Below are 57205 nucleotides of genomic sequence, written 5' to 3' on the forward strand. Positions count from 1 at the left end.
CGGCTCTTTTCGCCCAACTCCCGCTGGAGGGCAAAGGAATCCACCTTGACCACCACGCCGTCGATCTCGTAGGGGAGGGAGTCGCGGCGTTCGGTCATCTCCCGGTAGTAGGCGAGGATCTCCGCCACTCCCTTGACCGGCCGGATCAGGGGATTGACCGGCAGGCCCCATTGGCCGATCCGGTCGAGGAATTCGGTCTGTGCCGCGAAGGAGGCGCCCCGGACTTCGCCCGGCGCGTAGCAGAAGATGGCCAGGGGCCGCCGGGCCGTGATCCGGGAGTCCAACTGGCGGATGGAGCCGGCCGCGGCGTTGCGGGGGTTGGCAAAGGGGGGCTCGCCCTCCTCCTCCCGCTGGGCGTTCAGCCGCTGGAACGGGGCCAGGGGGAGGTAGACCTCGCCCCGCACCTCCAGCAATTCCGGCGGCTGCTCGCACCGGAGCCTGAGGGGGATGTCCCGGACGGTCTTCAGGTTGTGGGTGACGTTCTCCCCCACCACGCCGTCGCCCCTGGTAGCGCCGACGGTGAGGACGCCGCGTTCGTAGACCAGTTCCACGGCAAGCCCGTCCATCTTGGGTTCGCAGACGTAATCGATCTCCACGTCGCCGTGGAGCCCCAGGAAGCGTTTGACCCGGTCGTCGAAGTCGGCGATCTCGGCGTCCGTAAAGGCGTTTTCCAGGGAGAGCATGGGGATGCGGTGGGTGACCTGCTCGAACTTGTCCAAGGGCGCGCCGCCCACCCGTTGCGTCGGGGAGTCGGGGGCGGCCAGGTCGGGGAACCGCGTTTCCAGGTCCACCAGCTCGCGGAAGAGGAGATCGTATTCGGCGTCGGTGATCTCGGGGCGGTCTTCCACGTAGTAGAGGCGGTTGTGGCGCTCCAGTTCGGTGCGGAGGGCGGCGATGCGGCCCGCTGCGGTCTGCTTGTCCATGGCTGCTCCGTGGCGTGGGGATAGAGGAGCTTATAGCACAGCGGCCGCCGGATGGCAATTTGCGCTCCCGGCCGGGGCGGGGCATTGGGACCTCGCGGTTTCAGGCCGGTATCTGCTATAGTGGAGGCTCAGGATGCAGGGCAGGGACCGCGGGTAGCATTCCTCCTGCCGCGGGAAGGGGATGCCGTGAAACACGGAGTATGGGGATGCGTGCGCGTGGCGTGCCGGTTTCTGCCGGTCCTGCTGGCAATGGCGACGGCGCCGGCATGGGCCGCGCCGGCTGCGGGGTCGAAGGTGCCCGCCGAGGTGGGGGCCGCCCTGGCGCGGGGCGAGTCCCGGGATCTGATCGTTCTGCTGGATGACGGCCCGGTGGAGGCCGAGCTGGCGGGCATCCGGGCGCACGCCGCATCCCCGGCCGACGGGCGGGAGGCGGTTCGCCGGCGGCTCGCGCTGAAGGCGGCGCGGTACGGCGAGATGAAGGGGCGCCTTGCCGCTTCCCTGGCGGGAGAGCAGGTGGAGGTGGTCAGGGAGTACAGCCACCTGCCGCTCCTCTCCGCGCGGGTGGGATCGGCCCGGGCCCTGGAACGGCTGGCGGCCCGCGCCGAGGTGATAGGGGTCTTTCCCAACGAAGCCCGGCAGCTCCAGCTCACCGAGAGCCTTCCCCTCATTGGGCAGCCCCCGGCTGCGGCTGCCGGTTTCAGGGGCATCGGCACGTCGGTGGCGGTCTTCGACACGGGGGTCGACTACACCCGCCCGGCCTTCGGCTCCTGCACCGCGCCGGGCACGCCGGCCGGGTGCAAGGTTATAGTCTCCTTAGATACGGCGCCCGAGGATTTTCAACTGGACGACCCCACCTCCTACTATCATGGCACCAACGTGGCCGCCATTGTCCTGGGGGTGGCCCCTGATACCCGCATCATCGCCATCGACGTCTTTACCCAGAATCTCGCCTATGATGCGGACATCATCGAGGCCGCCAACTGGGCAATCGCGAACCGCGACGCCTATAACATCGCGGCCATCAACATGAGCCTGGGGGGTGGATTATTCACCTCGCCCTGCACCAATACCCCCTACAATGCCCTGGTGACCCAGGTACGGTCGGCGGGAATCATTCCCGTGGCTGCTTCGGGGAACGACGGGAATACAAGCGCCATTGTGGCGCCGGCATGCATCCCGGGCGTCATCTCGGTGGGCGCGGTCCACGACTCCTTTTATGGGACGTTCCATGGGACGACCTGTACGGAAGCCGCCGCTCCCGACAAGGTGGCCTGTTTTTCCAACAGCGCATATTTTCTTACCCTGCTGGCCCCGGGAGCCATCATCACCGCGGCCGGGGAAACCATGGCCGGCACCTCCCAGGCGACTCCCCACGTGGCGGGGGCCGTGGCAGTGCTCCGGTCGGCCTTCCCGGCGGAATCCCTCGATGCGATCCGGACACGCCTCACCTCCACGGGCAAGCCGGTGACCGATTCCCGGAACGGGGTGACGACGCCGCGCATCAATGTGGCAGCGGCCATCGGCCCGCCCGCCAACGACCTCTTTTCCGCCGCCCAGGCCCTGCCCGCCACTGCTGGCCAGACCACCGGCGTCAACCTGAACGCTACCCGGGAGCCCGGCGAGCCCGTCCACGCGGGGGTAGCCGGGGGCGCCTCGGTCTGGTGGACCTGGCAGGGCCAGGCCAACGGGACCCTGTCCCTGGATACCCACGGCAGTTCCTTCGATACCCTGCTGGCGGTCTACACCGGCGAGAGCGTGGGCAGCCTGGCGCCGGTGGCTGCCAACGACAACGACGGCAGTGCCGGCGGCGCCAGCGGGCTCACCTTCGCGGCCCGGGCAGGGCAGGTATACCGGATTGCCGTGGACGGCCGGAACGGGGTCACGGGGCGCATTGTCCTGAACCGGAACTTTACCCCGTCGGCCACGGCAGATATTGCCGTCGCCGCCTCGGGGGCACCGTCGACGACCTTCGTGGGGGAACCGGTAATCTATACGGTGAGTGTCATCAACTACGGCCCGGAGACGGCAACCGAGGTAACGGTGACCGACCCGATCCCTGCGGGGGCCTCCTTTGTGTCCGCTTCCCCGGGGTGCGCCCTGTCAGGCAGCACCGTTACGTGCAACGTCGGAACCCTGGCGGTGGGGGGGAGCGTCTCCTACGCCATCGTGCTCACCCCCACGCTGGCGGGCACCCTGATCAACACCTTCCAGGCGGCCGGTTTCACCAACGATCCCGCCCCGGGCAACAACGCCTCGGCTGTCTATACGCCGGTGGCTGAATTTGTGTATCCGGTACTGGTGGACAATGTGCAGTATCCAATGCTTCAGAACGGCTTCGACATTGTCCGGGAGGAGGGCGTGGTCATGGCCACGGCGAGCCTGTTCACGGAACAACTGCTGCTGAGCCGCGCCGTCCGGTTCACCCTGCAGGGAGGCTATGACGCCTTCTTCACCTCCGCCACCGGCTACACCACCCTGCAGGGGAGCCTGACCCTTGCCAGAGGGGCGGTGACCGTTGACCGGTTGATCGTCCGCTGATCTGGTGCCGCAGCGTGCGGGGCTCCCGCTCCGCACACCGTCACGCGTCACCATGCCGGCTCCGCGGGAGCACTGCGCGCGCCACTGTGGGGCGATCGAGCAGGGTAACGTGCCCTGGCACGAATATCGCTGTCTTGATTTCCCCACCCCTGTTCTGCTATCACTGATGCGGCCGGGCACGAGCGCCCGGCTCTTTTCGTTTCGCATCCCGAGGCACGCACATGCTTGATCTTTCCACCCTCAACCCTCCCCAGCGGGAGGCGGTCGACTGTACCGAAGGCCCGCTCCTGGTCCTGGCCGGGGCCGGCTCGGGCAAGACCCGGGTCATCACCTGCCGGATCGGTCACCTGGTCCTCCACAGGAAGGTTGCGCCCGAGAGCATCCTGGCCGTCACCTTTACCAACAAGGCGGCGGGAGAGATGAAGGAGCGGGTGCGTGAGCTGGTGGGCCGCGGCCGCACCAAGGGGATGATCGTCTCCACCTTCCACTCCCTGGGGGTGCGCATCCTGCGGCGCGATATCGAACGGCTGGGCTACAAGAGGAACTTCGGCATCTACACCACGTCTGACCAGCTGGGGCTGGTGCGCCAGGCCCTGCGCGAGGTGAGCGACGACGGCCGCAAGGTGGACACCGAAGGGATCCTCTGGCGCATCTCCGGCTGGAAGAACCGGCTGATTCCCCCCGACCGGGTGCAGCCCCGCCTGAACGACCCGGACGAGCTGCTGGCCGCCACGATCTACCCCCGCTACCAGCGGCTGCTCATGGCCTGCAACGCCATCGACTTCGACGACATCATCATGCTGACCGTCCGGCTCCTGCAGGAGCAGCCGGAGGTCCTGGACCACTGGCAGGAGCGGTTCCGCTACATCATGGTGGACGAGTACCAGGACACCAACGCCTCCCAGTACCTGTTCGTGTCGCTGCTGGCGAAAAAATACCGTAACCTCTGCGTGGTGGGGGACGACGACCAGTCCATCTACGGCTGGCGCGGCGCCGACGTGGGGAACATCCTCGCCTTCGAGAAGGACTACCCCGGCTGCCGGGTGGTGAAACTGGAGCAGAACTACCGCTCCACCGGCACCATCCTGGAGGCGGCCAACCACGTGATCAGGAACAACAGCGTGCGCACGGAGAAGCGCCTCTGGACCGACGCGGGCGAGGGCCGTCCCATCGACCTGGTCATCGCCCAGGACGACGAGGATGAGGCCACCCAGGTGGTGGAACGGCTCCAGATGGAGCGCTACCGGCACAATCTCTCCTTCGGCGACTTCGCCATCCTCTACCGGACCAACTCCCAGAGCCGGGCCTTCGAGGAGCAGCTCCGCTTCGAGGACATCCCCTACGTGCTGGTGGGGGGTATGCAGTTCTACGAGCGCAAGGAGGTGAAGGACGCCCTCTCGTACCTGAAGGTGATCGACAATCCCCGGGACGAGCAGTCGCTCCTGCGGATCGTCAACTTTCCGCGCCGGGGGATTGGCGACGGCACGGTCCTGAAGATCAACCAGTGGTCCCTGGAGCATGACTGCCCGCTGCTGGAGGCCTTCGGCCGGGTGGAGGAGATCGAGGGGGTCACGGGGGCGGTGCGGGAAAAGGTGTTGGCCTTCCACCGGCTGGTGGAGGAGTCGGTGCGCGATTTCCGCCATGCCGGCAACCTGCCGGGACGGGTGAAGGGGTTGTTCGACCGGCTCGGGCTGGAGGAGGAACTCTACCGGACCATCGAGGACCCGGCCACGGCCCGGCGCAAGGTGGAGAACGTGGCCGAGGTCATCAACTCCCTGGCCTCGTTCGAGGAGCGGATTCCCGGCGCCACCCTGTCGGGTTTCCTGGAAAAGGTCTCCCTCATGGACGAGGACCGCTTCGCCGGCAAGGACAAGAAGGAGCACGGCAGGGACGCAGTCACCCTCATGTCGCTCCACTCAAGCAAGGGGTTGGAGTTTTCCTGCGTGTTCCTGGTGGGATTCGAGGAGGAGATCCTGCCCCACAAGAGGACGGTGGAGGAGGGGATGCCCATTGACGAGGAGCGGCGTCTCTGCTACGTGGGGATCACCAGGGCTCGCCGGCACCTGACCATCACCCGGTGCCTGAACCGGAAGAAGTACGGCAAGCTCCAGGAGCGGCAGCCGAGCCGGTTTCTGGAGGAGATACCCGGGCGGCTTCTGCAGGTCCACGAAGGGAGCGTGAAAAAAGCCTCCACCCAAGAAGAGGCGGAGGCCCTGGCCCAGGATTTCTTTGCCCGGATGCGGTCGATGCTTCAGCAGGAGTGAACCGGTGTTCGCTGCCGGTTTCAGAATGGACTACTTCTTGATGGTTTTCTCGCCCGGCTTCCAGCCCAGGGGGCAGAGTTCGCCGGTCTGGAGCGCCTCCAGGACCCGGATGGTCTCTTCCACGCTCCGTCCCACCGAGGGGCTCTGGACCACCTGATACTGGAGGATGCCGTTGGGATCGATGATGAAGAGCCCCCGCAGCGCCACCCCTTCCTTTTCGTCCAGGATGCCGTAGCGGATGGTGGCTTCCTTTTTGTTGTCGGCCAGCAGCGGGAACGAGAGGTCGCCCAGGTCGCCCCGGTTGATCCAGGCCAGGTGCGAGAACTTGCTGTCCACTGAGGCGCCGAGCACGACGGCGTTCAGCTCCGTGAACCGGTCCACGGCGGCGTTGAAGCCCCTGATCTCGGTGGGGCAGACAAAGGTGAAGTCGCCGGGGTAGAAGAAGAGGACTACCCACTTGCCCCGGTAGTCGGCCAGGTTGACCCGCTTGAACTCCTTGTTGACCACCGCCTCCAGGGAAAATGCCGGGGCCGGCTCGCCCACCATGGCCCGTTCCGGCTCGCTTCGTACCATTCCCTTGTGGTGCTGGACCATGAGCTCCGTGGCGCGGGTCATCTCGTCGACCTTGTCGGGGGTGGCCATGGCGGTGCTTGCGGCAAGCAGCAGGGTAAGCGTCAGCATGATGGGTCCGGTTGATTTCATTACTGCCTCCTGGCGTAAAAAGGTGCGGCTTCGAATCGAAACACATCTACCCTTATACTTGATTTGACGGACGATGCAAGCCGAGAAAAGGGTGTTCGCCGTCCGCCTTTTGTGGTACACCTTGAGCCTCACGTTGTCATCAGTGCATATGAAAGGAGCATGCCATGAGCGAAGAACAGAACCCCCGGGTCATGCTTGAGACCTCCCAGGGGAACATCATCGTCGAACTGTTCAGGGACAAGGCGCCGATTTCCGCCCGCAACTTCATCTCCTACGTGAAGGACGGCTACTATGACGGCCTCATCTTCCACCGGGTCATCAAGGGATTCATGATCCAGGGGGGCGGGATGGACGAAAACATGCAACCCCGGAAGACCAAGTTCGCCATCAAGAACGAGGCGACCAACGGCCTCTCCAATAAGCGGGGAACCCTGGCCATGGCCCGGACCGCGGTGGTCGACAGCGCCACGTCCCAGTTCTTCGTCAACCTGGTGGACAACGCGTTTCTCGATAACCGGGGCAAGACGCCCGATCTCTTCGGCTATGCCGTGTTCGGTCAGGTCGTGGAGGGGATGGATGTGGTGGACGCCATTGCCGGGGTGAAGACCGGCAACAGGGCGGGCCACTCGGATGTGCCGGTGGAGGCCGTGTTCATTACCAAAGCCTCGGTGATCGAATAAGAGCTTGTTCGGAAATAATCATTCCAAGCTCGCATTCCGTCTTCACGCCATCTTTGACCGGCCCTCAATCGCACAATCCTCGACGTAGCCCTGCTACGCCTGCGGTTTTGCTCAATCAGTCCGGCCAAATCGGTCATACATCCGGGCGCGATCCTCTGGAACGTTATTTACGGACAAACCCTAAGACTCCCCTGCCTGAATGATGTCGCATGAAAAAGGCCGCCCGATTCGGGCGGCCTTTTTCATGACAGGTTGAGCACGGATTTGAAATGGACGTTGTGTTCCTGGTGGCCGGCTGAGTTTCCCGCGATGATCACCCGGTTCCGCCCTTCGGACTTGGCCCGGTAGAGGGCCACGTCGGCCGCCTTGACGAGCGAGGCCTCGGTGCTGCCGTCCTCGGGGAAGGAGGCGATGCCGAGGCTGGCGGTGAGCCGCCCCTGGGGGAGATTCTCCTCGTGGGGAAACCCTTCGCCTTCGATCTCGCGCCGGATCCGTTCGGCCACGAAGATGGACTCCTTCTTGGAGGTTCCCGGCAGGATGATGCAGAACTCCTCACCGCCGAAGCGGGTGACCACGTCCATCTGCCGGGCGGTTTCGCTGATGATCTTGGCCGTTCTCTTGAGCGCCCGGTCGCCGGCCAGGTGTCCGCAGAGATCGTTGTAGATCTTGAAGTGGTCCAGGTCGATGAGTATCACGGTCAGGTTCAGGTTGTGGCGGATGCTGCGGGCCAGTTCTTCCTCCATGCGCCGCTTGAGGAAGCGGCGGTTGTAGAGGCCGGTCAGGTGGTCGGTGATGGAGAGCTGCTCCAGGATGTCGGCCCGCTCGATGGAGAGGGCGCGCTCGATCATGATGGATGCATGATCCGTGAAGGTGATCAGTATCTTCAGATCGGCGTCGGTGAAGATCCCCTGGTTCTTCTTGTCCGAGAGGTTGAGCACGCCGATGGTGTCCTCCCGCAGCTTGATGGGGATGCTCACGAACGACTTGGTCTTGAAGCGGGGGCGGTTGGGGGTGCCGACCCGGCGGTCCTTCTCGATGTCGTTCACCAGCAGCGGGTTGCCGCTGGCGGCCACCTTGCCGGCAATGCCGGTTCCCACCTGGACCACCATGCTCTGGGCCAAGTGGAGGTTCATGCCGAGGGCCGACTCGATCCTGAGCTGGGCGCCGCTTTCGTCGATGAACATGAGCGAGCCGCAGGAGGCGTCCACCAGGTCGGCGGCCATGCCGAGAATCTGTTCGTTGAGCCGGTCCTTGCCCTCGGTCCGCGACAGGGCGCTGAACATGGTGAGGAGCTCCCGGGCCTGGACGATCTCGGATGAGTATTTTTCCTTCTCCCGCATCCGCGCCAGTTGGGTCGCCGCCTTGCCGGTCACCAGGGAGACCAGCAGTTCTTCCCGGGGCGGAATGCTGGCGTCGAAGAGGACCAGGATGCCGTGGATGGTCTGGCCCGAGGTCAGGCGGAGGCAGGTGGCTTGGCTCACGTCCAGGCCCGGGAAGAGCGAACGGCATTCGTCTTCCTGCAGGACGATGCTGCCCGCCCGGTCCCTGGGGAATATGCCCAGCGCCTTGGGTCCGGAAATCGCGCCCAGATCCCGGGGGAGCCCCCAGATCCCCTTGACGGTGTAGGGCGAAGTGGGGCCGTTTTGGGGGATGAGCACGGCGATCTTGGAGATGTCGAAGAGGACGCCGAGGGTTTCGCTGATGAGGCCCATGAGGTCGCAGACTGAATCCGCCGAGTCGATGCCGGTGGAGATTCCGGATATGGCGGTGAGCCGCTGCATGGTCTTCTCGAAGATCTGGCTGTGGAGGTTGCGGGCCAGCAGGGAGGGGACCAGTTCCTGTACCTTGCGCGCCACCTCCTCGACTTCATCGACGGTGGCAACGGGCAATTCCTCGATCTCGGCCAGCAGGGCGAAGGCGTCCATGCCATCGTCGGCGGCAAGCGACTCCATGCGGGCGAGGTCGATGGTCCTGTCGCGGACTCCGCCGCCGATCAGGCAGGTAAAGGGGATGTCGCCGGCCCGGAGTGGGACGGCGAAGTTGAGGAGACCGACGCTGCACTGGAACACTACCGGCCGGTTGCCGGCAATCGCGCGGCCGACCGCGTCTTCCAGGGCCAGCAGGCAGGAGTTCGTGCAGAAGTGGTGCTGGCGCGGCGACCCGCAGGCCGTGAACCTGGACTTGTAGCGCAGCCCCCCACCGTCCTGGTCACAGCAGAAGGTCAGGTGGTAGGGGGCCAGGAACTGGTGTGCCTTGAGGGCCTCAAGCAGTTCCACCGGCTGAATTGTCGTCAGGTTCACATGGGGCACGGTTGTTTCCTCGGGAAAATCAAAGGCGCTACGCAGGGGATCTGCTACTTCAATTCCGGGCGTAGTGCGCTTTCCTCCTCATGGAAACGGTCCTCGCGACGCGAGCCATCCGTGGCCCTTCCCCTCCGGTGACGGAGCGGGAGGTAAATCCTTTCCTCCTGAAACATCGTCTGGCGCCGTCCATCGCTGCCAAGTGCATCATGCCGCGCCACCCACCGTTATTTCGTCGATGAGAAGCGTGGGTTGGGCATCGGAGACCGGCACTCCCTGACCGTCCTTGCCGCAGGTCCCGATGCCGAAGCCGAGATCGTTGCCGACCTTGACGATCTTCTTGAGAATGTCCGGGCCATTCCCGGTGAGGGTGGCTCCCCTGACCGGTTCCCCGATGGCTCCATTTTCAATAAGATATCCTTCGGTGACTTCGAACACGAAGTCGCCGTTTACCGTATTCACCTGTCCGCCGCCCATCTTGCGGACGAAAAGTCCCCGGCCGACCCCCCGCACGATCTCCTCCGGGTCCGACTCGCCCGGGGCGATGAGGGTGTTGGTCATCCGGACAATGGGCTTGGTGTGGTATCCCTCGCGCCTGCCGTTGCCCGTGGAGGTGCAGCCGTCCTTCATGGCGGACAGCCGGTCGTAGAGATACCCCTTCAGGATGCCGTTTTCCACCAGCACCGTGCGCCGGGCCGGGGTCCCCTCGTCGTCGAAGGAGAACGAGCCCCGCGCGTTGGGGATGGTGGCGTCGTCGATCACCGTTACCAGGGGCGATGCCACCTGTTGCCCCACCTTGCCCGTGTAGACCGACAGGCCGTTGCCGGCCAGGTCTGCCTCTAGGCCGTGGCCGATGGCCTCGTGCACCATGGTGCCGCCGGCCTCGGACGAGAGCACCACCGGCATCAGCCCCCCCGGCGCCTTGCGGGCGCCGAGCATCATGACCGCCCGGCGGGCGGCGGCACGGGCGATCTCCTCGGGGGGGCGCTCCCGGAAGATCTCGTGACCCATGAATTTCCCCGTTGCTTCATAGCCGGTCTGGATCACGTCCGCGCCGGCGGCAACCACCTGGGCCAGGTACAGAGTCCCCGTTCGGTTGGTCTCGATGAAGTCGCCCAGTGAATTGACGATCTGGCATTTCACGTGGCTGTCACGATAGGCAATCGTAACTTGCCGAATTGTTTCACTGATGTCGCGGGCAGCCTTGTTGCCTCTCTCCACCAGTGCAATTTTTTCATGGAGGGTTACGCCATCCGGCGTAATTTCTATGGGGAATCCTGCCCCCACTTCCCTCGGTTTCAGTGCGATGGCCTGCTCAAAGACCTTGCCCCGGACTGCCCTGCTCACCGTTGTGGCCAGTTCCATGAGGGCCGTGCCGGTCACCTCGTTGGTGTACGCGTAGGCGGTCCGGAGATCGGAAATGACCCGGATCCCCACCCCGCGGTCCGTTCCGGCGAGGACTTTCTCGATGTTTCCGTCCTCGCAGAGGACTGCGGTGGTGGAGCCTTCTTCGAAGTAAATCTCCGCGAATTCACCACCGCCCACAAGGGCTTGACGGAGGATGGCGGAGAGGTTCATCTGGTCGAGCATGTCTCTTGTTTCCCGTCACCCTGCACCTTTTTCAAAGCAATTTCAGTGCCGAGTGCTGTTAAAAGTTCATTGACGGTTTCCGCTAAATCGCTGGGGTATCGTACCGTGACGGTTCCGCTCGACCGGTCGGCAGAACTGAGTACTGCGAGGCCTTCGTAGGACTCCAGGACAAAGTGAAGGTAGGCGATATCCTTGCGTGCGACCTGAAAGGAGCGGAATGCTTCGCGGGGGCCGGTCACGGTATCTCCTCCAGTCGTTTGTGGTGCTCTGTATGTAACACGCAAGTGCTTAAAAAACAATACAAAAATTCTGATACTCAAACACTTTGAAATAGCTGGAACTCCGACTGAGCACCGGCATTGGAAGCGGGTTGACAGGCATGCCGATTGCACGATACAAATTAATCCAGGCTAACTGCCGCGGCAGCGAAAAGCCGGCAGGCAGCACAAGGCGGCCTGCCGGCCTGGGTTGTCTTTTGCGGGGACTGTGCGTACAATGTGCAGTTCGTGGCTTCAGGGTCTTCGGAGGGTGATGCATGAGGATGGTCCGTGTCGCATATTTTACGGCAGTGGTGGTACTCGGTTTTAGTTACATAACGGAATCTACCGGCGCTGCTTCCGGGGCTCATTCACCAGCGGCAGTCGGGAGTTCGGTCGCAGGGACAAGCTTTCGCGACCGGCTGACCGACGGCTCGCCCGGTCCGGCCATGGTGGTGATTCCACCGGGTCGCTTCCGCATGGGGGCAATCTTCGGCGGTGGTGACCCGGACGAGAAGCCGGTCCATGAGGTGACCATTTCCCGCGCCTTTGCCATCGGGGTGTATGAGGTGACCTTTGCCGAGTATGATCGGTTCTGCGAAGCCACGGGCCGCGAAAAGCCAAAGGACGGCCGCCGCTGGTTCGGCCCCCTGTCCCGCAACTGGGGGCGGGGCAGCAAGCCGGCCATGAATGTGTCCTGGGACGATGCGGTGGCATACGCCAAGTGGCTGTCCGACCAGACCGGGCACCGCTACCGCCTGCCGAGCGAGGCCGAGTGGGAGTATGCGGCCCGTGGGGGCACGGACACCCCCTACTGGTGGGGCGGCACGGCCGGGAAGAACAAGGCCAACTGCAAGGGGTGCGGCAGCCGGTGGGACAAGAAGAGCACGGCGCCGGTGGGTTCCTTCGCGCCCAATCCCTACGGCATGTTCGACACCGCCGGCAACGTGTGGGAGTGGTGCGTCGACACGTGGCACGAGAGCTACGACGGCGCACCCGCGGACGGCACCCCCTGGATCGGCGGCGAGGATTCCCGCCGGGTCCAGCGGGGGGGCTCCTTCGGCAGCAAGCCCCGCTATATCCGCTCCTCGGCCCGGGGGCGGGGCGCCCAGGACGGCCGCTACGTCTACCTGGGCTTCCGGGTCGTGCGGGAACTCTGACCATGGGGCATGAAACCCTCGCCGTCCTCCGGAGCGTTTTCGGCTATCGGTCCTTTCGCCCCTTCCAGGAGGAGATCGTGGACCGGGTGGCGCGCGGGGGCGATACCTTCGTCCTGATGCCCACCGGCGGGGGCAAGTCCCTCTGTTACCAGATCCCCTCCCTGGTGCGGCCCGGCGTGGGGATCGTGGTCTCACCCCTCATCTCCCTCATGAAGGATCAGGTTGACGCCCTGCGCGAAAACGGCGTGGCAGCGGCCTGCTACAACTCGACCCTGGGCGAGCGCGAGTCGCGCCAAGTGCTCGGCCGGCTCCATGGCGGCGAGCTGGACCTCCTCTACGTGGCCCCGGAACGGCTCATGACCGATGCCTTCCTGGAACGGCTGCGGGAGGTGCCCCTGGCGCTCTTCGCCATTGACGAGGCCCACTGCGTCTCCCAGTGGGGGCACGATTTCCGCCCCGAATACGTGGAGCTGGGACGGTTGCGGGGGCTGTTCCCGACCGTGCCGATGATCGCCCTGACCGCCACTGCCGATGTCCAGACCCGGGGCGACATCGTGGCGCGGCTGGGGCTTCGGGGCGCCGAGATCTACGTGACCGGCTTTGACCGGCCCAACATCAGGTACAGCGTCCTGGAGAAGCAGAAGCCGTTCCGGCAGTTGGAGGAGTTCCTGGCGACGCGCCCCCGGGAGGCGGGTATCGTCTACTGCCTTTCCCGCAAGCGGGTGGAAGAAGTGGCGGAGAAGCTCCGGGTAGCCGGGGTGGAGGCGGCAGCCTACCACGCAGGGCTCGCCGACGCGGAGCGGAGCCGGGTCCAGGATGCGTTCCTGCGGGACGACATCCGGGTGGTGGTGGCCACGGTGGCCTTCGGCATGGGGATCGACAAGCCCAACGTCCGGTTCGTGGTCCACTACGACCTGCCCAAGAATATCGAGAGTTACTACCAGGAAACCGGCCGGGCCGGCCGCGACGGGCTCCCGGCCGAGGCGCTGCTCCTCTTCGGCTACGGCGACATCCCGGTCTCCCGCTCCCTCATCGAGTCGGGGGGGAACCCCGAGCAGGTCAGGATCGAGCTGCACAAGTTGAACGCCATGGTGGGGTTCGCCGAGGCGCTCGTCTGCCGGCGCCGGGCCCTGCTCGGCTACTTCGGCGAGCGGCTGGAGGAACCTTGCGGCAACTGCGACCTCTGTCTCGATCCGCCCGAGACCTTCGACGCCACCGAAGAGGCCCGCAAGGCCCTTTCCTGCGTCTACCGGGTGGGACAGCGCTTCGGCGTGGGGCACGTGATCGACGTCCTGCGCGGTTCGCGGAGTGAACGCATCCTGGCCCTGGGCCACGACCGGCTCTCGACCTACGGCATCGGCGCCAGCCTGGCGGCCGAGGCCTGGGGGAGCATCATCCGTCAGCTCATCCACCGGGGATACCTGGAGCAGGACCTGGCCAACTACTCGGTGCTGAAGTTGACCCCTGCGGCCCGGCCGCTGCTGCGGGGCGAGGAGAACCTGGTCCTGGCGAAGCCGCGGCTGCGGATGGCCGCTCCGAAGAAGGAAAAGGCCCCCCGCCGGCCGGGAGCCGCCACGCCGGCGGAGCGGGACGAGGGGCTCTTCCAGGAGCTGCGGGCGCTCCGCAAGCGGCTGGCGGACGACCAGCAGGTTCCCCCGTATATCATCTTCAGCGATGCCACCCTGGCCGAGATGGCGTCCCTGCGGCCGGCCACGCCGGACGAGCTCCTTCGGGTGAATGGGGTGGGCGAGCGGAAGCTCGGCCGCTACGGCGCCCCGTTCCTGGAGGCGATCCGCAGCCATGGCGCCGGTTGAGTTGGTTCTTCCCCCGTTCCCCGTGTTGCGCGGGTCGCTCCAATGTGCTATTGAACCGGTTGAATCTGAAAAATGCAGTTGTCAGTGATTATTGCCTTTGACTGCCGTTTTGCAGGTGAACCGAATCCCGAAGCGCTTGCCGTTTCCCATCCCCTTGCAAGCAGGTAATCCCATGTCGCTCCAAAGCATGCTCCCCTACGTGACGCCGCCGGTGGTGGGTGCCGTCATCGGTTACGTAACCAACGACATCGCCATCCGGATGCTCTTCCGGCCCCTGAAGCCATGGCGCGTCTTCGGCATTCGCGTCCCCCTCACTCCGGGGGTCATTCCGGCGGGCCGCCACGAGTTCGCCGCCACCATCGGCCGGATGGTGGGCACCCACCTGGTGACGGGGACCGACGTGGCCCGGGCTTTGGGCAAGGATTCCTTCCGCCGCGAGCTTCAGGAGGCGGTGAGCGGCAAGCTGGACACCCTGCTGGACAGGGACTTGGGCACGGTGGGCTCCCTCCTGCCGGAAGGGTTCGAGAACTGGCTCCGTGATGGGGCCGACCTGGCGGCCCGCCGGGCCGGCGAGACCGTTGCCGGGTACCTGCAGGGCGAGGATTTTCGCCAGGAGCTGACCCTGTTTCTTCGCGACCTGGAGGAGCGGGTGCTTCCCCGCGAACTGGAGCGGATCCTCGCGGGGGAGACGGGCGATGCGGTGCGGGCCGGGGCCGGACGCGCGCTGGCGGCACTGCTCCAGTCGCGGGGGGTGAGCCGGGCCGTGGCCGGGCTGGTGGATGACAAGCTCGACGAGCTGCTGGCATCGGAGCGGCCGTTGCGTGAGCTCCTGCCGCCGGAGCTGGTGGAGCTGGCGGCGGCCCAGGCCCGGGAGGCGGTGCCGGCCATCCTGGGCCGGGTGGCGGAGTTCGTCCGCTCCCCGGAGATCCGGGATACCTTCGAGGCCAAGCTGCGGGACGGGGTTCAGCAGTACCTGGCCAACCTGAAGGGGACCCTGGGCTTCATGGCGGGATTCATCAGCGTGGAGAAGCTCAACTCGTACTTCCCCGGCCTGGTGGGGAGCGTGACCGACGAGGTGGTGCACTGGCTGGGAGAGGAATCGACCCGCCAGCGGGTGGCGGCCATGGTGGATCAGGGGCTCGGCCGGATACTGGACCGCCCTTTGGCCGTCGCGGTGGAGCAGCTCCCCTATCGCCGCGTGGCGCTCCTGCGCCGGTCGATCCGCCGGGGCGCGCTGTTTCTGGTGCGGCGGCCGGAAACCGCCGGTTTCCTGCTGGCCCTGGCCGAGCGCGAACTGGTGCGGGTGGCGACCGATCCCTCCCGTCCCATCCTGGAACGGTTCGCCCCCGAGGGTGACCCCTCCCGGCTGCGAGAGGCCCTGGCGCGGTGGCTGACGGACAGGCTGCGCGATCCCGGTATTCGCACAACCCTGGAGCGGATCGTGGCCGGCCGGGTGGAGGAGTGGCTCTTCAATCGCCCCCTGGGCCGACTGTCGGCCCGGATCTCGGCCGAGGTCAGGCGCGACCTGGACCAGTTGGTCTACCGCCAGGTGGCGGACCTGCTGGAGCGGGAGGCCCCGCCCCTGATCGACGCCCTGGACGTGGCGCGCATGGTGGAGGAGAAGATCAACACCCTGGACATCCTGGCGGTGGAGGGACTGCTCCTCGCCATCATGCAGAAGCACTTTCTCTACATCAATCTCTTCGGTGCCCTGCTGGGCTTCGTGATGGGGTCTTTCAACGTGCTGCTCATGGGGCTCGGACGGTAGGGTGCCGGCCCGGCACGCCGGTTTTCAGCGGAGCGCCGCGAGAAACCGGCTCCTGACCAGTTCGAAGTGGTTGTGGTGGGAGCGGAGCTTCCAGTCGACGCTTCCTTCCCGGTCGATGCGCCAGGGGGGGGCGATGATGCCATCCCTTCCCTCCAGGAGAGCGCGGACGTTGTCGATTCCCCGGCCCGCGTAGGGCCCTGCGGCGGTGCCGCCGAGCCATGCCTCCTCGGGGGTGTTGGCAGTGGACCAGGAAAAGGGGTCGGAGAAGAGGAGGGAGGCGCCGGCGGCCGACGCCACGCGGTTGATCTCGTAGAGGTGCGCCAGGGGATGGCGGACCCGGTCCACCAGGTTGAGGGCCGCGGCCTGGTCGAAGCAGCCCCGCGCAAAGGGGATCCTGAGGGCATCGGCCACCACGAATTCGGTCCGGTCGGTCCGCCAGTGGCCGGGCAGCTCGACCCGGAATTCCTCCCGCAGGTTCCCCTCCAGGGGGAGCGAGAAGTCGATCCTCCCCTCGGCGGCCAGCCGCCGCGCCGTGCGCACGAAGGCGACGGACAGGTCGCACCCCACGGCAACCTCGCTCCGCTGTGCCATCTCGAAGGTCAGCCGCCCCACGGCGCACCCGGCGTCGAATGCCCGTTCACCGCCGGTGGCAAGGCACCCCGCCCAGTCGCCGTAGGCCGTTCCCGCGTCCGGATCTCCCGTCAAGTCGGCAAAATGGCTCCAGAGGTAGGAGTTCACCGTTGCCGCCTCCTCGTATTTCCACTGTCCCCCCGACGGCCCTTCCTCCGGCTCCGGCAGCAGTACCGCCACCCCCTCGCGGATGGGGTAGCGGCGCCGGCACCTGCGGCAGGAAAGGGTGCCGTCCCGGATGTCCCCGTCCCGTTCCCCGCCGCAGGAGAGGTCCAGCGGATGTTCCTTGGGAAGGCAGGCGGGGCAGATGAGCAGGGGGAGCAGAACGCGTTTCATGGAATACCTCCCGCAGGGGGGTGCCGGGTCAGTCGTGGATGGCGGCGAGGAAGGGGTGGGACAGCCCCTCCCGCTCCAGCAGGTGCCGGACCGCGTCCGCCCCCCTGGGGAGGAGGTCGCTCAGCCGGTGTTCCCGCTCAAGGTGGACGAGGACCGGGAAACTGCCGTAGAGGGAGAAGGAAAAACGGGTCATGAGCGCCAGGGCGGACCGCTGTTCGAGCTCTTCGCCCTGGTCCCGGGTGGCTGCCACGTAGTGCATGGGAAAGGCAACCACCGAGCGGTCGAGGCCTTCCACGAAGCCTCGTTTTTCCTCGCTGGAGAGTTCCGAGAAATCCGCCCCGCACCACCGGCTCTCCCGGGTGGCCAGGAGTGCCCGGCAGGAGAAGGGGCGGACGGCATAGACGCCGCAGGCCCCATTGTTATCCAGGAAGGGGCAGTAGCCCGCCTCCCGCCGATGGAGGCGCAGCCAGTCGGTGAGGTCCCGGGCCCGGGGGAGGAGCTGCCGCAGCCGCGCCACGTGCTCAGCAACGGCCGCGGCCTGGTGATCGGTGATGGCGTCCGCGGTCCGGACCGCCTCGGTGAAGGTGCAATTGACGGTCAGGGAACAGCAGGCACTGCAGCCCCTGGCGCAATGAATCCGTCCGCCCCCTCTTGCGTAGCCGTCGATCCAGCGCCGGATCGCCCCATCGAACCGCTCCTGCAGTATCCGCACTTCATCGCACATTTCCCGCCGCATGGAGTCCCCTTGGCCGGTATCCGGCCGTTTTCAGGCAAGCTTACCACAGGAGCCGAGGCACGGCGAACGGGAAATCCCGCAATGGTCAGCCCGCCGTGGTCAGCCCCAGGGTCTGGATCTGCTCCAGCAGTTTCTCCCGTTCGAGGGGTTTCACGAGGTAGGCCTCGCACTGGTTGCAGAAGGCTGCCATGACGTTGTCCCGATCCTTGAGGGCCGTGGTCATGATGACCTTGACGGGGGAGATGATCTCCCGCTCTTCCTCGAAGTGGCGGATGGTTTTGAGCACTTCGTGCCCGGTCATGGAGGGCATCATGATGTCGAGGCAAATGAGGTCGAAGGGTTCGCCCAACTCGTGGGCCCAGGTGAAGGCGGAAAGGGCTTCGTGGCCGTCGGCGGCCTCGGTGCACCGGCCCAGCGGCTCCAGGTAGGCCAGCATCAGGCGGCGGCTTGCAGGGTCGTCTTCAACAATGAGGATTTTCATGGCTGCTCCCGTGGTGTCCGGCCCAGGCGGGACGGAGTGTCAGTTCAGATGCTTCTCCAGAACGGCAAGGAATTCAGTGCGGGTGATCGGTTTGATGAGAATGTCGTCGAACCCCGCGTTGAGGAATGAGCGGCGCTCCTCGCCCATGGCGTGGGCCGTGTAGGCGATGACCGGCAGACGGCGATCCCTGGCCTCATGGTCCCGGATGGAGCGGCAGACCTCGGTGCCGGAGATGTCGGGCATGCCGATGTCGAGCAGGACCAGGTCCAGTTCCTCCCGGTGGCTCAGGGCGTAGTCGAGCCCGTCGCGGCCGCTGTCCCTTTCCACCAGCCGGTAGGGAGTGCCGTTGAGCATGGCCGCCACGAGCCGGCGGTTCATGAAGTTGTCGTCCACGATGAGGATGGTGCGCTGACGGGTCATGGGGCCTCACTGGGCGCGGGCGGCAGGGAAGGGGGAAGAATGACCCTGAAGGTGCTCCCCAGCCCCGGGCCCGGGCTTTCCACCCGGATGGTGCCGCCATGGAGTTCCACCAGCTTCCGGGTGAGGGGAAGCCCAAGCCCGGTCCCTTCGTAGCGGCGGGTCGCGGAACCGTCAGCCTGGACAAAGGGGGCGAAGATCCGCTCCAGGTCCCCGGCCGCCAGGCCGATGCCGGTGTCCTGCACGGCGATCATGATGCCCCCTTCGCGCTCTTCGTCCGGCGGAAGGCCGATTGACAGGGTGACGCTGCCACCGTCGGGGGTGAATTTAACCGCGTTCGCCAGCAGGTTGAACACGATCTGCTTCAGCTTCCGCTCGTCCGCCGTGATGGTCGGGGGCACGTCGGGCGCCACCTCTTCCGTCAGCCGGATGCGGTGCTGCTGGGCACGCTCCCGCACCATGACGAGGCTGCCGGAGGCGAGCTGCCGGATGTCCACGTCCGCCGGTTCCAGCTCCATCCGCTCGGCTTCGATCTTGGAGAGGTCGAGGATGTCGTTGATGAGCGACAGGAGGTGGCGGCTGGACTGGAGGACGTAGCCGAGGAATTCAGCCTGGATGTCGGTCACCTGGCCGTAAGTGCGGGACAGGAGGACGTCGGTGAAGCCGATGACGGCATTGAGCGGCGTGCGGAGCTCGTGGCTCATGGTGGCCAGGAACTCGCTCTTGGCCAGGTTGGCCGATTCGGCCAGCTCCCGGGCGGCCTGGAGCTCGCTGGTCCGCTCCCGGACGCGCTCCTCCAGGTGCTGCATGTGGTCCCGCAGCATGGCGTGGAGCGTGGCGCTCTCCAGGGCGTAGGCGCAGGTGTAGAGCACGATGGAAAGGGCGTTGAGCGATGGCACGTCCATCGTGGCGATCTCCGCCGGGAGCAGGGCCGCGAACATCCCCTGCACCTCGGAACGGGTGGCGATGACGTGGAGCAGGAGCGTGTATTCCCCATCGGCCGACGGCACGGTAATGGCCTGGTTCCGGTTCAGTGCCCAGGCAAAGGTGCCGTCCATGATCTTGGCATCGATCTCCGTCTGGAGGGCCGCACGGCAGGAGGGGGGATCGCTGGCGGCCAGCTCGAAATCCCCGTCGCTCCCCACCTCCAGGCATCCCATGCCCCGCAGGGGGATGAGCCGTTTCACCTGGGCCATGGTGGCCCGGAAGATGGCGCGCGAATCCTTGGCGCGGCTCAGGTCGGCCTGGAAGTCGCCGCTGGAGGCGAGCATGTCCAGGATCGCCACGTAGCGGAGATTGGACTCCTCCAGGTAGCGGATCCGCTCCTCCCGCGGGTCGGTCGGGGATATGGCGTGGGCCGTGCCGGTCATCCGTTCTCCGTCAGGATGGCGAAGGTTTCTTCCAACTGCTGCTCCGATTGCCTGATGATCGCGCCGAGCATGCTGACCGGAATGCCGACCCGGTCCCATGCCTCGGCGGCCAGGGGGGGGACGTACCACTCGCCGCTGAAGCCGAATTCCATGGCCTGGCAGATGATGTCTGCCAGGTGGATGATTGCCGTCTCAAGGGGAAACTGCTCCGCCTTGGCCGGGATGTGGTGGCAGGCCACGGGCTCGGCGATGTTCGGCGGGATCTTCCACTTTTTCAGGATGGCTCCTCCCACGGTGGCGTGGTCGAAGCCGAGCCGGCGGCGCTCCGTGGCGAAATGGAGCGACTCGTTGTCACGGCTCTCCTCCAGCATCTCCCGCACCGTGCCGGGAATGGCGGTGCACATGACCAACTGTCCCAGATCGTGCAGCATGCCGGCCACGAAGAACCGCTCCACGTTCACCTCGCGGCGGCTGGTGGCCAGGTTGCGGGCAATGGTGCCGCAGGCGATGCTGTGCTTCCAGAAGGAGGTCATCCCCATCAGGTCTTCCGGAATCCCCTTGAAAATGCCCATGACCGAGGCGGCCAGGGCCAGGTCGCGCAACTGTTGGGTGCCGATGATGGTCAGCGCCCTAGTGATGGAGTCGACCCGGGAGTGGTAGCCGAACAGGGGGCTGTTGGCGAGCTTGAGGATGCGCGCCGTGAGCCCCTGGTCCTCGGTGATGATCCGGCCGATGTCGGCGATGGCGCTGCGGGGATGGTTGATGGCCTCGTTGAGTCGCTCGTAGAAGAAGGGGAGGGAGTAGACCGTTACCGTCTCCTCCACGAGCCGCTCCAGCGTGATCCGGTGGCGGTCAGGATGCGCCATGCATGGCCTTTCTCACCGCGCCGAGGCGCATGATCTCCCGCATGGCCGGATGCTCCAGGTCCGTGTGTAGGAAGAGGGGCCGCAGGGCCTCTTCGGCGGCGGCCAGTTCGGCCGGGCTGATCTCCTGGGGGATGTGGCTGGCGGGATCGTCGTCCAGGCCGTCGATGTCGGCCTCCGCCACTCCCCAGGTGCGGAAGATGTGGAGATGCTTGGCGGTCAGCTCCGCGCCGGCCCCCAGCAGGAGCCGGCCCGTCCGGTCGATGACGTCCGCGGCCAGGGTCATGCCGACGTCGAGATTGTCAATGGGGACCATCCCCATGGAAGCCTCCGGAGGGTGGGCAGTAAGAACGTATCCGCACATGACTCGCGGGCTCGCATCCCGTCTTCGCGTCGTCTCTGGCCGGTCCTCGCCCGCACAATCCTCAACGCAGCCAGCCGTTGCTCGGCCTCCGAACGGGTCGGGCGATCCCGCGCCATCGCACGCCGAATCTGCGTAGCGTCAGTTGCGGATGCGTTGCACGTCGTTCACTGGTATCTCATCGGTCGGGGGGGCATAAACTTTAGGAGGGATTGCACAGGGTTGCATCTGCAGGGGGAGGGCTGGACCGCGCGGTGCCGGACAACCGGCTGACGGGATCGATCGGGGCCGGGCATCTGCCGGGTATTTTGGGCAAAAATCGAAAGGCCCGCTTGAACGGGCCTTTCGATGGTGGCGTAGCCGGCCGCCCGGAAGGCGGCTGATACGTTTCCGTTAGAGCTTGCAGACGTTGGCGGCCTGGAGCCCCTTGGGGCCATTGACCACGTCGAAGGTCACTTCTTCGCCTTCTGCCAGCGACTTGAACCCGGAACCCGTGATCGCGGAGAAATGCACGAACACGTCTTCACCGTTCTCCTGCTCGAGGAAGCCAAACCCCTTGCTGTCGTTAAACCACTTTACCCTGCCTTTTGCCATTGTGTTCTTTCTCCTGCGTTCGCGTGATATGTCCGGGGTCTGCCCCGGCTTGAAGCCGCCGTGCGGCCTGCTCCCCATCCTGTCCCGCGTCAGTCCCTGTCAGGCTTTCTGAACCGCTGGGCCTTTCTTCTCTTGCGCTCGGCCTCCATCTGCTTGCGCTTCTTCTTGACTGAAGGCTTTTCGTAATGCTTGCGCTTCTTGATTTCTTTGAAGAACCCTTCGGTCTGAAGCTTGCGCTTCAGCAGCCGGAGGGCCTTGTCCACGTCGTTTCCTTGAACGCTTACCTGCACGTGATCTCTCCTTCCCCGGTCGGCAGGCGATGGTTCGTCCGTGGCTTGTTGCCGCTGCCCTCCCGAAAATAAGATCGGCCAAGGAGCTTTTAAAGCACCTTGGCCGGCCAACTTCAAAAGTGCTACCACCCTACCACAAACGGGATACGTTTGTATGTAAAATTCTTTATACGCGGCGATTCCTTCCGACTCCCCGGCAGACCGGAAGGGAGCAAAGGCCGCCGGTCCGCCGGGGGCAGGCTTACTCTTCCAGGGTTTCCTCCCCGTAGCCGTCGCCCGTGAAATAGGCTTTCATGAAGTCGCGGTGACGCGCCGCCACCACCGGCGAGATGCCCGCGGCCGCCGCCGCCTGGTCGAGCAACTGCTCCTCGTTCGCCGCCGGATTCTTCTGCCGTGCCGCCTCCAGGGCCATGGTGACGACCAACCCGGCCCCGAAGGTCTCCTTGTCGGGGCGGTAGAGCCGGGGGCGGTCGATCCGGCGGCCGGTGCCGTCAGTGGTGCCGATGAGTGCGTTGTGGCGCTCGATCTGTTCCAGGGAGGGGATTCCGTAGCGGATGACGGTTCGGCCCTCCCGGTACGTTGCCCTGGCCAGGGTGCACTGGGTGCACTCCACGGCGGGCTTGAGCTCCAGGGTTATCACCTTCGCTGCCGGGGCCTTTTCCTTCACGGCCGTGAGCATTGCCAGCACCGCCGGCTTGATCCGCTCCCGGTCGGTATCGAACCGGACGATGCCGATCCCCTCCAGGGCGGCCCCATCCCCGGAGATGCGGACGTTGCGGATCTCGAAGTGAAGGTCCTCCTGTACCGTGCCGGTGGCGAAGGGGGGCGATTTCGGCCCGCCCGCCGGCAGGGATGGCCCGGCCGGAGCCGGTTCCAGCCAGATGCCGATGCGCCAGGCCAGGAACAGCGACAGGAACAGGGAGATGATGCCGACGACGATGCGCGTTGACGGGTTCATGGTCCTCCGGGCGAGGGATCGGGTCCGCTCGTTCGTGATGATTGTCAATGGTACCGGGGATTGTCGTCAATGCAAATGGCTCCGGTGCCAGAGGAGGATTGACGGCGGGAGGCAAAACAGTGAATACTGTCACTCCTGCAAACCGGAACGGAAGGAGACGTCGTGGCTCTCATCACCTTGCGCAACATAACCCTCGCCTTTGGCGGCCCGCCGCTCTTCGACGGCATCAACCTCCAGATCGGGGAAGGGGAGCGCCTCTGTCTCATGGGGCGCAACGGCACCGGCAAGTCGACCCTGTTGAAGCTCATCGCCGGCGAGATTCCCCCGGAGGGGGGCGAGATCATGCGGCAGCAGGGGGTGCGGGTGGCCCTGGTCTCCCAGGAGGTCCCCCGCGACCTGGAGGGGACCGTGTTCGACGTGGTGGCCCAGGGCATGGGCGAGGCCACGGCGCTCCTGGCCGAGTACCACCGGGTGAGCCATCTGCTGGCCGTGGAGGGGGGAGAAGGGCTCCTGGCACAACTGGCCACCCTCCAGAAACGGCTGGAGGAGACCGGCGGCTGGCATCTCCATCAGGAGGTGGAACGGGTTCTCAATCGCCTTTCCCTGGATGCGGATGCCCCCTTCTCGAGCCTTTCCGGCGGCACCAAGCGCCGGGCGCTCCTGGCCAGGGCACTGGTGGCGGCGCCGGACATCCTGCTCCTGGACGAGCCCACCAACCACCTGGACATCGATACTATCCTCTGGCTGGAGGAATTCCTGGCCAAAAACGTCACGACCCTGCTCTTCGTCACCCACGACCGGGCCTTTGCCCGCCGGCTCGCCAACCGGGTGGCCGAACTGGACCGGGGGCGGATCTACGCCTTTGCCTGCGGCTACGACGAATTCGTGGAGCGGCGCGAGGCGCTCCTGGAGGCGGAGATCACCCGCCAGGCCCTGTTCGACAAGAAGCTGGCCCAGGAGGAAGCGTGGATCAGGCAGGGGATCAAGGCCCGCCGAACCCGCAACGAGGGGCGGGTCCGGGCGCTGAAGAAGCTGCGGGAGGAGCGCCGACAGCGGCGCGAGCGGCAGGGAGCGGCCACGATCCGGCTCCAGGAGGCCGAGCGGTCCGGCGCCCTGGTGGTGGAGGCGGAGAACGCCTCCTTCAGCTACGGAGGCCGGGCCGTCATCGCCAATCTCACCACCACTGTCATGCGCGGGGACCGGGTGGGGATCATCGGTCCCAACGGCTCGGGCAAGACCACCCTGCTGCGGCTTCTGCTGGGGGAGCTCGAACCGCAACAGGGGACGATCCGCCTGGGCACCCGCCGGGAGGTCCTCTACTTCGACCAGATGCGCGAGCAATTGGACCTGGACCGGACCGTGCAGGAAAACGTGGGCGAGGGGAACGACACCGTCATCATCAATGGCCGAAGCCGCCACGTGATCGGCTACCTGCAGGATTTTCTCTTTCCTCCCGAACGGGCGCGCACGCCGGTCCGCATCCTCTCCGGCGGGGAGCGCAACCGCCTGCTGCTGGCCAAGCTGTTCACCAAGCCCTCCAACGTGCTGGTCATGGACGAGCCCACCAACGATCTTGATGCCGAAACCCTGGACCTGCTGGAGGATCTGCTGCTGGAGTATTCCGGCACGCTGCTCCTGGTGAGTCATGACCGGGAATTCCTCAACAACGTGGTGACGAGCACCCTTGTCCTGTCGGGCGACGGCCAGGTGCGGGAATACGTGGGGGGCTACGACGACTGGCTCCGTCAGGCCGCCGCCGAGACGCCGGCAGCAAAGCCGCAGCCGGCGAAGGCGTCCGCCGATGCCCCGGCCAAGACCCGCGAGCGGAATGAAAAGCCCCGCAAGCTCAGCTTCAAGGATGAGCGTGAGCTGGAGTCGCTGCCGGAGCGGATTCACCGGTTGGAGGAGGAGCAGGAGCGTCTCCACGCCACCCTGGCCGATCCGGAGTTCTATCGCGGCGCCGGCGCCGAAGTGGCTGCGCTCAACAACCGGTTGGCGGAGCTGGAGGGTGAGCTGGAAACAGCCTATGCCCGTTGGGAAGAGCTGGAAAGCCTCAGAGGGTAGAAACGGGCGCTCCCGCTTTCCTCCTTGACAGGGTTTGCCGAAAGCTGGTACGGTCGCCCAATCTCAACCAGCTGTTTCCGGACAACGTATCAGATCAGGCCCTGGAAAGAACCGGGGCTTTTTTGTTTTCAGGCGGCAGCACCAAGGAGTATTTCATGGATTTCACATCGTTCGGTTTTCATCCGGCCGTGGCCGGAGGGGTTGCGGCCGCCGGCTACGAGACCCCCACGCCGATCCAGGCCCAGGCCATCCCCGCGGTCATGGCGGGGCGCGACGTCATGGGGCTGGCCCAGACCGGCACCGGCAAGACAGCGGCCTTTGCCCTGCCGATCCTGCACCGGCTGCAGCAGGGAGAGCGCGGCTGCGTCCGGGCCCTGGTCATTGCCCCCACCCGCGAGCTTGCGGAGCAGATCAACGACAGCTTCGTCACCCTGGGGCGACAGACCCGCCTGCGGAGCGTGACGGTCTACGGCGGGGTAGGCGTGAATCCCCAGGTGCAGAAGCTCAAGGCCGGCGCCGAAGTGGTCGTGGCCTGCCCGGGACGGCTCCTGGACCACATCGCCCAGGGGACCATCGACCTGTCGCGCCTGGAGGTGCTCGTCCTGGACGAGGCGGACCAGATGTTCGACATGGGCTTTCTCCCCGACATCCGGCGGGTGCTCAAGCATCTCCCTCCCCGGCGGCAGACGCTGCTCTTCTCGGCCACCATGCCCATCGACATCCGCAAGCTGGCCCAGGATATCCTGGTGGACCCGGTGACGGTGCAGGTGGGGAACGTGGCCCCGGCGGTCACCGTAACCCATGCCCTCTACCCGGTGGAGCAGCATCTGAAGACACCGCTGCTCATGGAGCTTCTCCGCCACACGGACACCGAGTCGGTGCTGATCTTCACCCGCACCAAGCACCGGGCCAAGCGCCTGGGCGAACAGTTGGAAAAGGCCGGCTACCGGGCGGCATCCCTCCAGGGGAACCTCTCCCAGAACCGGCGCCAGGCAGCCCTGGACGGCTTCCGGGACGGCACCTTCCAGATCCTGGTGGCCACCGATATTGCGGCCCGCGGCATCGACGTGAGCCAGGTGTCCCACGTGATCAACTATGACATCCCCGACACGGCCGAGGCATACATCCACCGGATCGGCCGCACCGGCCGCGCAGCCCGCAGCGGCGACGCCTTCACCCTGGTGACCTCCGACGACGGGGCCATGGTACGTGCCATCGAGCGGAGCCTCGGTGCCACCATCGAGCGCCGTACCGTGCAGGGCTTCGACTACTCGGTGCCGGCGCCGAAAAAGGATGTGGAATTCGCCCGTCCCCCCCGGGAGCCGCGCCAGGCTCGCCCCCACGCAAGCCAACCCAAGAAAGGGGGCACAGCGGCATCCCCCGCGGCGTCCGGCCGGCCGTCCCATCCCAAGGACCCGGGCCGGCGGCAGCCGGGCCAGGGAGCGCCCGCCTCGGGGCCGTCGCGCCAACGGTCCGGAAGCCCCCGGCGGCCCCGCTGACAGAACGGGTCCCGATATTATTTTGATAACCATATTCACCGGTCGTCCTTTTGAGGTATAATGTAACCAGACGCGGATACACCGGCAGAGATCATGGCCCGCGGACTTCCGTTCCCGATGGGCCGGGAGCGGACGGAAAGGAGGATCGCCATGAAAGGGACGGACGTCAGAAAGCTTGTAACCGAGAGTGTCTCCGGCGAGCACCGTTTCGTGCGGTGGTGGCGGAAGGAAAACGACTTCCTCGACTATGACCTGGTCGACAAGTTCCTGGAGAGACTCTCCAGCGACGAGGAGATCGGGGGGGTCGAACTGCTCACCATGAAGGACATGGTGGACGAGGTGAAGCGGATCACGGGCGAACGCCTGACCGTCAGGCACGGCGAATCCGGCGATACCGTGGAATGGGTTCACGGCGGAAAAGGGGGCGAGCGGACCGAAGTCTGCTTCCTGACGCCCGAAACGCTGCTCACCATCTACGATGCGGAGACCCGCGGCAACCCCATCGGCTAAGGGGGAGAGGGATTGATGCAATGGAAAAGGCCGCCCGGAATGGGGCGGCCTTTGTTGTGTGAAGAGGGTACTTCCGGGGCCGGGAAAGACGCTCGTCAGGCCGACAGTTTGAAGCGGTTGACCATCCGCTGGAGCTCCACCGCCGACTGCGCAAGGTCGGCCGCCGCGGTTTCCGTCTGCTGGGCTCCCTGGGCTGCGTCGCGGATCACCAGGGCGATGCGGTGGATGTTCTCCGTGATGCTGGCGGTGGTGGCCGACTGCTCTTCCGCCGCGATGGCCACCTGGGAAACGTGGTCGATGAGGGGGGCAATGTGCTCCTTGATGGCCCCGATGGCCTGGCGGGAGAGATGCATGTCCCGGGTGCCGTTGCGGACGCTGTCGGAGCTCTGCTCCATGAGTCCCATGACGTTTTTGACGTCGCCCTGCAGCGCGCCGATGATGGACTGGATTTCCCTGGTGGACGAGGTGGTCCGTTCGGCGAGGTTGCGCACCTCGTCGGCCACCACGGCGAAGCCGCGTCCCTGCTCGCCGGCTCGGGCCGCCTCGATGGCGGCGTTGAGCGCCAGCAGGTTGGTCTGGTCGGCGATGTCCCTGATGGCGGTGATGATGTCGCCGATCCGTTCGGAATTGGCGCCCAGCGCGTTGACCGCCGCCATGGTGCCGGACACCATCTGCTCGACCGCCTCCATGATGGTGGTCATCCGGGAGATGGTTTCCGTGCCGCTTTCGGTGGCGTGGCCAGTGCCCGATGCCTCCTCGGCCATTTTCTGACAGTTGTGCGAGATTGCCAGGCTCACCGAGGCCATTTCATCCACCGCCGTGGTGATGGACTCGGATTCCTGGGAGGCGTGGTCGGTTCCTTCGGCAATCTGCGATGAGGTGGTGCGGAGCAGGTCAGAGGCGGCGGACAGGTCAGCCGCCGTGGTCTGGATGCCGGCGATGATCTCGCGCATGGAGCCCTGGAGTTCCCGCATGGTCAGGAGCATCCTGCTGAACTCGTTCTTGCGGAACACGGTGATTTCCTGGCTCAGGTCGCCCCGCGCCATGGTCTGCAGGTAACCGATGGCCCTCTGGATCGGCCGGTTGATGGACCAGATGTTGATCCAGCCGAAGATGCCCCCCAGGACGATGAAGAGGACCACGGCTCCGTACTTGATGAGGGCCGAATCAGCTTGGGCGGCCAGCGCCGTTGCGGCAATGCAGACGCTGTAGCAGAAGCAGAGCGTGGCCAGACGGGCCTTTACCGAAAAATTGAGATAAAAATTCCATAGTGACACCATTGTCGCTCCCCCGTAACTAAATGATAACGCCAGGCCGTATACAATATATCGGCGGGGGGAGCGGATAGTTTAGTCAAAAAGCGTGAAAAGGCCGATAGTTCCCTGAAAAAGTCGCCGAATACGCGATAGGGGGCCGTGGGTGGCTCGTTTGTGAATGTTCCGCCGTCTGCCGGCGAGGGTTCAGGGGGTCATGGGGCATCGGTCGGCGCAGTGGGGAACCGGGCAAGGTAGATCGTCACCCCTATGGCGATGGCGAGGAGAAGCATCCGCACCCACGGCAGCGGCACCACCAGAAAGGCCGACGGGGGGACGGTCAGCCAGACCATGGCAATGGCAACCGTCTTGGCGCGCCGGGGGATGCCGGTCCCTTCCAGATAGCCCCGGACCATGGGTCCCAGGTGGGCGTGTTCCACGAGCCAGCGGTGGAAGCGCTCCGAACTGCGCGCGAAGCAGGCCGCGGCCAGCAGAAGAAACGGCGTTGTCGGCACCAGCGGAAGAAAGATGCCGATGATGCCGAAGCCGGTTGCGATGACGCCCACGGTCAGAAAAAGCCATTTGAGCACGCAGGAGTTCCTTTCGTCAGCAGACCGGGTGACGGCCTTCGGCAAGCTCCAGGCAGAAGTCGCCAATGGTCGCCAGTCCCCTTCCGACGATGTCCTCGGCCCTCCGGGCCACATCTGCCACCCGCCGTCCCCGCTCGGGGAGAAGCTGGACCGCCGCCATGGCCGGCCGGTCGATGGGGGTGCCGATGCGGCTCAGGAGCAGGACGTGGGCCTCCCTGACCCCTTCGATTTCCTCGCAGATTTCCCGCGCCAGCCGGTGGGCGAGGATCGTATAGATCTTTCCCACGTGACTCACGGGATTCTTGCCGGCCGCCGCCTCGGTCCCCAGCGGCCGTCCAAGGGCGATGACGCCGTTCACGCGGTTGCCGCGCCCCACCTGGCCCGAGTCGGCATCTTCGGCCGAGGTGCCGAGCAGGCTCAGGTAGACTCCCCCGAGTCCCCGGCCCGGCACGTCGAGTGTGTTGAAGTGCAGCTCGGTCCGGCGGAATCCGCTCCGCTCCGCGAGGAACGATGCAATTTCCCGGGCCAGGGTTTCTTTCCGGGTGAAATAGTCGGCCTCGGATTCCACGAACCGGGCAATGAGGGGCATGGCCAGGGTTACGGCGAGATCGTTCCCCTGCCGCAGCCCCATGACCTTGATGTCCTCGCCTGACTCGGGATGGCGCTGCTTGAAGGCGGGGCCGTTGAGGTGCCGCTCCAGGCCGAGCACCGCCTGTTCCGTCGGCGAGAGGGGCCAGTAGCCGACTGAGGCCGAGGTGTCGTTGGCGGCCATGACAGTGCCCGGACGGGCAAAGATGTCGGTGAGTTCGGCAGAACCGGGCGCCAGCATGATCCGGTAGCGGATATGCTCCTCCGGGTCCACGAAGCGGAGATTGGCGCGAATCCACTCCCGGGCCGCGGTGACGGCGATGTCCGCCACCGGCACGGTCGTGCCGCCCACCGTGAAGGTGGCCCGGTCGCCGATGATGAGCTCCATGGGGGTAACCACCCGGCCGCCGCCGAACCCCTTTTCCACGGTCCCGGCAGCCAGGAGGCTCTTGTCGATATTGTGATGGAGAATCCTGCCGAATTCGCGCAGGTATGCCCGGCTCAGGGCCACGGAAACGGCATCCACCACGGAGTCGCAGATGGTGTCGGGATGTCCGCGCCCCTTGCGCTCGACGATTTCCACCCCTTGTTCGACGACCGGTTGTCCCCGGTAGGCCTCGATGGTGATCATACTGATAACTGTAGCACAGGCGGGGATGTTGTCATACGGTCAGGGGGGGCGCCGGCAAAAAATGGGGCCGTAGGGCTCTCCGGGGCTTCGCGGGGTGCCGACGACCCCCCATGGCAGGTGAGGCTGCGGGTGTTCGGGGGAGGGCGCCGCGGCCGTGTTCAGGTCTTCTGGCTCTCGGCGGGCGGTACGGCCCCTTTGGTGCTGCCGGAACCGATAAGGCTCCGGATGGCCGCGATGGTCTGGGCTACGACCACGATGGCGCAGTAGCAGATGAAAACGGTGGTAAATACCCCCTGAAACCCCTCTGTCTCGCCAACAGATGCGAACGCCGGCGAGACTCCGCCCAAAACGAATGAGAGCGTGCCGATCCGCGCTTTCATGGGTGCCTCCTGCCGGGGTGCAGACCCCGGGTGTTCAGGCGTCGTGGAGGTCGGTGAAGGGGATGACGCTGACACAGGTGTCGCTGGAGAGGCTTCGTAGCATGCTCACGAGAAGCAGTACCACCGGCATGAACTGGACGAGTACCGCGGTTATGCCGATGAACGCGAAAAAGGCCTGCAGAAAGTCATCCATGCCGAACTGGGCAACGATGACCGGCGTTCCTGCATCGTCAAGGATGGGGAATGAGAGGATTCCACTCAAGAGCAGCATGATCCAGCCTCGTTATTTTCTCGCTGTAATCCGAGGTTCTTGCACACCTCCTGCGGGGCCGGTCTGCGGTGTTGCCGCTCACCCGAAAGCTCACCGTACCGACGGGTACGCCTTGCTTCCTCGCTCGCTTGCGCCGAGCATCCCGGCTTCCTCATAACGTTTTGCAAGAGCCTCTTCCGGATATGTCGTTTTCTGTTTTTGCAGTACCCATACCAATAGCGCGCAGTGCGTGGTCACTGTTTGCAACGTAGTGTAATTGTTGGATTGGCTTGGTGGAAGATGTGCTGCTGTTTTGGACGGGAAGGGCCCTTTGTATGGATTGCCTATACACCGGATAAGGGGGGAGGACTGGCCGGTTAGCGGATAGTTATGGCTAACCTGTTGATAGTTGGCATTTAGTTGCAGGGGCTGGGGGGTGCCTTGAAAAGCTATACAGTAGGATGCGAAATGGCAGGGCTTCGGAGCGAAGCCCTGCCCGATGGGACATGCCGGCCAGGGGAGCTGGCGGCGTTCTATGGCTATACTGCTTCCGGCGCTTCCTCTTCTGCCGGCGTTTCTTTCTTTTTACGCGTGGCCCGTTTTTTCTTGGGCGGTTCGTCAGCGGCCGGTTCCGGCGCAGGGGACTGCGATGGATCCGGCGCCGGCTCAACGGCGGCCTTTTTACGCGTGGCCCGCTTCTTTGCCGGCTTAGGCTCGGCCGGCGGGGCAGGGGTCGCTTCAGCAACGGCCGGCGCCTGCTTCTCTCCGGGGAGAGATGCGACCGGCTCGGCCTGCTCAGGGACTTCGGCCGCTTTTTTGCGGGTGCGTGGCGCGCGCGTTTTTTTCAAAGCGGGTTCGGCGCCTTCAAGGGGCGCTTCGACAGCGGCTGGTTCCGGTTCAGGCCCGGCACCCTGGGCCTCTGCCGGCTCAAGTTCCGCTGCCGGCGCCTCGGTTTCCCCGTCGCCGCGTTTCGGGCTCCGGTGCTTGCGGCGACGCCGTTTCTTCTTAACCTCTTCCGATGCCTCCCCGGCTTCTTCGGCGGTCGCCGGAGTTCCGACCGATTCCGTCTCGGCGGATACTTCTTCTGTCTCTTCTGTCTCTTCGGCGGCTTCCTGAACTGAAGCCTCGTCGGTCACGGATTCGTCCGCTTTCGCCTTCTTGCCGCGCCGCCGCTTGCGCCGCCGCTTCCTCTTGGCTTCTTCCGCCGGGGCACCGCCTTCCGTTGTTTCTTCGCCCCCTGCGACCTCCGGCTCCTCTTCGCCGCCGGCTTCGGTCTCACCGTTTTCCTCCGCTTCGGCAGACGTCGCGGATTCAGCCATCTCTTCGGCTTCGGCCTTGCCCTTCCGGCGGCTGCGGCGCCGTTTCTTCTTCTTGCCCTCGGCCTCGGCCGCCGGCGGTTCGGCCAGGACCGCGACTTCTTCGACGGCTTCGGTCAGAGCTTCGGCATGTGTCTCGGCCACCTTTTCCACGTGCTCTTCGTGGGTTTCCACGTGGGCCGGTTTTTCGCGCCTGACCAACTCCAGCTCCAGTTGGTTCATCAGGAACGAGGTCTTGCCCTTAACGGTCACGACGATGTCGTACTCGTTCTCGATCTGGGCCAGTTCCCTCTTCTTGCGGTTCAGCAGGTAATAGGCGACCTCCAGGGGAAGCCCGCCGTGCACCTCGGCCACGGTCCCCTTGGCTGCCGCGGCGTGGACCTTGCGCAGAAAGGAGAGGGCCATGTTCTCCACGCTCTTCACCTTGCCCCGCCCGCCGCAGTGGGGACATTCCAGGGTGCTGCCCTGTTCGAGGGTCTGGCGGATCCGCTGGCGCGACATCTCCAGCATGCCGAACTGGGAAATGCGCCCCACCGTCACCCGGGCCTTGTCACCCTTGAGGGCCGCCTTCAGGGTCTTTTCCACGGTGGTGATGTGCTTCTTGTCCCGCATGTCGATGAAGTCGAGCACGATGAGCCCGCCCAGGTCGCGCATCCGCAGTTGCCGCGCAGCCTCTTCGGCCGCTTCGAGATTGGTCTTGTAGGCGGTGTCTTCGACCCCCTTCTCGCCGGTGGTCTTGCCTGAGTTGACGTCGATGGACACCAGGGCCTCGGTGGGTTCGATGATGAGGTAGCCGCCCGATTTGAGGGGGACTTTTTTCTCGTAGATGAGGTCGATCTGCTCTTCGATCTGGTAGCGGGAGAAGATGGGGCGCTTTTCCGTGTGGAGCTTCACCAGCTTTTCGTGTTTGGGCATGGTCTGCTTGAAGAATTCGCGGGCCTGCTTGTAGACGTCCTTGCTGTCCACCAGCACTTCGTCGATCTCGGCGGTGAAGTAGTCGCGGATGGTGCGGATGACCACGTCCAGTTCCCGGTGGAGGAGGGTGGGGCCCTTGGCGGCGGCCGCCTTGTCCACGATGCCCTGGTGGAGCTTTACCAGGTACTGGAGATCCTTGGCCAGTTCCGTCTTGGTCTTGCCCAGGGCCTCGGTTCGGACGATGTAGCCGTAACCCTCGGGGATCTCCAGCTCGGCCACCTTTTCCTTGAGCTTCTTCCGGTCGGACTCGCTCTCCACCTTGCGGGAAATGCCCGCCGAGTCGCTGCCGGGCATGAGCACCATGTAGCGGCCCGGAAACGACATGTAGGTGGTCAGGGCCGCGCCCTTCATGTCCCGCTCGCCCTTTTCCACCTGCACGATGAGCTCCTGGCCCCGGCGGATGACCTCTTGGATGCGGGGGCGGCGGCTGTGGTTCTCTTCGGGGATGTCGCTGCGCCATTGCCAGAACGAGGGGTGGATTTCCCCCATCTGGAGGAAGCCGAGCCGTTTCAGTCCGATGTCGACGAAGGCGGCCTGCAGTCCCGGTTCAACCCGGACCACCACCCCCTTGTAGACATTGCCTCGGGTCTGTTCGCTCCCCTCGATTTCGATGTCCAGATCGACCAGCTTGCCGTCTTCAACGATGGCGACGCGTGATTCTTCCGGATGCATCACGTTGATGAGCATTTTTTTTGCCATTGATTTCAGTCCTTTGTGCGGTCTGCGGGGCACCCCGCGCCGCGGAAATGTATGGTCGCCCGCGGCGCAGGCCGCGCGACCCGATGGGTATCCAGAACGCCTTGTGGGCGCTGAAGGTCGATAAAACCTCAAAAGTATAGCAGAGTTTTCCCTTGTGTAATAAGAAAAAACTGGCCCCTGGTACGCCCGCCTGCCGGAGCAATTGACAAAATCGCGGGGCACCCCCTAGTATAGCCCTGTAGCGCTAACGGAACGCGGTTCGGGATACCTTCATGCTCCATCTGAGAAAACTGTCAAAGGATTTCGCCGGCACCTCCCTGTTCGCGGAGATCGACTGGCATCTGAAAAAGGGGGAACGGGTCGGCCTCGTGGGCGAGAACGGAGCCGGGAAGTCGACCCTGATGCGCATCATTGCCGGGCTCGTGGAACAGACATCGGGCGAGCTCATCTTCGCCCGGGGCGCCACGGTGGGCTACCTTCCCCAGGACGGGATCGTGACCCGCGGCCGGGGGCTTCTGGCGGAGGCCATGACCGCGCTGGAGGACCTTCAGTCCCTGGAGCGGGAGCTGCACGAACTGACGTCGCGGCTGGAGGATACCCCCCATGATGCGCCGGATCACGGCGAGTGTCTCGAACGCTACGGCCGGCTCCAGGAGGAGTTCCGGCTGCGGGGCGGATACGCCATGGAGGCGGAGGCCTGCCGGGTCCTGGACGGGCTCGGCTTCACCACCGGCGACCGCCGGCGCGACTGCGGCGAGTTTTCCGGCGGCTGGCAGATGCGGATCGCCCTGGCCAAGCTCCTGCTGAAAAAGCCCAACGTGCTGCTGCTGGACGAACCCACCAACCACCTGGACATCGAGGCCCGCAACTGGCTTGAGGGGTATCTCCAGGAATATCCCCATTCGGTCATCCTCGTCTCCCACGACCGCTTCTTCATGGACCAGGTCTGCCACCGGATCACCGAGGTCTGGAACGGCACCCTTACCGATTATCATTGCTCGTACAGCCGCTACCTGACGGCCCGGGAGGAGCGGGTGGCGGCCCTGCGCGAGGCGAAGCGGCGCCAGGACGAGGAAGTTGCCAAGATCGAGGACTTCATCAACCGCTTCCGCTACAAGGCCGACAAGGCGGCCCTGGTCCAGTCGCGGGTCAAGCAGTTGGAAAAGATCGAGCGGATCGTGCTGCCACCGGAGCGCAGGAGGATCCGTTTCCGCTTCCCCGACCCCCCCAAGAGCGGCAGGATCGTGCTGGAGCTGAAGGGGGTGACCAAAGCCTACGGCAGCCACGTGGTCCTGGACGGGATCGACCTGACGGTGGAGAAGGGGGAGCGGATCGCCCTGGTGGGGCACAACGGCGCCGGCAAATCGACCCTCATGGGGGTGCTGGCCGGCAAGCCGTTCCAGGGAGGGGAGCGGGTCGCCGGCCACAACGTGGTTGCCGACTACTTCGCCCAGGACCAGGCCCAGGTGCTGGACGGCGCGAAAACAGCCCACGAGGAGCTGCTGGCGGACGCCCCCTTCGACATGGTGCCCCAGTTGCGGGATATTCTCGGCGCCTTCCTCTTCACCGGCGACGACATCCACAAGCGGGTGGAGGTCCTCTCGGGCGGCGAGCGGAACCGGCTGGCCCTGGCCAAGATGCTGCTGCGGCCCTCGAACCTGCTGCTGATGGACGAGCCCACCAACCACCTGGACCTCTTCAGCAAGGAGGTGCTGCTGGACGCCCTCAAGACCTTTGCCGGCACCGTGGTCTTCGTCTCCCACGACCGGCACTTCATTGACGGCCTGGCCACCCGGGTCGTGGAGGTGGAGGGGGGGCGGCTTACCAGCTACCACGGCGACTACGAGTACTATCTGCGGAAAAAGTCAGCGGACGCTGGCCCGGCCCAGCAGGCCGCCACTGGCCGGTCCCCGGTGCCTGACCCATCGTCCGGGCCGCCGGCCGCGGAATCCAAGGAGGAGCGGCAGCGCCAGCGGGAGGAGGAAAAGGCCCGCCAGCGGGATGAAAAGCGCCGCCTGAAGCGCCTCGAAGAGCTGGAATCCGCCATTGCCGCCGAAGAAGGGCTCCTGGCCGACCTGGAGGCGCGCATGGCTGATCCGGCCTTTTTCGATGACCACGAGCAGGCCCGGCGGGGGGGCGAAGAACATGCCGGACTCACCGCTCGCATCGCCACCCTGTACGGGGAATGGGAGAGCGTCGCCGCAGGCTAAGGGGGGGGTCTCCCTATCCCCGCGGCCTTGCTGCATTCCCGCGCCATTCATTGACAGGCGCGGCTTCAGAGGCTACTCTTTCAGTACTCTGCCGCCACCGCGAGCCGCTCGACCAGAGGATCAGGTTCCATGTCCGAGTCCGTGTCGATATCAGTTCCCGCCGTTCTTCCGCTCTTCCCCATCCGGGAGATCGTAGCCTTTCCCTATATGATCTTCCCGCTGTTCCTCAAGGACGACGAACTGACCGCGTTCGAGGACATGCTCGGCCACGAGCAGATGGTGGTGCTCGCCCGGACCCGGGAAGAGGCGGCGTCCGGCCAGGCACCGCAGCTCTGCGAGATCGGCACCCTCTGCAAGGTGAACCAGATCTACCGGCTCCCCGAGGGGGGCGGCAAGGTGGTCCTGGAGGGGGTCGTGCGGGTCCGGATCCTGGACGTGGCGGATACGCTCCCCCACATCCAGGTCCGTTGCGAAGCGATCCACGAGTTCTTCGAAAAGTCGGTGGTTTCCGAAGCCCTGGTCCAGAGCCTCAACGCGCTCCTCAAGATCGCCCTTTCGTACGGTCGTCCCCTGCCGGACGACGTCATGAAGATGATCGACCTGATCGACAACCCGGCCCGGCTGGCGGACCTGGTGGCCCTCTACGTCAATCTCGCCCTGGACGAGCAGCAGCGGCTCCTGGAGACCGTGGACCCCCTGGAGCGGCTCAAGAAGGTGTACATGCACCTGACCGCCGAGGTGCAGCGGCTCCAGGTGAAGGGCGAAGTGCAGGCCGAAGTGACCCGCCGGGTGGGGAAGAGCCAGAAGGAGTACCTGCTGCGGGAGCAGATGAAGCAGATCCAGGAGGAGCTTGGCGAGGAGGACCCGCGCGGCACCGAGATGGCCGAACTGCGGAGCCGGATCCAGAACGCCGGCATGCCCGACGAGGTCCGCAAGATCGCCGACAAGGAACTCAAGCGGCTGGACCGGATCAATCCTTCATCCCCCGAATACACGGTGGCCCGCACCTATCTGGACTACCTGGCCGGCATGCCCTGGGGCAGGTCGACGGCGGACAACCATGACATCAACCAGGCCGAGGCGGTGCTGGACGAAGACCACTACGACCTGAAAAAGGTCAAGGAACGGATTCTCGAATACCTGGCCGTCCGGACCCTGCGCGAGAGGATGAAGGGGCCGATCCTCTGCTTCGTGGGCCCGCCGGGGGTGGGAAAGACGAGCCTCGGCAAGTCCATCGCCCGAGCCCTGGGGCGGAAGTTCATCCGGATGTCCCTGGGGGGGATGCGGGACGAGGCGGAAATTCGCGGCCATCGCCGCACCTATATCGGCGCGCTTCCGGGCCGGATCATCCAGGAGATTTTCCGCTGCGGCAGCAACAATCCGGTCTTCATGCTCGACGAGGTGGACAAGATCGGCCTCGACTTCCGGGGCGACCCGGCGAGCGCACTCCTGGAGGTGCTCGACCCGGAACAGAACAGCACCTTCACCGACCACTATCTGGACGTGCCCTTCGATCTCTCCAATGTCATGTTCATCACCACGGCCAACCTGCTGGACCCGGTGCCGGCGGCTCTCAGGGACCGGATGGAGGTGATCCGGCTGTCGGGCTACACCGACGAGGAGAAGGAAAAGATCGCGGTCCGCTACCTCATCCCCAAGGAGGTGGAGGAAAACGGCCTCTCCGCCACCCCCCCCGCCTTTGCGTCTGCCGCCATTTACAAGATCATCGGCGACTACACCCGGGAGGCCGGGGTGCGCAACCTGCAGCGGAACATCGCGTCGGTCTGCCGCAAGGTGGCCAAGGAGATCACCCAGGGCAAGCCCCTGCGGGAGACCATCACCCCCCAGGTGGTGGAGGAGTTTCTGGGGCCCCGCACCTTCTTTAACGAGGTGGCGGCGGAGCAGGATCGGGTCGGCGTGGTGACGGGGCTCGCCTGGACCGAGACCGGCGGAGACATCCTCTTCGTGGAGGCGACCCGCATGAAGGGCAAGCGGGATCTGATCCTGACCGGCAGCCTGGGGGACGTGATGAAGGAGTCGGCCCGGACCGCCCTTTCCTACGTGCGCGCCACCTGCGCTGACTGGGGGATCGACGAGGGGGCCTTCGAGGACACCGATCTCCACATCCACGTGCCGGCCGGGGCCATTCCCAAGGACGGCCCGTCCGCCGGGCTCACCATGGTGACCGCCATCGTGTCGCTGCTGTCGGGACGACCGGCCCGACGCGACGTGGCCATGACCGGCGAGATCAGCCTCACCGGCCGGGCGCTGGCCATCGGCGGCCTTAAGGAGAAGGTCCTGGCGGCCCGGCGGGCCGGGGTCAAGACCGTGGTGGCGCCCTCGCGCAACCGGGAGAACCTTGAGGATATCCCCGACGACGTGAAGAATGAGCTTACCTTCATCTTTGTGGATGACGTGCACGAGGCGGTGGCTGCCGCGCTCCAGTGACAACCGATGCCATTGACCTCCATTGAACAAACCGTCAAGAGCTTTCTCGCCGAATTCCAGGCGTTCTGCGTCCTTTCGCTCAGGGCCGTGGTGCGCATCTTCCGCCGCCCCGGCTACTACCGGGAATTCGTCATCCAGTTCGACAAGATGGGCGTCGGCTCCCTCTTCATCATCTGCCTCACGGGGCTGTTCACCGGCATGGTCATGGCGCTCCAGGCACTGATCCAGCTCAAGCCCTTCGCCGCCACCAGCTACGTGGGGGGGATGGTGGCGGTGACCATGGTAAAGGAACTGGGGCCGGTCCTCTCCTCCCTCATGGTCGCGGGCCGGGTCGGCTCGTCCATCACCGCCGAGTTGGGCACCATGGTGGTGACCGAGCAGGTGGACGCCATGCGGGTGGAGGGGACCGACATCGTCAGCCGGCTGGTCACCTCCCGCCTCAAGGCACTGATGCTGGCCATGCCCATGCTGGCCCTGGTCACCGACGCGGTGGCCCTGCTGGGCGGGTACATCATTGCGGCGGGGTATGATATCAACCTCCTCATGTACTGGAAGTCCCTGCCCCAATTCATGGTGTTCCAGGACCTCATCGAGGGGGTGATGAAACCCTTTGTCTTCGGCACCCTCATCGCACTCATCGGCTGTTACGTGGGGCTTTCCACCCGTGGCGGCGCCGAAGGGGTGGGGACGTCGGCCAAGCGGGCAGTGGTCCTCTCATCGGTCATGGTGCTGGTGGCTGATTTTTTCATGACCAAGATATTCATCGTGTTCCGGTGAGGGCGACGACGTGAGCGGAGGCGAACAGGGCATCAGGATGGACAAGGTTTCCTACTCCGTGGGCGGGCGGACGATCCTCACGGAGTTCGACCTGTTTCTCGCGCCGGGCGTGAACCGCACCATCCTGGGACGGAGCGGGGCCGGCAAGACCACCATCCTGCGGCTCATGCTGGGACTCATCCGCCCCCAGGCCGGGACCATCTCCATCGACGGCATTCCCATCGGGAGCCTGAGCGAGAGCGAGCTGATCCGGCTCCGGAAGCAGATCGCCATCGTCTTCCAGGGGGGGGCGCTCTTCGACTCCCTCACGGTGGGAGAAAACGTGGGCTACCGGCTGCTGGAAGAGGGGCGCCTCAGCGAGGGGGAGATTGAGCGGATCGTGCTGGAAAAGCTCTCCTTCGTGGGGCTCGAGCACTCCATCGACTTCTATCCGGCCGAGCTCTCCGGCGGCATGAAAAAGCGGGTGGCCATCGCCCGGGCCCTGGCCGCCGAGCCGCGTTACATTTTCTTCGACGAGCCCACCACCGGCCTCGACCCGGTGGGGGTCTACAACATCCAGCACCTGATGCTCGGTCTGCAGGGGGAGGGGAAAACCACCCTGATGGTCACCCATGACCTGGAAACCGCCTTTGCCGTGTCCGAGCGATTTTCGTTCCTCCATGACGCGCGGCTCCTCTTCGAGGGGACCGAGGAAGAGATGCGCCGGTGCGGCGTGCCCGATATCCGCGAGTTCCTGAAGCCGTCGGAGGCGTCGCTCTTCAGAAATAACGAATAGCACAGAGGACAGTTCATGAAACGAAGCGACACCATATCGTGGTCCCAGGTGCGGGGCGGGCTGTTCGTCCTGGCGGCCCTGGCCTTTTTTGCCGGCGGGGTCCTGATCATGGGGGACAAGACCAAGTTCTTCGTGCCCAAGGGGAGGTTGTCGGTGATCATGACCGACGTGGCCGGACTCAAGGTGGGCGCGCCGGTCTGGCTGGCCGGGGTCGACGTGGGCATCGTCACCGACATCCGCTTCGAGCGCCCCGAGCAGAGCAACGAGGTGGAGGCGGTGCTGGAAGTGGACAAGGAGGCCCTGAAGAAGATCGGCCGCGACTCGGTCATCACCGTCAAGACCCGCGGGCTCCTGGGGGAAAAGTACGTGGACATCACCCCCACCCGCCAGATTATCGCCACGCCTGAAACGCGGCTCCAGGGCACCAGCCTCCCCAAGCTCGACGACGTGGTCCAGAAGGCGGGAGAGGCCTTCGAACGGGTCAACGCCGTGGTGGCCAAGACCGAGCGGGGCGAGGGGACCCTGGGGCGCTTTGCCAGCGACCCCAAGCTCTATGACAATCTGGTGCGGCTCACGGTGGAGCTGAACACCATTGCCGACTCCGTGAACCGGGGGGAGGGGACCCTCGGCATGCTCAACCGGAGCCGCGAGCCCTATGACCGGCTCATGAACATCCTGGCGCGGACCGACAGCACCCTGGCGGAGATCCAGTCGTCGGAGGGGACCCTGAGCAAGCTCATTCGCGACCGGGAGCTCTACGACAAGCTGGTGGCCGTGGCCGACAAGGCCGGCGGGGCCGCGGACGAGGTGCGGGAGCTGAACCGCAAGCTGGTGGCCAAGGAGGGAACCCTGGGGCTCCTCCTGGCCGACCGGGGCTTCTACGACAAGGGGATGAGCCTCATCGACCGGGCCGACCGCTCCCTTTCCTCCCTGGAAGAGATCACCACGCGCCTCCAGCGGGGCGAGGGGACCGCCGGCAAGCTCCTGTCGGACAAGGAGCTCTACGACAAGCTCAACCGGATGGTGGACGACCTGGACCTGCTCGTCAGGGACATCAAGGAAAACCCCAAGCGGTACGTGAAGTTTTCGCTGTTCTGACGGCCGGAACGACCCGGCAATCACTTTCAACTGAGGTAGGACATGAAAAGATCGGCTATGTGCATCGCAGTGCAAATACTGCTGGCGTTGGTTGTCATCCTCCCGGCCCTCGGCGCGGGCCTTGAGGAGCGGGTGCGGGAGCATACCCTGAAAAACGGGATGAAGCTCCTCATGGTTGAGCGCCATACTTCCCCCACGGTGGCGGCGTGGATCCGGTTCCGGGTGGGGAGCGTGGACGAGCGCAGCGACGAGCGGGGAATCGCCCACCTGCTGGAACACATGCTGTTCAAGGGGACCAAGACCCTCGGCACGAAGGATTATGCCGCCGAAAAGCCGCTCCTGGACAAGATCGAGGAAACGGCCCAGGCCCTGATCGCCGAGAAGGCCAAGGGCGCCCGGGCCGACGCCGGCCGGGTGGATGAACTCGGCAAGAAGCTCAATGCCCTGGAGGCCGATGCCGGGAAGTACGTGATCAAGGAGGAGTTTGCCGAGATCTACGCCCGCAACGGCGGGGCCGGCTACAACGCCATGACCGGCAAGGACGGCACCACCTACCTGATCAACATGCCTTCCAACAAGCTGGAGCTCTGGGCCGCCATCGAGGGGGACCGGATGCAGAACGCGGTGCTGCGCGAGTTCTACACCGAGCGCGACGTGGTCATGGAGGAGCGCCGCCGCTCCTACGACACGGAGCCGGGGTCCAAGCTCTGGGAGACTTTCGTGGCCGTCACCTACAATGCCCACCCCTACGGCCAGCCGATCATCGGCTGGATGTCCGATCTGGAGAACCTGACCAGGACCAAGGCCGAGGAGTTCTTCCGCCGCTACTACAAGCCCAACAACGCCATCGTTGCCCTTGTGGGAGACATCGACCCGGACAAGACCATCGCCCTGGTTGAGAAGTACTTCGGCGATATCCCGCCCGGGACCCTGGTGGGACCGGTGGCCGTGGTGGAGCCCGCCCAGCAGGGCGAGCGTCGGGTGGAGATCCTGGCCGACGCGGAGCCGGAACTGCTTGTCGGCTTCCACAAGCCCACCCTGCCCAATCCCGACGACTACGTCTTCGACGTGATCGACATGATCCTGGCCGACGGCCGCACCTCGCGCCTCTACAAGAAGCTGGTGGTGGAGAAGCAGCTGGCCGCCGAGGTCTCAACCTTTTCTGCCCCGGGAAGCCGCTATCCCAACCTCTTCGTGCTGGCCGCCACCCCCCGCGCGCCCCACACGGCGAAGGAGGTGGAGGATGCCATCTACGAGGAGCTGGAGCGGCTCAAGAAGGAGCCCATGACCGAGCGGGAGCTGGCGCAGATCCTCAATCGCCTGGAATACGAGGAAAGCCGGCAGATGATCTCCAACGGCGGGCTCGCCCGCAACCTGACCGAGTATGAAGCGGTCACCGGCTCATGGCGGTACTTGATCGAGCACCGCAAAGAGGTGGCCAAGGTGACCCCCGACGACGTGATCCGGGTGGCCCGGAAGTATTTCGTCCGCGAGAACCGGACCGTGGGGGTCATCACGAAGAAAGAAGACGTAAAGTAGCGGCACAGCCAACCTTATCGCGAACGAGGACGCACGAATGACCATTACGCAACGTTTCGCCCTGTTCTTAGCATTTCTGGTACTCGTACCCCTTGCCGCCCTGGGCGCCGAGGCGCCCAAAACAGCAAAGGCCGACCCCCGCACCATGACCTTCCCGCAGCCGGCCTTCGAGGTCCCCCGGACCGAGCGGGCGGTGCTGAAAAACGGCATGGTCGTCCACATGCTCCCGGACCGGGAGCTGCCCGTGGTGAGCCTCACGGCCTACGTGAACGTGGGGAGCATCTATGAGCCGGCCGACAAGGCGGGCCTTGCCGGGCTCACCGGTGCGGTCATGCGGAGCGGCGGCACTAGGGATATGGCCCCCGAGGCCCTGGACGCGGAGCTTGAGTTCATGGCCTCCTCGGTGGAGGGGGGTATCGGCAGCGATGCGGGGAATGTCTCCCTGGCGTCCCTGTCCCGCAACCTTCCCCGGACCCTGGAACTGTTCGCCCGGGTGATGATGAACCCGGCCTTCCGGGAAGACCGGGTTACCCTGGCAAAGAACCGGACCATTGAGGCCATCCGCCGCCAGAATGACGATTCCAAGGGAATCGCCGACCGTGAACTCCAGAAGGCCCTCTATCCCGGCCACCCCCTGGGGCGCTTCCCTACGGTGGCCACGGTCCAGTCCATCACCCGCGACGATCTGGCGGCGTTTCACGACCGCTATTTCCGCCCCGGTAATGTTGTCATCGCCGCTGCCGGCGACTTTGACCCCAAGGAACTGGTGAAGCTCCTGGAAAAGGTCTTTGCAGGCTGGAAGGAAGAGAAGGTCGATTTCCCGCCCGTGGCCGAACCGTCCCGGGAGATGAAGCCCGCCGTGCTCCTGGCGCGCAAGGAGGTGAACCAGTCGGCCATCCGCATGGGGCACCTGGGGATCGACAAGAACAACCCGGATCTCTACGCCATCAGGGTCATGGACTACATCCTGGGGGGCGGCTTCACCTCGCGCCTCACCACCGAGATCCGCTCCAACCAGGGGCTGGCCTACAACGTGGGTGCGTCCTTCGACGTGGGGCGCCGCTTCGTGGGCACCTTCGAGGCCGAGACCGAGACCAAGAGCGGATCCACTGCCAAGGCCATCGGCCTCATGCGGGACATCATCGACGGCATGCGCAAGGAACCGGTGACCGACCAGGAGCTGAACCTGGCCAAGGAGGCGATCATCAACTCCTTCATCTTCGGTTTCGCCCGTCCCGACTTCATTGCCAACCAGCGGGCCCGGCTTGAATTCTACGGCTATCCCGACGGGTACCTGGAAAACTACCGCGCCAACATCGCCCGGGTCACCAAGGAGGACATCCTCCGCGTGGCGCGGACGTATCTGCACCCCGACCGGCTGACCATCCTCGTGGTCGGTGACGACAAGACTTTCGACAAGCCCCTCTCCACCTTCGGCACGGTTCAGGAGATCAAGCTGGAGAACGGGAAATAAGTCCGAAGAAAGGAGACAACAGCATGGCAACCTGGAAGTGCGGAACCTGCGGTTTCACCAAGGAGGGGCGCTGCAAGCCCCAGAAGTGTCCCCAGTGCCAGGAAAAGGGGAATTTCGAGAAGCAGGAGTGACGAGCAAAGGGCGGCCGACGGGGCCGCCCTTTTTGTTTGAAGGCAATCAATCCTACTTTGTCACATTTGCTTTCAGCTGGTTTAAAGGGGGCCGGGGATTCTCCCTTCGAAAAAGCTCCAAGCGCCGCCTGCGTTTCCCCGATTCTCCGTAACAGCCAGCGAGCCGATTTCCTGTCGCACCGGCACCCTGCGTTTTTGCGAGACATTTCCTCCGGGAGAATCCCCGGCTCACTTGGGGGACAGTCAGTGTAGCTATGACAAAGCAGAAGTATTTGACGTAATTTTGACGTGTATTCGTTCTGTCCCGATCTTTCTTGAAGCTGCACAATCCCTGCGGAATATGGTGTTCGCGAATCTGCTGTAAAGTTTGTCGCTTTGGTATTTTGTTTGCATTTGAAGTGGCACAAAACGTTCAAGGAGGCACGTTCAACCGATGAAAACAAAGGCCTGGAGTGTGCTGGCTGTGGTTCCCCTGGCGCTCGCGCTTGCCGGAAACGTGGCGGCGGATGAGGTGAAGGGGAAGGTGAAAACCGTTTCAGTGAAGGCGGGGCAGATCTCCCTCACGGTGGAGAACAAGGGAGTGGTGCTCGTCCGGGTGACCGACGGGACAACGTTTGCCAATGCGGGTTCCATCAAGGATATCCATGCAGACGATCTCCTCCAGGTCGACTATCGGGCCGACGGTTTCGATAACGTGGCGAAATCCGTTTCCAAGGTCGTCGCCAAGCTGCCGGAGGGGGTGACGGCCATGGAGACCGGAGAGCTTGAGGCACTGGTGGCCAAAGGGCCGGAGGAGGGGTATCTGCTGATCGACTCGCGCCCCACGGGGAAGTACAACGAGTCCCATATTCCGACTGCCATATCAATTCCCTTTGCCGACCTGGAAAAGAATCCGGCGCTCCTTGCGGTCCCCAAGGACCGTGTTCTGGTATTTTACTGCGGCGGCGTCACCTGAGTGCTCAGTCCCAAATCCGCCGGTCTGGCGAAAAAGATGGGGTACGAAAAGGTCCGCGTTTATCTGAAGGGGGAGCCCGAATGGAAAAAGGCCGAACTGCCGCTGGAGTCGAGCCTGGCATTTGTTGAGAAGGGGAATATCGTCCTGGTCGATCTGCGGTCCCCCGAAAAAGTGGCAGCCGGTCACATCCCCGGGGCCGTCGGCATCCCCGCAGCCAAACTTGCGGCCGCCCAGTCCGGGTTCCCCTCGTACAAAGGGGCTCACCTGGTCTTTTACTCGGACTGCGCCGAAGATGTGAACCAGGCCCTTGAACTGGCCAGGGATTGGGAGTACAAGAACGCCACGGTGTTCCCGGGTGGGGTCGCCGCATGGCAGAAGGCCGGTAAGCAACTGAAGACCGGTGCCGCGGCTGCGACAGTCATGTACGTGAAAAAGCTTGCCCCGGGTGAAGTCGGCACGGCCGACTTTGTGGCGGCACTGAAGGATGGAAAGTCAATGATCATTGACGCCCGGGCTCCCGGCGAGTTCGAGAAGGGGCATTTCAAGGGGGCGGTCAATATCCCGGCGGAAGAAGCCGCGAAGCGCCTTGCCGAAATACCCCTCGACCGGCCGGTACTCGTTCATTGCTCCACCGGCACCCGGGCCGAGATGGTCTACGACCTGGTGAAGGACAAGGGGTACAACCTCAAATTCCTGAAGGTCGGTGTGGAGTTCGCCGCGGACGGGAGTTATACTTTCAGCGAGTAGCGTTGGTCGGGACATTTCCGGCTTCGGAGGATCAGGGGGCACCGGAAGAGCGGGGCACCGGCGGAATGCCGGTTGTCTGGCGGCTGTTCCGGTGCCCCTCCGTTTTTCGTCCCCTCAGTACCCCACCACGTGCAGTTCCACGCTGATCAGGTCGTTGACCAGGTGCATCCCCAGTTTTTCGAAGAACTTGCCAGAGCCGTAGTTCACATTCCAGCGGGTCCGGTCCAGGTCGAGGCAGGCCTGGGCCGTGACGCCGCCGTCGTCCCGGGGGGCAATGAGGGCGGGGCAGGCGATGGGGTGGCTCGTGCCCCTGATGGTGAGTGAGCCCGAGAGTCGGTAGTTGGAGGTGCCGGGGGTGGCGTCCGGCAGCGGTTCGGCACCGGTCAGGTCAAAGGAGGCGGTGGGGTGGCGGGCGGTGTCGAAGAAGTCGTCCGATTGCAGGTGGGCGACCAGGAGGCGGTTGAGGGCGCTGTCGGCCAGGTCGGCGTTGGCGATGGTGGTCATGTCGATGGTCACCCGTCCCCGGACGGGCATTCCCCGGGACACCGTCAGTTCGCCGCTTGCCACGGCGATGGTGCCGTGGTGTCGACCGTTGATATTGCGGCCCGCCCAGTGGAGGATGCTTTTGGCCGGGTCGACCCGGTAGGTCCTGTCCTGGAGTGTGGGTATGGGAACGGCCTGCTCCGGGGCACCTTCCACCGGATAGCCCGCTTCGCGCCACTCGTGGAGGCCACCGGTAAAGGCCCTCACATTGCGGTAACCGGCAGCGGCAAGTTTTTCCGCCGCCACTGCCGCGTCCCGGGAGCGGCCGCTGGACCCGTAGACCACGATGGCCGCATCCCTGTCGGCGGTTATGGCGTTCACCCGGTCCAGGAACGCCACCTCGTAGACGCAGGCGTTGCAGGCGCCTGCAATGTGACACTCCCCAAAGTACTCCTTGGGCACTACGTCGATGACGATGAGAGCCTGCCCGGTCAGCCCCGTGCGCAACTCTTCCCTGTCGATTGTGACGTTTGCCATGTCGCACCCCTCTCTTTGGTTGGGTGATGGCTAGATGCTACCACGGAGAGAGTGCTCGTCAAGGCAGGGTCAGAATGTCTGCTGGGCGCTGTCTCTTTTCTCCTTGGGCAGGAAGAGGTTCAGGAGCACGGCGGTGATGCCGCAGAGGCTCACCCCCTGGAGAGTCACCCAGCCGGCCTGGAGGGTCAGGCCGCCGATGCCGAATACGAGCACCAGCGACACGATTATCAGGTTGCGGGGCCGGTGCATGTCGACCCGGGCATGGATGAGGGTATTGAGGCCGACGGCGGCGATGCTGCCGAACAGCAGGATCATGATCCCTCCCATGACCGGGGTGGGGATAGACTGGAGCAGGGCGTTGAACTTGCCGAAAAAGGCCATGAGGATGGCGATGCAGGCGGCCCAGGTCATGATGACGGGGTTGTGGTTACGGGTGATCATGACCGCGCCGGTCACCTCGGAATAGGTGGTCACCGGCGGCCCGCCGATGAGGCCGGCCACGCAGACCGCCAGCCCGTCGCCGAGCATGGTGCGGTGGAGCCCCGGTCGGGCGGTGTAGTCGCGTCCCGTAACGGCGCCGATGGCGATGATGTCGCCCACATGCTCGATGGCCGGGGCAAGCGCCACCGGGATCATGAAGAAGATCGCCGGCCAGCTCCACTGGGGCGTCACGAAGGGAGGCACGGCGAACCAGGGTGCCGCGGCGATGGCGCTGAAATTTACCAGCCCCAGGAACGCCGAGAGGCTGTAGCCCACGGCAACCCCGGCAAGGATCGGTATGAGCCGGAAGATCCCCTTTGCCTTCAGGGCGATGACCACGGTGGTGGCGAGCGATACGCCGGCCACCAGGAGGGCGGTCTGGTAGTCCACCAGCACCGCCTTGCCGTCGCCGGTCTTGCCCATGGCCAGATTGACCGCCACGCCGGCGAGCCCCAGGCCGATGAGCATGATAATGGGGCCAACCACCACGGGAGGCATGATCCGGTGGATGAATGCGACGCCCCGTAACTTGATGAGCAGGGCCAGCATCAGATAGAGCGCGCCGGAGGCGAAGAGCCCCGACAGGGTGGCCGGGATGCCCCAGGTCTGGACGCTGTAGATGATCGGCGCGATGAATGCGAAGGACGAACCCAGGAAGATGGGGACCTTGCGCCCGGTGCATGCCTGGAAGATCAAGGTGCCGATGCCGGCGCCCAGCAGGGCCATGCTCGGGTTGAGCCCGGTGAGGATCGGCACCAGCACGAGGGCGCCGAAGGCGACGAAGAGGATCTGCGCGCCGGCGATGGCCTGGCGCCAGACCGGTTCCTGGTGGTGGGTCATGGCATGCTCCGCGGGAAGTTATTTGGTGCCGAAGATCTTGTCCCCCGCGTCGCCGAGACCGGGGAGGATATAGCCGTGTTCGTTGAGGCAGCGGTCAATGGCCGCCACGTAGATGTCCACATCGGGATGGGCGGCAGTGACCCGGGCGAGCCCCTCGGGTGCCGCCACCAGTGCCAGGACCCTGATCTGGCGGCAGCCGTTGCGCTTGAGCATGCTGATGGTTGCGTCCATGGAGCCGCCCGTGGCGAGCATGGGGTCGAGGATGACGGCCAGCCGTTCGTCAAGCTTGTCCACGAACTTCTCCAGATAGGTGTGTGCTTCGAGGGTCTCCTCGTTGCGGGCGAGCCCCACCACGCTCACCTTTGCGTTGGGGATCATGTCGAGAACGCCGTCGAGCATGCCGATGCCGGCCCGCAGGATGGGGACCACCGTCACTTTCTTCCCCTTGATCTGCTCGATCTCCACGGGGTTGCCGTCCCAGCCGGTAATTGTCCGGACCTCCAGGGGGAAGTCGCCGCACGCCTCGTAGGCCAGCAGCCGCGCCAGCTCGGCGGCAAGTTCCCGGAATTTCTTGGTGCTGATATCCGCCTCGCGCATGAGGCCGATCTTGTGTCTGACTAACGGGTGGGTAAGCTCGTGAACGCCCATGGATGCCTCCGTTGTGGTAATTCGCCGGGCGGAAGAGTACCCGAATTTGTCAGACAAGTCATCTGAAAAGGGCGCGCCGGCGGCGACGGTGCGTCGCTTGGTGCGCCGGCTCCTTTCCGTTGACACTGCGCAACGCGGAAAGGTATCTTGAGCGGGTACCGAACGGAGCCATGGAAGGGGAGCGGGGGCGGCATGAGCAAGGACAAGGATGAGCGGAAGCGACCGCAGCTGCGGTTGGTGGTGAACAACGTGGAGAAGCGGTCGGGACGTCCGGTTGCGGGGGAAGATGATTTCATCACCCTGGACGAACTCATTCTGCGTTGCCACGAGTTTCGCGGTCACTTCTATGCCGGGGTGGGACGCCTTCAGGAAAAGGCGTACCGCTCGCTGGAGCGCTACCTGGAGCGAAAGGGGTGGGCCTACGGTCTGGATCCCATGCACGGGCGACTCATGGTCATCCCTGCCGGCCTGGTCTGCCCGGAGGCGATCGTGCCCGACAGCCCCCAGCAGGACGAAGTACTCGTCTTTGCCGGCGAAGACCTGACCGGCGTGGGGCTCTGCCTCTCCCTGGAGATGATCATCCCCTTCTGGAGCGACGATGATGCCGTCATGGAGGACGCGCTGCTCTCGGCGCCGATCCTCCCCTACGGGATGCTCTTCCTGGAGGAGAACCGGCAGGACTCCTACCTGGACCTCATCTACCGCGTGGCGTTGCCCATCTATCCTCCCGCCCCGACGGTGCGCGTGCTTGACAAGCTCTTTGCCGTGGCGCGGACTGAACTGGCCGAAACCCTCCGCACCCTGGCCGACTTTTCCGACTGAACCCTACCGCGACGTTCCCCCGGCGGCTGTGTGCACGCAACCGCCGGGGGGATGCCTCAGGCACCGATCTTGAAGTTACCCACCAGTTCCTGCAGCTCGCGCGCCAGGCTGGCCAGCTGGCCGGCCGCCTGAGCGGAGTCCTGCGCACCGCGGGCCGAACTCTGGACCGTATCGGTGATGTCCTGGATGTTCCGGGTGATCTCGCCGGTGGTGGCGTTCTGCTCTTCGGCGGCGGTGGCGATCTGGTTCACCTGCCCGGTTACGTCGGAGACGCGCTGGAGGATCGCCTGGAGCGATTCGCCCGAGCGCGAGGCCTCGTCGGTGCCGCGGGTGACCTCGTGAACCCCCTCCTCCATGGAAGTGACCGCACCGCGGGTCTCCTGCTGGATGCTCTTGATCATGGAGCCGATCTCTTTCGTGGCGCGGGTGGTGCGCTCGGCCAGGGCCCTGACCTCGTCGGCCACCACGGCGAAGCCGCGTCCCTGCTCACCGGCCCGGGCCGCCTCGATGGCGGCATTGAGGGCCAGCAGGTTGGTCTGGTCGGCAATGTCCTCGATGGTACCGATGATTTCGCCGATCTGGTCGCTCCTGCTGCCGAGGCTTTCCACGGTCCGGGCCGTGTCCTTGACCCGGTCGGCGATGCTCGCCATGACGGCGATGGTCCGTTCCACCACCTCCGCTCCGTCCCGGGCCGTTTCAGTAGCCTGCATGGCGCCGTCGGCGGCGATTGAACAGCTTCCCGCGATCTCCTGGGAGGTGGAAGCCATCTGTTCACTGGCCGTGGCAACGGTTGTGGCCTGGCCGGCTACCGCCTCCATGCTCCGGGCCATGTCCGCCGAGGTCACATTGAGCTGACTCGCCGCCGATGCCAGTTGTGCAGCGTTCTGGGCGATGCGGATGATGATGCCCTGGATGGTCGATGTAAGACGGTTGATGCCGCTCGCCAGGTTGCCGATCTCGTCCTGGGTCCGTACGGGCAGGACCCTGGTCAGGTCGCCGCCGCCGCTGGCCAGCTCGTCCACCTGGCGCGAGACATCGGCAATGGGCGCAATGATCGTCCTGCTGAAAAAGAAGTACATGCAGGCCAGAAGCACCAGGAAGAAAACGGTTCCCACCACGGCCAGCATGATGAGCAGGTGGCGGGCGCCCACATAGCCCTCTTCGATGGAGGTGGTGACCAGGAGCCCGCCCAGGTAGGCGGCGCCGGCGTCGTGACAGCTTTGACAACGCTGCTCGTTGGGAAAGGGAAGGACGAGGCTCAGGGTGTGCTTGCCGTCCAGGGTTTCCTTGAATTCAAGGGTGCGACCGGCGGCGATGGCCTGCTGGATCTTGGTATTGGGGGTCTGGGAGGGGGTCGGCGACACCTCTTTGGCCTGCTCGTCGAAAATCCTGAGGTCCATGATGAATTTCTTACCCTTGACCTCGGAGATGAAGCGGTCCACTTCAGTGGAGTCGCCCTTCATCATGTAGCCGTCAATGTCGTGGATGATGAGCCCGGCCAGGTTACGGGCATTCTTGAGCTGGAGATCGAGGGATGACCTGAACTGAAGCCATCCTGCCACCGACCCCAGCGTGAAGAGGCCGAGCGAGAGGCATATCCCGAGGATCGCCAATACCTTGAATGCCAGTTTTTTAGCCAACATTGAGACCTCCCACTGTAAACAAGTGATGAAGAAGTTGTCGCTTGAGAGCTATGAAATTTATCGGCCGATACTAAAAAATGTTTAGTGAAAAAATAAACAAATTGTTCCTCCTTTACGATAGTTGAATGCATCACGGGACATGTCCCTTTCAGCGTCGGGCAGAACGGAGCGGGCAGTCGACCCAAACGCCCCCTTTCCGATGACGATCTTCGCAGGCTCTACGCGGCGGGAACGCATGACCGTCTGGCAGCCTGATGCGCCGCTGTTCATGGTGTGCGTAAATAATGTGCAGAATAGGGGGTGCGTAATCGGCGTGCCCCCTATTCGCATGGCCCGAAACAACCGGTGGTGCAGTAACATGCCGTAATCACGTGCCCGATTCGAGGCGAGCAAGAGTGGCACGGCCTATGCTAAACAGATCACGAACAATCCGGCACAACGCTGTGCCCGTTCATGCAGCGAAATCGAGTAACCAGGCAAAGGCGCCTTCCACCATGAGTGGAGGCGCCTTTTTTTACAGTGCAGGGAAAGGATGAGAAGCTGTGGGCGGCAGGAAGAATACCTTCACCCCCCAGCTCGACATCACATTCCACCAGGCGCAGGATCGGCTCCTGTCCCGCGTCCACATACGGAGGCACGCAATGAAGCTGATCGAGGCAATAATCAAACCGTTCAAGCTGGATGAAGTGAAGGACGCTCTCAACGAAATCGGCATCGAGGGGATCACCGTGAGCGAGGTCAAGGGATTCGGCCGCCAGAAGGGACACACCGAGCTGTATCGCGGCGCCGAGTACGTGGTTGACTTCATTCCCAAGGTTAAGCTGGAGATCGCGGTGGTCGACGAACTGGTGGCAAAGGCGGTGGAGACCATTGAAAGCACCGCCAAGACCGGACGGATCGGCGACGGCAAGATATTCATCCTTTCCCTGGACGAGGCGGTCAGGATCAGGACCGGTGAGAAGGGTGACGAAGCGATCTGATCGCACGAGATATTACAGAAATCAACGGAGGTCCATCATGACGTGGAAACGTTCGATCATCACACTGGCCCTGGCCGCCGCAGCCTTCATGGCCCCGGCCGCCCTTCTCGCCGAGGAAGTCACGGAGCCCGCCGCTGTACAGGCTGCCACCACCTCCGCCCAACAGGCCGCTCCCGCCCCTGTCGCAGCTCCGGCCGAGGCGGCGCCGTCTTCCGCCCCGGCAGCCAGGCTCGATACGGGCGACAACGCGTGGCTGCTTATTTCGTCGGCACTGGTCCTGCTGATGCTTCCCGGTCTGGCCCTGTTCTACGGCGGCATGGTGAGGAGCAAGAACATCCTCTCGACCATGATGCATTCGTTCGTCGCCATGGGTATAGTCGGCGTGCAGTGGTACGTCATGGGGTACAGCCTCGTCTTCGGCACCGATATCGGCGGTTTCGCGGGGGGGCTCAACAAGCTGCTTCTGAACGGGCTGACCCTGGAGTCGCTCCAGGGAACCATCTCCGAATACACCTTCTCCATGTTCCAGGGGATGTTCGCCATCATCACCATCGCCCTGATCTCCGGTGCCCTGGCGGAGCGGATCAAGTTCTCGGCCTACTGCGTGTTCGCCCTCATCTGGACGACCCTCGTCTATGATCCGATCGCCCACTGGGTCTGGGGCGGCGGCTGGATCGCCAAGCTTTCCCCGGCTGCCCTCGACTTTGCCGGCGGCACCGTCGTCCACCTCGCCTCGGGTGTTTCCGCCCTTGCCGCCCTGGTGTTCCTCGGCAGGCGCCACGGCTTTCCCACCGAGCGGATGGCTCCCCACAACCTTCCCTTCACCCTGCTGGGCGCCGGCCTGCTCTGGTTCGGCTGGTACGGATTCAACGCCGGCAGCGCCCTGGCAGCCAACGGCACCGCAGCGCTCGCCTTTGTGAACACCACGGTTGCTCCTGCCGCGGCCGGCCTGTCGTGGATGATCGCCGAATGGATCCACTCCGGCCGCCCCTCGGCCCTCGGCTTCGCATCGGGCGTTGTCGCCGGCCTGGTCGGCGTCACGCCGGCCGCGGGTTTCGTCACCCCCGGCTGGGCGGTGATCATCGGCCTCGGCGCCGGCGTGGTCTGCTACGGCGCGATCCTCGTCAAGGCCAGGCTCAAGTACGACGACTCCCTCGATGCCTTCGGCGTCCACGGCGTGGGCGGCACCTTCGGCGCCCTGGCAACCGGCTTGGTGGCCAGCGTCGGCGCCAAGGGGCTCATCTACGGCGAACCGGCCCAGTTCATGTCAAACCTGATCGGGATCGCGGCCGCCGGTGCCTATGCCTTCATCGTAACCCTGGCCATCGCCTTCATCCTCGACAAGACCATCGGCCTCCGGGTGGAGAAGGAAGACGAAATCATGGGCCTCGACCAGACCCAGCACTCCGAGTCGGCCTACAACTAGCGACCGCTCCCGCATCGCGAACAGACGAGCCGCTCCTTTTCGGGGCGGCTTTCCTTTTTGTGCTGAAATGGCGGGCAGCACCATGATGCAAAAAGCGGCATCGTACGGTGGCGGGCAGGGGTGAGATGCCGTAAGGGCGCGAATATATCGCATCTTCGTTCTGGCATGCCTCGTGCCTAACGGATGGTGGGGCTCTCCGCTTCGGCCCCAAACCGGATCCGGGGGGACTCATGGCAAACCTGCGTGCGAAGTACAGAGCAGAAAATGACCCCGTGGAGGGCGAACTGCTGGAGCTTCTCGCCTTCAACGAGAAAATGGCCGGGCTCGGCCGGATGGCGGCCGGTGTGGTACATGAGCTGAACACGCCCCTGTCGGTCATCGTTTCGGCCACCCAGATGATCCTCCGCGAAGAGGGGCTGCCCGATTTCGTGCGCGACATGGTGGAGCGGGTCAACCAGGAGGCCCACCGGCTGGCTGACATGACCAGGGGGATCCTCTCCTTTACCCGGCGGGACGCACACGACCACCGGGAATCGGACGTGAACCAGGTGCTCCGGGAGGCCATGACCCTGTTGCGTTACGAGGCCCGGAAACGCTCCATCGCCGTGATCGAAGACCTGGATTACCGTCTCCCCGTCATTGCCGCCGACCCCAACCGGGTGAAGCAGGTCATCATAAACCTGGTCATGAACGCCCTCCAGGCCATGGGAGAGGGGGGAACGCTCTTCATCCGCACCAGCCGGAACGGGAAAGGGGGAGTAACGGTGCAGGTGGCGGATACGGGCCCCGGCATCCCGGCTGAACTGCTGGGGCACATCTTCACTCCCTTTTTCACCACCAAGGAACCGGGGGAGGGGACCGGCCTGGGGCTGTTCATCACCCGCAAACTCATGGAGTCGGTGGGCGGGGCCATCGCGGTGGAAAGCGCGGTGGGCGAGGGGACAACCTTTACGCTCACCTTTGCCGCCGCCGAGTGAGTCTGTCTGGCACATCCCGATGCAAAGTCGCGCAACCACGGCTCGGACCGCTTTTTTGTCGCGTGAAACGCGGCTGTTTGCTATAACCCCTCAAGCACCATTCACCGGGAGAATGCCATGAACGCCACGTATCTCGCCGTTGCCGCCGAGGCTGCCCGCCGGGCCGGAAAACTCCAGCGCGAGCGTCTCTGGACCGACCACGACATCCGCTACAAGGGGGAGATCGACCTGGTCACCGAGGTCGACGAGGCCTGCGAGGAGTTGATCGTCGCCACCATCCGCGCCGCCTTCCCCGACCATGACATCCTGGCCGAGGAGCAGACCAGGGAGACGGGCACCTCCCGGTACCGCTGGATCGTGGACCCCCTGGACGGCACCACCAACTATGCCCACGGGTTCCCGTGGTTCTGCGTCTCCATCGCCCTGGAGATCGACGGGGAGATGGCCGTCGGCGTGGTCTATCAGCCGGTCATGGACGAGCTCTTTTCCGCCGTGAAGGGGGAGGGGGCCTTCGTGAACGGCAGGCCCATCCACGTCTCGTCCCGGGCTCCCCTGAATCAGTGCCTGCTGGCCACGGGCTTCCCCTATGACCGGACCCGTGGCAACGAAAACAACATCGACAACTTCTACTGCTTTCAGTTTGCGGCCCGGGCCGTGCGCCGGGCCGGCGCCGCGGCCCTCGACCTGGCCTGCGTCGCCGCCGGCAGGCTCGACGGCTACTGGGAGCTCAAGCTCAAGCCGTGGGACGTGGCCGCCGGTTGCCTCCTGGTGACCGAAGCGGGGGGGCGGGTCACCACCCACAACGGCGACCCCTTCTCCGTGTCAGAACACCGCATCCTGGCCTCCAACGGCCTGATCCACGACGAAATGCTGGCGGTGCTGGCGGCGGGAGGCACCCGCTGAACGGCTGTTTCTCCGTATATGCTGTGCGTGCCCATGGACGATGGTGCGATGCTGGGCGTATATCCATCTATTTCCCGTGGAGAATGCAATGGCAGAACGTAATGTAGAGCCGACAACGGCCGATGAGCCCGTCCGCCTGGTATTCGTGGTGGAGGGGCGGGTAGCCGTGGCTCCGTATCTCGACGCAGTGCGGGGCGAGGTGGGGGCCGTGACGGTCGTCTCCTCCATCGAAGAGCTCTTTATCCTCATGGCTCGGGAGGCATTCAACGGCATCCTTCTGGACGTTCCCACCCTGGTTCGGGCAACCGGCACCGAAAAGGCATCCCTCTACGATCTGATTCAGGTGTTTCCCACGCTCCGGGTGAAGTGGGATTCCCGCTCCGCCACGGTGCGGGCACTTTTCTACGATCGCGTCCCCGGCCCCGACGCCGGGCTCGGGAGCTTCGTCCGCCAGGTGTGTGCCCACTTCACCCCCCGCATCATTCGTCTGCGGGACCGGGTTGCCGTGCACCTGAACGTGATGGTTTCGGAAACCCCGTCGTTCAGCCCGGAAGAGGTGATCCGCACGGTCAGCCTCAATCTCTCCCTCGACGGGTGCTTCCTCATTGCCGTCGATCCCTGGCCCCTGGGAGCCAGGCTCTGGCTTCGCATGCTGGAATTCGGCGACCAGACGCCCATCGCGGCGGAGGTGCGCTGGCGCAAGCCGTGGGGGGTGTCGCCGGGCATAGCCGGTGCCGGGGTCAGGTTTCTGGCGCTCACGGATGAGCAGAAGAACTGTATTGTTGATTTGTGTGAGCATAATAGGGTGATATGCGGTATCTGAGACTGACGCATTATCGCCCGAGGCGGATTGATGTGATTCTTTGTAGAAAATAATCAAAATAAGATTTACTGATGCCTATTAAATTGGTAAAGTATTTTGCGATTTGAAGGCATGTCGGGCAGCACGAGCTTAACCCACAACAGAATACGGCTTAACTTATCAAGAGCGACCGAGGGACAGGCCCGGTGACGTCGCGGCAACCTCCCCATGGGGGGAAGGTGCCAATTCCTGCGGAACCGACAGGTTTCGGGAGATAAGGAAGAGCGTGACACCTCACGGTGAATCGAATCCTCTTCCGCACCCCGGAAGGGGATTTTTCATTGTGGAGGAAACCATGAACATCGCGACGCAGGCAGCACAGATCGGGCTCGACTGGGATACCCGCACCGGGGCGGTGACGGTGCCCATCTACCAGACCGCCACGTTCCGGCATCCGGGGTTGGGCCAGAGCACGGGCTACGACTATTCCCGTTCAGGCAACCCCACGCGCCAGGCCCTGGAAGAGGGGATCGCCCGGCTGGACGGCGGCGCCAGGGGATTTGCCTATGCCTCGGGCATGGCTGCCATCGCCAACCTCCTCCTGCTCTTCAGGAGCGGCGACCACCTGGTGGTGACCGAGGATCTCTATGGGGGCACCTGCCGCCTCTTCGACCAGATCCTGGTCCAGTACGGCCTCTCGTTCACCTATGTGGACACGAGCGA

General features: G+C 64.6%; 50 protein-coding genes and 1 riboswitch (1 of these 51 cut by a window edge). Of the genes, 25 read left to right on the plus strand and 25 right to left on the minus strand.

What is annotated here, in order from left to right; genetic code table 11:
- On the minus strand, positions 1-923 hold a 923-nt coding region (ligA, locus tag AC6CDK_RS01660), incomplete at its 3' end, for an NAD-dependent DNA ligase LigA (RefSeq protein ID WP_496639697.1).
- 186 nt (positions 924-1109) lie between these two features.
- Between ligA and AC6CDK_RS01665 the strand changes: the two genes are divergently transcribed.
- Positions 1110-3461, plus strand: coding sequence for a S8 family serine peptidase (locus tag AC6CDK_RS01665; RefSeq protein ID WP_192905073.1), 2352 nt, complete (start codon positions 1110-1112; stop codon positions 3459-3461).
- A gap of 221 nt (positions 3462-3682) precedes the next feature.
- A complete protein-coding gene (locus AC6CDK_RS01670) occupies positions 3683-5725 on the plus strand; it encodes an ATP-dependent helicase (RefSeq protein ID WP_192905074.1) in 2043 nt (680 codons plus the stop codon).
- 30 nt (positions 5726-5755) lie between these two features.
- On the opposite strand, the gene AC6CDK_RS01675 is transcribed toward AC6CDK_RS01670, so the two are convergent.
- Positions 5756-6427, minus strand: coding sequence for a peroxiredoxin (locus AC6CDK_RS01675; RefSeq protein ID WP_039646077.1), 672 nt, complete (start codon positions 6425-6427; stop codon positions 5756-5758).
- A 164-nt stretch (positions 6428-6591) separates the two neighbouring features.
- Here AC6CDK_RS01675 and AC6CDK_RS01680 point away from each other — a divergent pair, with 164 nt between their 5' ends.
- On the plus strand, positions 6592-7107 hold the full coding sequence (locus AC6CDK_RS01680) for a peptidylprolyl isomerase (RefSeq protein WP_039646075.1): 516 nt from the start codon (positions 6592-6594) through the stop codon (positions 7105-7107).
- Positions 7108-7349: 242 nt separating this feature from the next.
- Here AC6CDK_RS01680 and AC6CDK_RS01685 read toward each other — a convergent pair whose 3' ends face one another.
- The 3 genes from AC6CDK_RS01685 to AC6CDK_RS01695 all read right to left on the minus strand — a co-directional run bounded on the left by AC6CDK_RS01685 (position 7350) and on the right by AC6CDK_RS01695 (position 11236).
- Positions 7350-9416, minus strand: a complete 2067-nt coding sequence (locus tag AC6CDK_RS01685; protein WP_066357779.1) for a diguanylate cyclase — start codon at positions 9414-9416, stop codon at positions 7350-7352.
- 198 nt (positions 9417-9614) lie between these two features.
- A complete protein-coding gene (locus AC6CDK_RS01690; RefSeq protein WP_192905075.1) occupies positions 9615-10997 on the minus strand; it encodes a TldD/PmbA family protein in 1383 nt (460 codons plus the stop codon).
- A complete protein-coding gene (locus tag AC6CDK_RS01695; RefSeq protein WP_039646069.1) occupies positions 10982-11236 on the minus strand; it encodes a DUF4911 domain-containing protein in 255 nt (84 codons plus the stop codon). The genes AC6CDK_RS01690 and AC6CDK_RS01695 overlap by 16 nt, the downstream gene beginning before the upstream one ends.
- A gap of 296 nt (positions 11237-11532) precedes the next feature.
- On the opposite strand from AC6CDK_RS01695, the gene AC6CDK_RS01700 reads away from it, so the two are divergent.
- The 3 genes from AC6CDK_RS01700 (at position 11533) to AC6CDK_RS01710 (ending at position 15996) form a co-directional block, all read left to right on the plus strand.
- The gene (locus AC6CDK_RS01700) at positions 11533-12414 is read left to right on the plus strand and encodes a formylglycine-generating enzyme family protein (RefSeq protein WP_226048214.1); all 882 of its coding nucleotides are present in this window, start codon (positions 11533-11535) and stop codon (positions 12412-12414) included.
- A 2-nt stretch (positions 12415-12416) separates the two neighbouring features.
- Entirely contained in the window at positions 12417-14228 is a 1812-nt protein-coding gene (gene recQ, locus AC6CDK_RS01705; RefSeq protein ID WP_192905076.1) for a DNA helicase RecQ, read from the plus strand.
- Positions 14229-14400: 172 nt separating this feature from the next.
- Positions 14401-15996, plus strand: coding sequence for a DUF445 domain-containing protein (locus tag AC6CDK_RS01710; protein WP_192905077.1), 1596 nt, complete (start codon positions 14401-14403; stop codon positions 15994-15996).
- Between the two features lie 24 nt (positions 15997-16020).
- Here the strand turns inward: AC6CDK_RS01710 and AC6CDK_RS01715 are convergent, their stop codons facing one another.
- The 10 genes from AC6CDK_RS01715 to AC6CDK_RS01760 form a co-directional block, all read right to left on the minus strand.
- Positions 16021-16962, minus strand: coding sequence for a methyltransferase domain-containing protein (locus tag AC6CDK_RS01715; RefSeq protein WP_192905078.1), 942 nt, complete (start codon positions 16960-16962; stop codon positions 16021-16023).
- A gap of 28 nt (positions 16963-16990) precedes the next feature.
- Positions 16991-17698, minus strand: coding sequence for a YkgJ family cysteine cluster protein (locus tag AC6CDK_RS01720; RefSeq protein ID WP_066357774.1), 708 nt, complete (start codon positions 17696-17698; stop codon positions 16991-16993).
- A gap of 85 nt (positions 17699-17783) precedes the next feature.
- Positions 17784-18179 (minus strand): response regulator, encoded by a 396-nt coding sequence (locus AC6CDK_RS01725; RefSeq protein WP_039646059.1) that lies wholly within the window; start codon positions 18177-18179, stop codon positions 17784-17786.
- A 39-nt stretch (positions 18180-18218) separates the two neighbouring features.
- Complete coding sequence (locus tag AC6CDK_RS01730; RefSeq protein WP_039646057.1) at positions 18219-18599, minus strand: response regulator; 381 nt, start codon at positions 18597-18599, stop codon at positions 18219-18221.
- Positions 18596-19966, minus strand: a complete 1371-nt coding sequence (locus tag AC6CDK_RS01735; protein ID WP_039646055.1) for a sensor histidine kinase — start codon at positions 19964-19966, stop codon at positions 18596-18598. Before AC6CDK_RS01735 ends, AC6CDK_RS01730 begins: the two co-directional genes overlap by 4 nt.
- Entirely contained in the window at positions 19963-20832 is an 870-nt protein-coding gene (locus AC6CDK_RS01740; protein WP_039646053.1) for an HDOD domain-containing protein, read from the minus strand. Before AC6CDK_RS01740 ends, AC6CDK_RS01735 begins: the two co-directional genes overlap by 4 nt.
- Positions 20819-21151, minus strand: a complete 333-nt coding sequence (locus AC6CDK_RS01745; protein ID WP_039646051.1) for a hypothetical protein — start codon at positions 21149-21151, stop codon at positions 20819-20821. The genes AC6CDK_RS01740 and AC6CDK_RS01745 overlap by 14 nt, the downstream gene beginning before the upstream one ends.
- 432 nt (positions 21152-21583) lie before the next feature.
- Positions 21584-21784, minus strand: coding sequence for a cold-shock protein (locus AC6CDK_RS01750; protein WP_039646049.1), 201 nt, complete (start codon positions 21782-21784; stop codon positions 21584-21586).
- 89 nt (positions 21785-21873) lie between these two features.
- The gene (gene rpsU, locus AC6CDK_RS01755; RefSeq protein ID WP_010941574.1) at positions 21874-22074 is read right to left on the minus strand and encodes a 30S ribosomal protein S21; all 201 of its coding nucleotides are present in this window, start codon (positions 22072-22074) and stop codon (positions 21874-21876) included.
- A gap of 241 nt (positions 22075-22315) precedes the next feature.
- Entirely contained in the window at positions 22316-23032 is a 717-nt protein-coding gene (locus AC6CDK_RS01760) for a hypothetical protein (RefSeq protein ID WP_066357770.1), read from the minus strand.
- 162 nt (positions 23033-23194) lie between these two features.
- On the opposite strand from AC6CDK_RS01760, the gene AC6CDK_RS01765 reads away from it, so the two are divergent.
- From AC6CDK_RS01765 to AC6CDK_RS01775, 3 genes are all read left to right on the plus strand, one after another.
- Positions 23195-25096, plus strand: coding sequence for an ATP-binding cassette domain-containing protein (locus AC6CDK_RS01765; protein WP_039646043.1), 1902 nt, complete (start codon positions 23195-23197; stop codon positions 25094-25096).
- Positions 25097-25251: 155 nt separating this feature from the next.
- Positions 25252-26595 (plus strand): DEAD/DEAH box helicase, encoded by a 1344-nt coding sequence (locus tag AC6CDK_RS01770; RefSeq protein WP_066357768.1) that lies wholly within the window; start codon positions 25252-25254, stop codon positions 26593-26595.
- A 150-nt stretch (positions 26596-26745) separates the two neighbouring features.
- On the plus strand, positions 26746-27105 hold the full coding sequence (locus AC6CDK_RS01775) for a hypothetical protein (RefSeq protein ID WP_039646039.1): 360 nt from the start codon (positions 26746-26748) through the stop codon (positions 27103-27105).
- A gap of 95 nt (positions 27106-27200) precedes the next feature.
- Here the strand turns inward: AC6CDK_RS01775 and AC6CDK_RS01780 are convergent, their stop codons facing one another.
- The 6 genes from AC6CDK_RS01780 to AC6CDK_RS01805 all read right to left on the minus strand — a co-directional run bounded on the left by AC6CDK_RS01780 (position 27201) and on the right by AC6CDK_RS01805 (position 33787).
- Positions 27201-28385, minus strand: a complete 1185-nt coding sequence (locus AC6CDK_RS01780) for a methyl-accepting chemotaxis protein (protein WP_039646037.1) — start codon at positions 28383-28385, stop codon at positions 27201-27203.
- 188 nt (positions 28386-28573) lie between these two features.
- Positions 28574-28948 carry a YbaN family protein gene (locus AC6CDK_RS01785; protein WP_237560733.1) on the minus strand — a complete coding sequence of 125 codons (375 nt, stop codon included), beginning with the start codon at positions 28946-28948 and terminating at the stop codon, positions 28574-28576.
- A 16-nt stretch (positions 28949-28964) separates the two neighbouring features.
- Complete coding sequence (locus AC6CDK_RS01790) at positions 28965-30167, minus strand: methionine adenosyltransferase (protein ID WP_192905080.1); 1203 nt, start codon at positions 30165-30167, stop codon at positions 28965-28967.
- 158 nt (positions 30168-30325) lie between these two features.
- A complete protein-coding gene (locus tag AC6CDK_RS01795; RefSeq protein ID WP_039646031.1) occupies positions 30326-30547 on the minus strand; it encodes a hypothetical protein in 222 nt (73 codons plus the stop codon).
- Between the two features lie 34 nt (positions 30548-30581).
- On the minus strand, positions 30582-30818 hold the full coding sequence (locus tag AC6CDK_RS01800) for a hypothetical protein (protein WP_039646028.1): 237 nt from the start codon (positions 30816-30818) through the stop codon (positions 30582-30584).
- Between the two features lie 518 nt (positions 30819-31336).
- The gene (locus AC6CDK_RS01805) at positions 31337-33787 is read right to left on the minus strand and encodes an Rne/Rng family ribonuclease (protein WP_192905081.1); all 2451 of its coding nucleotides are present in this window, start codon (positions 33785-33787) and stop codon (positions 31337-31339) included.
- A 272-nt stretch (positions 33788-34059) separates the two neighbouring features.
- Here AC6CDK_RS01805 and AC6CDK_RS01810 point away from each other — a divergent pair, with 272 nt between their 5' ends.
- From AC6CDK_RS01810 to AC6CDK_RS01850, 9 genes are all read left to right on the plus strand, one after another.
- Positions 34060-35997, plus strand: coding sequence for an ABC-F family ATP-binding cassette domain-containing protein (locus tag AC6CDK_RS01810; protein WP_192905082.1), 1938 nt, complete (start codon positions 34060-34062; stop codon positions 35995-35997).
- A gap of 129 nt (positions 35998-36126) precedes the next feature.
- Positions 36127-38445 (plus strand): endopeptidase La, encoded by a 2319-nt coding sequence (gene lon / locus AC6CDK_RS01815; RefSeq protein WP_039646021.1) that lies wholly within the window; start codon positions 36127-36129, stop codon positions 38443-38445.
- A 6-nt stretch (positions 38446-38451) separates the two neighbouring features.
- Entirely contained in the window at positions 38452-39222 is a 771-nt protein-coding gene (locus AC6CDK_RS01820; RefSeq protein ID WP_039646019.1) for an MlaE family ABC transporter permease, read from the plus strand.
- A gap of 10 nt (positions 39223-39232) precedes the next feature.
- Complete coding sequence (locus AC6CDK_RS01825) at positions 39233-39997, plus strand: ATP-binding cassette domain-containing protein (RefSeq protein WP_039646017.1); 765 nt, start codon at positions 39233-39235, stop codon at positions 39995-39997.
- 15 nt (positions 39998-40012) lie between these two features.
- Positions 40013-41095 (plus strand): MlaD family protein, encoded by a 1083-nt coding sequence (locus AC6CDK_RS01830; protein ID WP_192905083.1) that lies wholly within the window; start codon positions 40013-40015, stop codon positions 41093-41095.
- Positions 41096-41137: 42 nt separating this feature from the next.
- The gene (locus tag AC6CDK_RS01835) at positions 41138-42634 is read left to right on the plus strand and encodes a M16 family metallopeptidase (RefSeq protein ID WP_010941595.1); all 1497 of its coding nucleotides are present in this window, start codon (positions 41138-41140) and stop codon (positions 42632-42634) included.
- 37 nt (positions 42635-42671) lie between these two features.
- Entirely contained in the window at positions 42672-44108 is a 1437-nt protein-coding gene (locus AC6CDK_RS01840) for a M16 family metallopeptidase (RefSeq protein ID WP_192905084.1), read from the plus strand.
- 23 nt (positions 44109-44131) lie between these two features.
- The gene (locus tag AC6CDK_RS01845; protein ID WP_010941597.1) at positions 44132-44239 is read left to right on the plus strand and encodes an RCKP-type rubredoxin-like domain-containing protein; all 108 of its coding nucleotides are present in this window, start codon (positions 44132-44134) and stop codon (positions 44237-44239) included.
- A 433-nt stretch (positions 44240-44672) separates the two neighbouring features.
- Entirely contained in the window at positions 44673-45941 is a 1269-nt protein-coding gene (locus tag AC6CDK_RS01850; RefSeq protein ID WP_192905085.1) for a rhodanese-like domain-containing protein, read from the plus strand.
- Between the two features lie 114 nt (positions 45942-46055).
- Here the strand turns inward: AC6CDK_RS01850 and AC6CDK_RS01855 are convergent, their stop codons facing one another.
- From AC6CDK_RS01855 to upp, 3 genes are all read right to left on the minus strand, one after another.
- The gene (locus tag AC6CDK_RS01855; protein ID WP_192905086.1) at positions 46056-46961 is read right to left on the minus strand and encodes a YceI family protein; all 906 of its coding nucleotides are present in this window, start codon (positions 46959-46961) and stop codon (positions 46056-46058) included.
- Between the two features lie 69 nt (positions 46962-47030).
- Complete coding sequence (locus AC6CDK_RS01860; protein WP_192905087.1) at positions 47031-48281, minus strand: uracil-xanthine permease family protein; 1251 nt, start codon at positions 48279-48281, stop codon at positions 47031-47033.
- An 18-nt stretch (positions 48282-48299) separates the two neighbouring features.
- Entirely contained in the window at positions 48300-48929 is a 630-nt protein-coding gene (upp, locus tag AC6CDK_RS01865) for a uracil phosphoribosyltransferase (RefSeq protein WP_119332053.1), read from the minus strand.
- A 192-nt stretch (positions 48930-49121) separates the two neighbouring features.
- Here upp and AC6CDK_RS01870 point away from each other — a divergent pair, with 192 nt between their 5' ends.
- On the plus strand, positions 49122-49751 hold the full coding sequence (locus tag AC6CDK_RS01870; RefSeq protein ID WP_192905088.1) for a hypothetical protein: 630 nt from the start codon (positions 49122-49124) through the stop codon (positions 49749-49751).
- 56 nt (positions 49752-49807) lie between these two features.
- Here the strand turns inward: AC6CDK_RS01870 and AC6CDK_RS01875 are convergent, their stop codons facing one another.
- A complete protein-coding gene (locus AC6CDK_RS01875) occupies positions 49808-51394 on the minus strand; it encodes a methyl-accepting chemotaxis protein (protein WP_192905089.1) in 1587 nt (528 codons plus the stop codon).
- 641 nt (positions 51395-52035) lie between these two features.
- Here AC6CDK_RS01875 and AC6CDK_RS01880 point away from each other — a divergent pair.
- The 6 genes from AC6CDK_RS01880 to AC6CDK_RS01905 form a co-directional block, all read left to right on the plus strand.
- Positions 52036-52374, plus strand: a complete 339-nt coding sequence (locus AC6CDK_RS01880) for a P-II family nitrogen regulator (RefSeq protein ID WP_039648325.1) — start codon at positions 52036-52038, stop codon at positions 52372-52374.
- 37 nt (positions 52375-52411) lie between these two features.
- Positions 52412-53800 carry an ammonium transporter gene (locus AC6CDK_RS01885; protein ID WP_039646002.1) on the plus strand — a complete coding sequence of 463 codons (1389 nt, stop codon included), beginning with the start codon at positions 52412-52414 and terminating at the stop codon, positions 53798-53800.
- Positions 53801-54030: 230 nt separating this feature from the next.
- Entirely contained in the window at positions 54031-54777 is a 747-nt protein-coding gene (locus AC6CDK_RS01890; protein WP_066357746.1) for a sensor histidine kinase, read from the plus strand.
- A gap of 117 nt (positions 54778-54894) precedes the next feature.
- Complete coding sequence (locus AC6CDK_RS01895) at positions 54895-55680, plus strand: inositol monophosphatase family protein (protein ID WP_039645998.1); 786 nt, start codon at positions 54895-54897, stop codon at positions 55678-55680.
- A gap of 88 nt (positions 55681-55768) precedes the next feature.
- A complete protein-coding gene (locus tag AC6CDK_RS01900; protein ID WP_039645996.1) occupies positions 55769-56503 on the plus strand; it encodes a PilZ domain-containing protein in 735 nt (244 codons plus the stop codon).
- Positions 56504-56656: 153 nt separating this feature from the next.
- A riboswitch (SAM riboswitch) is annotated at positions 56657-56763 on the plus strand.
- A 74-nt stretch (positions 56764-56837) separates the two neighbouring features.
- Positions 56838-57205 carry the start of a trans-sulfuration enzyme family protein gene (locus tag AC6CDK_RS01905; protein WP_192905090.1) on the plus strand. Its footprint extends 799 nt past the window's final position, so the window shows 368 of its 1167 coding nt (coding positions 1-368); its start codon is at positions 56838-56840; its stop codon lies off the right edge, out of view.

The organism is Geobacter sp. PheSNFMC (assembly GCF_059620965.1).

Excerpts from the sequence above, each read along its gene's own strand:
- AC6CDK_RS01875 (WP_192905089.1), bottom strand. The coding sequence starts at position 51,394 with ATGTTGGCTAAAAAACTGGCATTCAAGGTATTGGCGATCCTCGGGATA.
- AC6CDK_RS01810 (WP_192905082.1), top strand. The coding sequence starts at position 34,060 with ATGCTCCATCTGAGAAAACTGTCAAAGGATTTCGCCGGCACCTCCCTG.
- AC6CDK_RS01880 (WP_039648325.1), top strand. The coding sequence starts at position 52,036 with ATGAAGCTGATCGAGGCAATAATCAAACCGTTCAAGCTGGATGAAGTG.
- AC6CDK_RS01890 (WP_066357746.1), top strand. The coding sequence starts at position 54,031 with ATGGCAAACCTGCGTGCGAAGTACAGAGCAGAAAATGACCCCGTGGAG.
- AC6CDK_RS01725 (WP_039646059.1), bottom strand. The coding sequence starts at position 18,179 with ATGAAAATCCTCATTGTTGAAGACGACCCTGCAAGCCGCCGCCTGATG.
- AC6CDK_RS01830 (WP_192905083.1), top strand. The coding sequence starts at position 40,013 with ATGAAACGAAGCGACACCATATCGTGGTCCCAGGTGCGGGGCGGGCTG.
- AC6CDK_RS01835 (WP_010941595.1), top strand. The coding sequence starts at position 41,138 with ATGAAAAGATCGGCTATGTGCATCGCAGTGCAAATACTGCTGGCGTTG.
- AC6CDK_RS01800 (WP_039646028.1), bottom strand. The coding sequence starts at position 30,818 with ATGCTGCTCTTGAGTGGAATCCTCTCATTCCCCATCCTTGACGATGCA.
- AC6CDK_RS01855 (WP_192905086.1), bottom strand. The coding sequence starts at position 46,961 with ATGGCAAACGTCACAATCGACAGGGAAGAGTTGCGCACGGGGCTGACC.
- AC6CDK_RS01740 (WP_039646053.1), bottom strand. The coding sequence starts at position 20,832 with ATGGCGCATCCTGACCGCCACCGGATCACGCTGGAGCGGCTCGTGGAG.
- AC6CDK_RS01735 (WP_039646055.1), bottom strand. The coding sequence starts at position 19,966 with ATGACCGGCACGGCCCACGCCATATCCCCGACCGACCCGCGGGAGGAG.
- AC6CDK_RS01805 (WP_192905081.1), bottom strand. The coding sequence starts at position 33,787 with ATGGCAAAAAAAATGCTCATCAACGTGATGCATCCGGAAGAATCACGC.
- AC6CDK_RS01790 (WP_192905080.1), bottom strand. The coding sequence starts at position 30,167 with ATGATCACCATCGAGGCCTACCGGGGACAACCGGTCGTCGAACAAGGG.
- AC6CDK_RS01760 (WP_066357770.1), bottom strand. The coding sequence starts at position 23,032 with ATGAACCCGTCAACGCGCATCGTCGTCGGCATCATCTCCCTGTTCCTG.
- AC6CDK_RS01900 (WP_039645996.1), top strand. The coding sequence starts at position 55,769 with ATGGCAGAACGTAATGTAGAGCCGACAACGGCCGATGAGCCCGTCCGC.
- lon (WP_039646021.1), top strand. The coding sequence starts at position 36,127 with ATGTCCGAGTCCGTGTCGATATCAGTTCCCGCCGTTCTTCCGCTCTTC.
- AC6CDK_RS01770 (WP_066357768.1), top strand. The coding sequence starts at position 25,252 with ATGGATTTCACATCGTTCGGTTTTCATCCGGCCGTGGCCGGAGGGGTT.
- AC6CDK_RS01820 (WP_039646019.1), top strand. The coding sequence starts at position 38,452 with ATGCCATTGACCTCCATTGAACAAACCGTCAAGAGCTTTCTCGCCGAA.
- AC6CDK_RS01680 (WP_039646075.1), top strand. The coding sequence starts at position 6,592 with ATGAGCGAAGAACAGAACCCCCGGGTCATGCTTGAGACCTCCCAGGGG.
- AC6CDK_RS01670 (WP_192905074.1), top strand. The coding sequence starts at position 3,683 with ATGCTTGATCTTTCCACCCTCAACCCTCCCCAGCGGGAGGCGGTCGAC.
- AC6CDK_RS01675 (WP_039646077.1), bottom strand. The coding sequence starts at position 6,427 with ATGAAATCAACCGGACCCATCATGCTGACGCTTACCCTGCTGCTTGCC.
- AC6CDK_RS01840 (WP_192905084.1), top strand. The coding sequence starts at position 42,672 with ATGACCATTACGCAACGTTTCGCCCTGTTCTTAGCATTTCTGGTACTC.
- AC6CDK_RS01750 (WP_039646049.1), bottom strand. The coding sequence starts at position 21,784 with ATGGCAAAAGGCAGGGTAAAGTGGTTTAACGACAGCAAGGGGTTTGGC.
- AC6CDK_RS01860 (WP_192905087.1), bottom strand. The coding sequence starts at position 48,281 with ATGACCCACCACCAGGAACCGGTCTGGCGCCAGGCCATCGCCGGCGCG.
- AC6CDK_RS01870 (WP_192905088.1), top strand. The coding sequence starts at position 49,122 with ATGAGCAAGGACAAGGATGAGCGGAAGCGACCGCAGCTGCGGTTGGTG.
- AC6CDK_RS01690 (WP_192905075.1), bottom strand. The coding sequence starts at position 10,997 with ATGCTCGACCAGATGAACCTCTCCGCCATCCTCCGTCAAGCCCTTGTG.
- AC6CDK_RS01730 (WP_039646057.1), bottom strand. The coding sequence starts at position 18,599 with ATGACCCGTCAGCGCACCATCCTCATCGTGGACGACAACTTCATGAAC.
- AC6CDK_RS01845 (WP_010941597.1), top strand. The coding sequence starts at position 44,132 with ATGGCAACCTGGAAGTGCGGAACCTGCGGTTTCACCAAGGAGGGGCGC.
- AC6CDK_RS01780 (WP_039646037.1), bottom strand. The coding sequence starts at position 28,385 with ATGGTGTCACTATGGAATTTTTATCTCAATTTTTCGGTAAAGGCCCGT.
- AC6CDK_RS01720 (WP_066357774.1), bottom strand. The coding sequence starts at position 17,698 with ATGCGGCGGGAAATGTGCGATGAAGTGCGGATACTGCAGGAGCGGTTC.
- recQ (WP_192905076.1), top strand. The coding sequence starts at position 12,417 with ATGGGGCATGAAACCCTCGCCGTCCTCCGGAGCGTTTTCGGCTATCGG.
- AC6CDK_RS01895 (WP_039645998.1), top strand. The coding sequence starts at position 54,895 with ATGAACGCCACGTATCTCGCCGTTGCCGCCGAGGCTGCCCGCCGGGCC.
- AC6CDK_RS01745 (WP_039646051.1), bottom strand. The coding sequence starts at position 21,151 with ATGGGGATGGTCCCCATTGACAATCTCGACGTCGGCATGACCCTGGCC.
- AC6CDK_RS01885 (WP_039646002.1), top strand. The coding sequence starts at position 52,412 with ATGACGTGGAAACGTTCGATCATCACACTGGCCCTGGCCGCCGCAGCC.
- AC6CDK_RS01715 (WP_192905078.1), bottom strand. The coding sequence starts at position 16,962 with ATGAAACGCGTTCTGCTCCCCCTGCTCATCTGCCCCGCCTGCCTTCCC.
- upp (WP_119332053.1), bottom strand. The coding sequence starts at position 48,929 with ATGGGCGTTCACGAGCTTACCCACCCGTTAGTCAGACACAAGATCGGC.
- AC6CDK_RS01775 (WP_039646039.1), top strand. The coding sequence starts at position 26,746 with ATGAAAGGGACGGACGTCAGAAAGCTTGTAACCGAGAGTGTCTCCGGC.
- AC6CDK_RS01700 (WP_226048214.1), top strand. The coding sequence starts at position 11,533 with ATGAGGATGGTCCGTGTCGCATATTTTACGGCAGTGGTGGTACTCGGT.
- AC6CDK_RS01710 (WP_192905077.1), top strand. The coding sequence starts at position 14,401 with ATGTCGCTCCAAAGCATGCTCCCCTACGTGACGCCGCCGGTGGTGGGT.
- AC6CDK_RS01795 (WP_039646031.1), bottom strand. The coding sequence starts at position 30,547 with ATGAAAGCGCGGATCGGCACGCTCTCATTCGTTTTGGGCGGAGTCTCG.